Genomic DNA, 54,551 nt, shown 5'->3' with positions numbered 1-54,551 from the left:
ATGCGACGCCGCCCGATGCACATGTCTGCCGAGGCCAAGGACGCTCTGCGCACCGCGCTGAAGGAACTCCGCGCGGAGCTGAAGGTCCCCCTGAGCTTCCCCAAGCGCGTACTCAAAGCAGCCGACAAGGCCGCGGGTGAGGCGCGCTTGCCCGACAAGGACGCCACCCACCTGCCGTTCTTCACGATCGATCCGCCGGCCTCGAAGGACCTCGACCAGGCCCTGCACCTGGAACGGCGGCCCGGTGGCGGCTACCGCGTGTACTACGCCATCGCGGACGTGGCGGCCTTCGTCAGGGCGGGCAGCCCTCTGGACATCGAGGCGCACGACAGGATCGAAACGCTGTACTTCCCCGACCTCAAGGTGCCCCTGCACCCGCCCGTCCTCTCCGAGGGCGCGGCCAGCCTGCTGCCGGACGAGGACCGCCCCGCCCTGTTGTGGCAGCACGACCTCGACGCCCACGGCAATCTGACCGACTCGTCCGTGAGCCGGGCCATGATCCGAAGTCGGGCCCAGCTGGACTACGCCGGCGCCCAGCAGGCCATCGAGAACGGCACGGCGGAGGAGTCCCTCGCCCTGCTGCGCGAGATCGGCGAGCTGCGGGAGGCCGTCGAAATCGCGCGCGGCGGCATCTCGGTGAATCTGCCGGACCAGGAGGTCACCCTCGAGGACGGATCGTTCCGGCTGCGCTACATGGCGACGCTGCCGGTCGAGGGCTGGAACGAGCAGATCTCCCTCATGACCGGGATGTCCGCGGCCCAGATCATGCTCGACACCGGTACCGGCATCCTGCGGACCCAGAAGGAGCAGGCCGATCAGAACATGATCAAGCGCCTGCACGACATCGCGAAGGCCCTGGGCATCGTCTGGCGGCCCGGCATCTCGTACGCCACGCTGGTCCGCAAGCTCGATCCCCGGAACCAGCAGCACATGGCCTTCCTCACCGAGGCCACGAGCACGATGCTCAAGGCGGAGTACACCGTCTTCCGCGACGACCAGAAGCCGGCGTACACGATGCACGCAGCGATCGCGGCCCCGTACACCCATTGCACGGCTCCGCTGCGGCGCCTGGTCGACCGGTACACCGGTGAGCTGTGCGTGATGGCGTGCGCCGACAAGGCCCCGCCGAACTGGGTGCTCGACGCCCTGTCCTGCATCCCGTGCGACACGGCACGGGGGAAGGGCGGCCTGGCGGACCGGCAGACCGTGGACCTGGCCGAGGCCGCGGTGCTCAAGGACCGCGTGGGCGAGGTGTTCGACGCTGCGGTCATCGACACCGACGCGGAGCGGGGCAGGCCGCGCGAGGGCAAAGTGTTCCTGGCCGACCCCGCCGTGCTGGCCAAGGTCGTCTCGACCAACGGCCTGGAACTCCAGCTCGGATCCAGCATCAGGGCCAGGCTCAAGCAGGCGGACCCCGCCGCGGACGAGGACAAGGTCCTCTTCACCGTGCCCTGAGGGGTGTCCCGTAAAGATCTTGGAGCCGCCTCGGGCATGGCGGGCCCCGTCGTGCCGCCTGCGACCTGTCCGGCGAGGGCGAGGGTCTTGCCGACGGCAGCCTTGGCACCGAACTCCTCCCGTGCCTTGCAGCCGTTGCGGTTCCCGGCGAGCGGCCGGCTGACCACGACGACCGGGCGGGTGTCGGCGTCGATGACGACCCGGCCGGCCGTGGACTTCGAGACGCCAAACAGCGGAGCGAGCTGCCTCGACGTCAGATTGGTACGCCAATAGGCCGTGACCAGCAACACCCGGTCCTCCAGGACGCGTGCGGGGCCGACCGGCTTCGAGTCGGGGAACACTGAGGCGTTCCAGGACGGGGATGAGCTGCGGGGCATCGCCCCACTGCCCCGGAGTGATCAGTAACGCCGGAGGACCGGGAAGTGGAGTCGCTGCTGACCACGCTCCGGTCGATGCTGCCTTCGGCGTCGGCACGGGCCGGAAGGGAGCGGGGGATCTTGTCCCGGGTACCGTCCGCCGACCAGCGTCGGAGCCGTTCGTGGACGGTCTTCCACGGCCCGTACCGCGAGGGCAGGTCACGCCAGGGGACGCCGGTCCGCGGACGACAGGGAATGCCGTCGATCACCGTGCGGTGGTCGCTCCACCGGCCGCCCGGCCGACCGCTGCCGGGCAGCAGCGACTCGAGCCGGGTCCACTCATGATGTGTCAGATCTCCCCGCCCGCCGACGGGCACGATACCCCCGTCTCTCCCCCGCGGATCCAACTGCTAGGCGGCGGCCCGCCGCGCGTACACCTCTATTTCGATCTTCATGCGGGGGTCCGCGAGGCCGCACACGAGCATCGTGGCAGCCGGCCGGACGTCGCCGAAGCAGCGGCGCAGGACCGGCCAGCAGGGTTCGAAGTCTTCGCGGTCGGGCAGCAGGTAGCGCACGCGCACCACGTCGGCGAAGGTGCACTTCGCCTCGGCCAGCGCGGCCTCGATGTTGCGCAGGCACTGCTCGGCCTGCTCCACCACGTCGTCGGAGATCGTCATGGTGGTGTAGTCGAAGCCGGTCGTCCCGGACACATGCACCCAGTCGCCGTCGACCACGGCACGGGCGTAGCCGATCTGCTCCTCAAAGATCGAGCCGCTGAGGATCGCGCGTCGCTCTGTCATGCGCCGAACGCTAAATGACCAGCACTGATACGTCTAATACGACCACATGCATGATCTGATATCTCTAGGCGTATGGAGCGCCCCGAACTCCCCCTGCCGCAGCTGCACGCCTTCGTCGTGCTCGCGGAGGAACTCCACTTCGGTCACGCGGCCGCCCGCCTGGGCATCGCCCAGCCGCCGCTGAGCCAGCAGATCCGCCGTCTGGAGGACAAGGTCGGCCACGCGCTGTTCACCCGCGCTCCGGGGAGTGTCACCCTCACCCCGGCCGGCATCGAACTGCTGCCCGCCGCCCGGCGGGCACTCACCGACCTCGCGGACGGCCTGGCCGCAGCCCGGGCCGTCGGCAGCGGCCAGGCCGGCCGCCTGCGGATCGGCTTCGCCGCCTCCCTCGCCCTGACGATCCTGCCCGGCCTGCTGCGCACCTTCCGTCACCGGTTTCCCGGCGTGCACCTGGACATCCGCGAGATGACCACCGCGCCGCAGATCGCCGCCCTGCACGACAAGACCATCGACATCGGTCTCCTGCGCGAACCCCCCGCCGACGAGGCGGAGCTCGGTTTCAGGACGGTACTCAGCGAGCCCTTCGTGGCCGTGCTGCCGTCCGCCCACCCTCTCGCCGCCCAACGGACCGTGCAGCTTGCACAGTTGGCGGACTCGCCCTTCGTGCTGCTGCCCCGTGCGGTCGGCCCGGGTTTGCACGACCAGATCACCGGGCTGTGCACCGCAGCAGGCTTCACACCACAGATAGCCCAGCACGCGGTGGAGTGGCAGACCGTGTGCGCGCTCGTGGAAACCGGTCTGGGAGTCTCCCTGGCCCCGGCGAGCATCCGGCGCATCCGGCTCAAAGGCGTCGCCTTTCGCAGGATCGAGCCCCGCACCGCCCGCACGAGAGTCGCCGTCGCCTGGCGCAAGAACGGCCAGAGTCCCCTGGCCACACACCTGCTGGCAACCCTCAGTCAAGATGCGCCGGACAGGCTCTAGCCGGTCTTTCTCGCCCTGGCAGCCGCTCTCCGCATTGCCAGAGCAAGCGGCGGTGCTTGTCGAAGTCGTAGCCCCGGTCGGTGTCGGTTGCCGCCGGTGAGGGTGACGGCGAGCGGGGTTCCGTGGCGGTCGACGATCAGGTGGTGCATGGAGCCGGGGCGTGCGCGGTCGACGGGTGAGGGCCGACGTGGTCCCGTTTTGAGGGCCCGGACGTGCGATCCGTCCACGGAGCAGTCGTCCGGGTCCAGCAGGGCGGCGCGGCGAAGCTCGGTCGGCAGGGCGGCGTGCAGGCGTGGCCGGATGCCGGCCTCGGTCCGGTCCGGCAGCCGGCGCCAGGCCGTTACGCCGGAACAGCCCACGGTCTCCGCCGGGACGTCCCGCCGGGCGACACCGGTCCGCAGCACGAACAGGACGCCGGCGAATGCTGTTCGGTCAGGAACACGCGACCGCCCGGGATGCCGGTGGCCTCGCTCGGGGCCGCCGCTACGGCTGTCGGAGAAGGTCACCATGGGACGCACCGGTAGTCCTTGAGGAGGACGCCGTGGACAGGTGTGCCGGCCTGTCCTTGCACGATGGGGTGGTAGACGCGGGCGGCGCCGTCGACGATGTCCAGCGGCGGGCGCCATCCGGTGGCGGCGCGCCGTTCCCGGACGGGGAGGGGTTTTTCGTCGGTGACCCAGCCGGTGTCGACGCTGCAGGTGTGGATGCCGCGGGTGGCCAGGTCGGCGGCACTGGTGCGGGTGAGCATGTTCAGCGCGGCTTTGGCCATGTTGGTGTGCGGGTGGTTGCTGGTCTTGTCGCGGACGGTGAACTGGCCTTCGACGGCGGAGACGTTGATCAGGTAGCGGTGCGGGTGGGGGGAGGCTTCCAGCAGGGGGAGCAGGCGGTCGGCGAGCAGGAACGGTGCGATGGCGTTGACCAGCTGGACTTCCAGCAGTTCCGCGGGGTCCACCTGTCCCAGCCGTAGTGTCCAGGAGTTGGTGGCCGCCGTCTCGGTGAGCAGGCCCGCCTCGTCGACCGTCTCCTGCGGCAGCGGGGCGGCCGCCGGTTCGACCGCCGTGTGTACGGCGTCGGCCAGGGCATGTGGCGCCTGGGAACGTGGGGTGAGTTCTGCCGTCCACGGCAGGGGTGCGGTGCGGGGGCCGGGCACGGTGAAGCTCGGAGCGGTCCAGATCTGAGCCGCGGGAAGCGGGGTCCGGGTGGTCTCGGCGGCGGCCAGCGCGGTGTAGGCGTGAGGGGAACGGCGCAGGGTCTGGGCCGCGTTGTTGATCAGAATGTCCAGGGGCAGGCCCTGGGAGAGCAGACGGTCGGTGAAGGCGATGACCTGCCGGGGATCGCGCAGGTCCAGGGCGGCGATGTGCAGCCGGTGCCACCAGTCGGCGGCTCCGGGCGCCGCGGCGAAGCGGCGTACCGCGTCACGGGGGAAACGGGTGGTCACGGTGAGTTCGGCCCCGTCGCGCAGCAGCATCAGAGCGGCCTGGTAGCCGATCTTGACACGTCCGCCGGTCAGCAGTGCGCGCCGGCCGGTCAGGTCGGTGCCGGCCGTGCGGCGGGCGAGATTGTCGTCGGCGCACTGTGGACACAACTGGTGGTAGAAGTGGTGGACTTGCTGGTAGTGGTCCTTGCACACGTAGCAGCGTTGCGGGCGATTCAGCAGCCTGCGCGACTCGCCGTTGTCCGGGGTGCTGTTCGACGGCCGGTCCTTCGCGCCGGGGCCGGGCTGAAGCTGGACGGAGTCCCGGACGGCCGGACCTCGTCCGGGCGGGGTGTCGGTGGGCAGCGCGGCGTCCATGACGCGGTCGAGGGCGCCGGTCGCGGTGGCGGCCAGCAGTTTCGCGTCGGCCGCGGCACGATCCGCGCGTTCCTGGGCACGGCGTCGATGGCGTCCGTCGCGGACGAGGTCGCCGGCAGCATGTTCCAGCAGGCGGCGCCGGGCGTCGTCGAGCGGTAGTTGCCGTGCCTGGCGTAGCAGGTCCAGGCAGGTCTGTATGAGTTCGCTGTCCATGAGATGTCCCACGTGTGTCATGTCGTTCGCGGATCTTCCCGCCTGGTGGCGCTCATCGGACGTGGAGGACCGGGTCGCGCGGGGTGAAGGGTGGTCGGGCGTCGGCAGGGATGAGGAAGGCGTGCTCGTGGCGGACGTCCGGTACGTCACGGCCTCCGTCGGTGACGATCGGGACCGGGCCGTCGGCGGGGAAGCCGGGCGCCTGTTCCACCGGCCGCCCGGCAGGAGGGAGGCCACGGTCCGAGGGTCTGCGGTTTCCGGCTGCGGCGCAGATCGGTGACGAGCGCGTCGTACACGGATTCCGCCGACAGGCCGGACGGACGGGGGTCGCGGAGCAGCCCTTCGGGCATGGCACCGACGTGCGGCAGTGCCTCGGGCGACGCCGCGGGAGCAACCGGAACAACTGCCTGCACCAGGAATCCTTATCGAACGTACGAGCGCGTCCATGCGCAGTGACCGCCCATGATGCAGGACCACCGCGCCATCCGTCACTCACATTTCAACCGATGTGCCCCCAGGTGGACGCCTTGGGACGCCCCCGGCCGGGCCTGTCGGAGCGTCACCCGCCCGGCCGTGCCCGCCCTCGTGCGGATGCGTCCCGCAACCCTGCACGGCGGCTCCGCCCGCACCTCGCCCTCAAGGGCCACCGAAAATAGTAGCCATGGACATAGTAGCCATGTAATCTATTCGCCATGAGCAAGGATCCACCAGGCCCCACGCCCGGTTTCCTGGTATGGCGGCTCGCCAACAAGTGGCGCGTCGCGGTCGATCGCGCGGTGGCTCCACTGGGCCTCACCCACGCGCAGTACTCACTGGTCGCGTCGCTGCACGGCATGCAACGCGCCGGCGAACGGCCCAGCCAGCGCCGGCTCGCCGACCACACCGGCCTGGAGGCGCTGTACGTCTCGAAGCTGGCGCGCGCCCTGGAGTCGGCCGGTCTGATCGAGCGCACCCGCGATCCCCGCGACCCGCGCGCCGTACAGCTCGCCCTCACCGAGCAGGGCCAGGTCGTCACGCGGCAGGCCATCACGGTGGTCCAGGAACTGCTTCAGAGGTTGCTGGAGCCGTTCGGCGGCCTCGACGCCCCGCAGACGCGCGCGTTCACCGACGAACTGATGACCCTGCTCGACGCACCTCTCGTTCCATCCGTACCGAACGACGACAGCACTCAGGGGGAAACACCATGACCACCACGGCACCCGCCGCCGACGCCCGCCTCCTCGGCCTGGCCCACCATGCCGCCCGCGGCGTCCTGGAACACGTCCTGGCCCGGCACGGCATCACGTTCCAGCAGCAGATCGCCCTGCGCGCCGCCGTCACCGCCGACGCTCCGCGGACGCCGGACGATGTCGTCACCCAGGTCCGGGGCTCCCTCAAGGCCGATCCGGCCGATGTCCACGCCGCTCTCGACGAGTTGCTGGCCAAGCGGTTGCTCGTCGCGGACGGCGCGCGGCTTCGCCCCACGGACGCGGGGCGCGAACTGCTCGCCGCCGTCGGCGCGGAGGTCGCCCCCGTCTCCGCCCGCATCTGGGGCGGGATACCCGCCGAGGACCTGGCCACCGCCGGCCGCGTCCTCGCCCTGGTCACCGAGCGCGCCGACGCGGAGCTTGCGGCGCTGTCCGACTGACCGGACTCCTGCGCCGGCGGCGATGTCAGACCGTTGCGGTACCGTCCGCCCATGACGTCAGACGACGAAGCGGTCGGACGGTTCCGGTCCAGGGGCGCGGACGACGATCCGTGGCGGGGTGACGAGCGTCATCGGGTGATGGCCGAGGCGCTGGACCGCTACGGGGTGTGGGACGACCTGCCGGCTGAGCTGCGCGAGTCCGAGAGGACCGAGGTCGCGACCGGCTGCTACCCGCTGAATTTCGGGCTCCTCCACGAGCGGACCGGGTTCTTCGTGGACGGGGAGGAGATGGCCGAGGGCGGGGTCGACAGGTTCCTTCGAGAGCTCGCACCGGCCCTGGTGCGGTACGGCGTGGTGCTGGAGGTCGAGACGGTCCGGGACGCCGAGGACTACACGGTCCTGATCAACGGGACCCGTTGCGTGGTCCTGAGGTCCGGGGAATGGGAGGACGTGGATCCCTGGGCCCTGGCGACCGTCCGCCCCCTGGCCGTCGTCAACCAGCTGCTCGCCGCCGCCGGACGCAGCACGCTGCGCGCTCACACCCTCTGCACGGGCGGGAACGAGGGAATCCTCCTCCTGATGGACCCGCGAGCCGCCGAGGCGATGCGGGCCAGCGGCTTGTTCCCCGCACATGAAGTGCCGGCGCTGGCCGGCGGGGAGTGAGTGACCGCCGAGGCTGTGGGCATGGTGTCGTCCGACGCGGCGACAGATGTGATCACGTCCTGGGTCACACCGTGTCAGGCCGCTGACTGGCCATCGACGCGTACTCCTCGGAAGGCAGCGAGTCCCCTTCGGTATACGCGCCGTCGCGCGGCACCATGAACAACGGACGCGATCGGAAGACCCGCCCGACCGGTTGCCCGCAGATCACGATCCCGGGATCGTCCGGTCCTGCGTAGCCATCGGGGCTGTAGCGAAAGTACCTGTCCATCGCCTCGGCGTACGCGGTCACGTCGCTCTCCAGCTCCGACCGGTCCCTCCCGACCAACTGGATTCCTTCGTAAGCGACTCGGGGACCGTGCACGGCGTCGACGGCGACGCAGAACAGCCCCGCGACCTGGCTCGCATAAGCCGTGACGGCGGGCGGCGGGGAAGCCACCCCGCGACGGTGGACCTCGACCTTCCAAGTGGGCGAGAAGACCGCGTGGCCCCGTGCGCACTCGCCGACCTTCGTCCGGCCGAACGTCTCAGCCGCCTCGACCACTTCGTCGACGGTCATGCCGAACCGGAGCGGTCCGACACCGACGGTCGGCGAATAGAACCACTCGTCCCGTTCGGCGACTTCGGTCGTGAACGCCATGGTCGCTCCTCCAGAGACACCTGAGACTTGCCTCCGCCCATCATGCCAATCGGCCGAACGCCGGTCGCCCGGCCCCTTCTTCGTGGTCCGCGAGGACCTCCGGGCTCGTCGACGGTGGTCGCGGACGGGGACCGCGCGGCGGCTGCGTGGCAGCGGACGGCTACGAGCTGCACGGCTGGATGCTCTTCCTCGCCGCCGTGCCGGCGATGGCGCTGGTGACCGCAGGAGTGGCCTCCAGTTCCTGGCCACCCGCGCCGGTCCTCGTCGGTGGCGGTGCGGCCGGTGGGCTGTACGCACTCGCTCAAGGCCGGACGGAACCGCACGTGACCAGCGCGGCCGTCTTCTCCGCGCTTGCCGTCGTGGCGCCCACTGCGACCTGGTGGCGTCGGCGAACTCGCGACGGCGGACAGGAGTGATCACCCTGAGGGAACCTCGGCAGCCGCGGCCGACAGCCCCTTCGCCGAACACCGGCACACGACCTCGAAACCGACGCCGAGCGTCCTCAGCGGCCCAGCCCGTGCCGGACGTACTCCCGGGGGGTCGCACCGACCTCGATGCGGTTCTCGTCGAGGCCGTTGACGATCCGGAGGCGGTCGTCGGCGAAGACGAACTCCACCGCCACGGTTCCAGCCGCCAGGTCATGGTCCGCCGGCCACCATTCGAGGAGCGTGAACTCGGACCGTTCCCAGCCCGTGACGGTCGCCGCGGTGTCGATCGCGTCCCAGCCGGCCGACACATGTCGGCCGAGAGGATCTTCGGCGCCCCTCGACGGCCCGGATTCCGCGGAAAGCAACGCCCTGTCAGGTCAGCGTCCGGGCCGCGTACGAGGCGCCGAGGGCCGCGGCGAGCGTGCCCGGCGGGGGCGCGGTCACGGGTGCGGCGATCCGCCCGGGACGGTGTGCGGTCCGCTGGACCCGTGGTTCCCGACGGACCCGTCGTTTCCTTCCATCACGCGGTACATGCCGATCGAGTGGTGCGTGGCGGTGTCGGCGAAGCCGAACTTCTCGTAGAGGAAGCGCGCGGGGCCGTCGGCGATCAGCGAGACGTAGGCGGTGGCGGGCGCCCGGCGCTCCAGTTCGTCGGTGAGCGCGGCCATGATGCGCCTGCCCAGGCCGCGGCCCTGGTGCGCGGGGTGGACGCAGATGTCGACGACCTGGAAGGCGGTGCCTCCGTCACCGATGACGCGTCCCATGCCGACGGGCTCGCCCTCGTGGTGGAGGAGCACCCCGTGCCAGGTGTTGGGGAGGGCGAGGGCGACAGCCGCGGGGTCCTTGTCCGAGAGGCCGGCGTCGGTGCGCAGGCGGCGGAAGACCTCGACGGACGGCACACCCTCGCTCAGCTCGTACGGATCGTTCGTGTTGCCCATTTCCGACATGCTGTCCACTTCCGATGCTGCGATGTGCGTGACGGCGGGCCCGCTCGGTGGCCCTCTCGGTGGTCTGTTCGCCGGTCAGTGGCCGCGCGCCCGGCATCGCGCCGATACCCGCAGCCCCTCCGTGTCGATGCGTTCCGCCGTGCGGCGGCTGGATCAGGGAAAGTCGCGAGTGAGGTGGCCACGGTTGCTGTTGGATGAGTCGAGTGAACGAGGCTGCCGCTCTTCGACTTCGTCAGGCCGTCAAGCGTACCCAGGCCGTCACCCGTGAACGTGTCGCCACGGGGCGGGGCTCGGAGGAAGCCGATGACGTCGCCGGTACGTTCGCCACGGACGGTGCGCTCGGCTTCGATCCGATCCCTTTCCTTCAGGCTCTGCACGAGGCCGGCTCGCAGGCGGTGGTCGTGGGTCAGGTCGCGGGCATCATGCACGGCTCGACGGAACTGACCGGTGACCTCGACCTGTTGTGGGACGGCACGCCCGAGCAGGCGCACGCGCTGCGCGACGCCCTGGCTTCCGCGGGTTGCACGGACCTGCCCGACCTCGGCCGTTCCCAGGTGGCTTACCAGGTGACCGGTGCCGGCGGCGACCTGTGCACGCCCGCCCTGCCGTGGGGCGGCATGGACACCGCCTCCTGCCTGGCCCGGGCGGTGAGCACCCGCGACCCGGCGGGCTTCACCATCCGCTACACCGCCTTGGAGGACTTGATCCGGATGCGCCGCGCCCTCGGCCGTCCCAAGGACCGCCGCCGCGCGGACGAACTGGCGCGTCTACGCCCCTGAACCCGTTCCTCGCCGTTCGCACGCGGTGAGCCGACCGCACGGGTTCCGGAGCCCCCGGCGGACGCGGACCGGGGTGGGGCGGGCCGGTTACGCTGGCGCACATGTCCGCACCGCGCGCGATGCCGCTGCTCACCGTGAGCGATCTCGATTCCGCAGTGGAGGCCCACGTCCGGGTCACCGGGATGGAGGTGATCATGAATCACGGCTGGATCGTCACCCTCGCCCCGCCCACGGACCACTCCGTGCAGGTCAGCCTGATCACCAGGGATCCCACCGGGCCGGTGAACCCTGTGGCGTCCCTGGAGGTGGAGGACCTGGACGCGGCTCTGGCGGGGGCCCTCGCCGCCGGTCTGGAGATCCTGTACGGACCGGCGGACGAGGAGTGGGGCGTACGGCGCTTCTTCTACCGGGACCACGACGGCAACGTCATCAACGTGCTCACCCACCTCTGACCACTGCGGCCCCCGCCTTCCGTCGCCGCCGTCCTTCCCGTCACCTGCGCCAGAAAAGGTGGTGCGTCACACCGCTCGGGCTGGGCACGGCCTCCATGTGGAACCGGTCCAGCAGCTGTTCGGGCGAGTCCCAGAGGCGCAGCCCGGACCCGAGCTTCACCGGGGAGACGACCACGTGCAGGGTGTCGACGAGACCGGCGTCGAGGAACTCCCGGACGGTGGTCACTCCGCCGCCGAGCCGGACGTCCTTGCCCTGCGCGGCCTCCTTCGCCCGCGCGAGAACGGTGGCGGGGTCGCCGTCCACGAAGTGGAACGTGGTGTCGGAGAGTGTGAACGACGGACGCTCGTGGTGGGTCAGGACGAACACCGGTGTGCGGAAGGGCGGCTCGTCACCCCACCAGCCGCGCCAGTCGTGGTCGCGCCACGGGCCGCGCTGGGGTCCGAACTTGTTGCGGCCCATGATCTCGGCGCCGATGTTGTGGCTGAAGTCCCGGGTGAAGTAGTCGTCGAGGCCCCGGCTTCCCCCGGGCTCGGTGCGGTTGGGCCAGCTCGCCGTGGCGCCGGCCCAGGCGAAGAGCTTCCCCGGATCGATGTGGTGGCCGAAGGGCCGCTCCAGGCTCTGGTCCTCGCCGGCGGCCACGCCGTCGCTCGAGACGGTGAAGTTCTGCACGCGCAGCAGCTGATCCATGTGTTCCCTCATCAGGTCCTGTCGCCGCCTGGCACGGCGATGCGTCCTACACCAGGATGTCGAACGGGAAACGGCTGGATCGACAGCGGCGCCCGAGTTCTTCCGGAGCGTGCCCCGCGCGGCCGTTCGCCTGCGCCGTTCGGCGGCATCCCGGGCAGGCGCTCGGCGTGGCGTCAGGCCCACGCGCCCGACAGCCTCCGTGTCACGACGGCGCTGAGCGTGCGTATGCCGTGCGCCGAGCCCGGGTCGATGCCGGTGAGTTCGGCGGCCCGGCGCAGACGGTAGTCCAGGGTGCGCGGGTGGACGTTGAGGGACGCCGCCGCCGCGCCGCGGTTCATGTCGTGGCGGTAGTAGGCGTCGAGCGTGGTCACGAGGTCCGGGCCCGGTTCGAGGCTCCGGGCCACCGTGTGGAGCCAGGTGTCGATGAACGGCACGTCCGCGACCGCGAGTTCGACGAAGACGTCCGCCACGGTGCACGGCCGTAATCGGCGGGAGGGCTTCCCCAGCGGGGCCGACTCGCTGATCCGGCGGGCCCGTTCGAGGGCGGCGGGGACTTCGTCGAGCGGTGCGACGGCGGTGCCGGCGGCGCAGGGGCGGCCGAGCGCCTCGGTGAAGTCCCCGACGAGGTCCGCCACGGCGCCGGGCGCGGAGGGCAGCCGTACCGCCTCGTCGGCGCAGGGAACGACGGCGATCAGCTCACCGCCTCTCGTGCCGCTCTTCGGGTACCAGACGACGGGCACCCGGTGCGTCTTCACGAGCGCCTCGATCTCGGCGTCCAGATCACGGTCGTTCAGGGGGCTGTCCGGCACGCGGATCACCGCGACGGCGCAGGACCCGGGAAGTTCCAGGTCGAGGGCGGCGGCGAGGTCCGCGGCCATGGGGTCGCCGGTCAGCAGTGACCTGGCCAGCAGGGCGACCTGTCCGACGTACGGCAGACGGCGGCGCAGCACCGTCAGGAAGCCCCGGCGGTAGGCGACGATGCCGCGGTCGCCCTGCGGGGCGAACCAGGTCATCACCTGCATGAGTTCCTCGACATCGCCGCCGCGCAGCCTCTCGGCCGCCTCGTGGATGTCGCGCAGCATGAGCGCGGTGTGCAGTTGCAGTACCTGTTGCCGCGAATCCGAGGACATTCCGGCATCGGCCCGTACCTCGCCGATGGCCGCGATGTAGCCGAGGTCGTCGTCGGTCAGACCGCTGTTGTCCGGAGACAGTTCGATCGTGCGGCGCCGCAGCCACACCGAGTATTCCATCGTCTCGGCCGCGACCCGGGGCCTGCTTTCCCACGAACGGAACTCCGGAATCTCGCGCAGATACGCATCGACCTCCCGGCGGGCGTTGGCCGACGCCTGCCGGGCCAGTTCGGCGAAGAGGCTCCCCATGGGCGTGAGCCTGCCATCGCAGGTGAGCGGGCCGACAGATGAAATCCGGACGTGATTTATCACTTCGCGTGAATCGACAACCTTTACCTCACCCGGATATTTGTCACGGTGCGCAAAGTTGTCGGATCAAGGCGCCTTTATGCCTTGATCCGGTTGCAGAGCTGCGGCGAAGGCGGCTAAACAGGAGTCGCCAGCACACCGGAATTCGCATTCGCAGACATTCGCGTCGCGTATGCAATTTCCCTCGATGCCATTCGATCGAACGGGAGGGGAACACCGATGAAAGCAGGAATCCGAAAAAGACTCATGACGGCGGCCGCGGTCCTGTCCGTTTCCGCAGCACTGCTGGTGGGCGCGCCCGGCACGGGTTCGGCCACCGCCGCCGCGCCCAGCCTGAGGGCCTTCGGGATCACCGGCGACGGCACCCTGATGGCCACCTTCACCACCGACCGGCCGGACGTGCTCGACTGGGTCCGGGCCGTCACCGGCCTCAGCGGCGACACCAGGCTGCTCGCCATCGACCACCGGGTCCAGGACGGCCTGATGTACGGCCTCGGGGACAAGGGCGGCATCTACACGATCAAGACCCCGCCGCAGACCACCGACGTGGTGGTCACCAAGGTCTCCCAGCTCCAGGTCGCGCTGTACGGGACCAACTTCGGCTTCGACTTCAACCCGGCGGCCGACCGGCTCCGCGTGGTCAGCGACAACGGCCAGAACCTGCGGCACAACCTCAATGACCACACCACCGTCGAGGACACCATCCTCACCACCCCGCCGCTCACCGGGCCGGCACGGGGCATCACCGCGTCCGGCTACACGAACAACGATCTGGTCGCCGCCACCGGGACGCTCCTGTACGGCGTCGACACCACGACGGACAACCTCGTCCTCCAGGCGCCGGCCAACAACGGCACCCTGACCACGGTCGGCTCCCTCGGCTTCGACGCGCAGCCCAACGCGGGCCTGGACGTCTTCAGCTACCTGTCCAACGGCAAGACGACGTCGGTCGCAGCGTTCGCCTCGCTCACCCCGTACGGCGCGAGCACCCCGACGCTCTACAGCGTCAACCTCGTCACCGGCGAGCCGACTCCGATCCTCCGGTTCCCGCTGAACATCACGTCCCTGGCGGTCAGCCTCACCGGAAGCTGACCCTCACCGACCCGCACGTGCGGCCCGCCGGACAGTCACGTGCCCGGCGGGCCGCACGTGCAGCGGCGAGACGATCACCGGCGGGGCGTCCCGGCGACCGCCGAGGGGCCTTGGCCGTCCGTGGCCGTTCCGGCGCCGGCCAGACGCAGCAGCAGCGACTTCACCTCGGTGGCGGCGACCCGGCCGCTCACGGCACCGGGGTCGGAGCACACGATGAGCGGTCCTTCGTCCTCGTCTGCGGGAAGGAGGCCGTGACTGCCGCGCAGGGGCGAGGGGTCGAGGGGGACGATGGCGAGCCGGTAGCGCATGCCGAGCTTCTTGCGGGCGATCTCCCTGGCCGCCCTGATCCTCACGTACGGGTCGGCCGGGTCCATGAGGAGTTCGGCGGGGTCGTAGCCGGGTTTGCGGTGGATCTCGACGAGCCGGGCGAAGTCGGGGGCGCGGGCGTCGTCGAGCCAGTAGTAGTACGTGAACCAGGCGTCGGGCTCGGCGAGGGCGACCAGTTCTCCCGAGCGCGGATGGTCGAGGCCGTGCTCCTTCTTGCCGTCGTCGTCGAGGAGCCGGGCGAGGCCGGGGAGGTCCGTGAGCGTCTCCCGGACGGCCGGGAGGTCCGCGGGGCGCCGGACGTAGACGTGGGCGATCTGGTGGTCGGCCACGGCGAAGGCCCGGGACGCCATGGGGTCCAGGTACTCCATGCCGTCCTGGGTGTGGACCTCCAGCAGGCCCGCTCGGCGCAGGGCGCGGTTGATGTCGACGGGCCGGTCGACACGGGTGATGCCGTACTCGGACAGGACCACGACGGTGCGCCCTTCGCCTCGCGCGTCGTCGAGGAGCGGGCCGAGGACGGTGTCGAGTTCGGCGGCGGCCCGGTGGGACCGGGGGTCCTCGGGGCCGTGGCGCTGGAGGTCGTAGTCGAGGTGCGGGAGGTAGCAGAGGGTCAGGTCGGGGTCGCGGGTGCGCATGACGTGCCGGGTGGCCTCGGCGATCCACCGGCTGGAGACGAGGTCGGCGCCCGGGCCCCAGAAGTGGAAGAGGGGGAAGGTGCCGAACTCCTCGGTGAGCTCGTCGTGGAGGGCGGGCGGCCGGGTGTAGCAGTCGGGTTCCTTGCGGCCGTCGGCGTAGTAGACGGGCCGGGGGGTGACGGTGTAGTCGGTGTCGGCGCCCATGGCGTACCACCAGCAGATGTTGGCGACGGTGTAGCCGGGGTGGACGCGGCGGGCGGCGTCCCAGAGGCGGTCGCCGGAGACGAGGCCGTTGTGCTGGCGCCACAGCAGGACGTCGCCGAGGTCCCGGAAGTACCAGCCGTTGCCGACGATGCCGTGTTCCGACGGGAGGGTGCCGGTCAGGAAGGTGGTCTGGGCGGTGCAGGTGACGGCGGGCAGGACGGTGGCCAGGGGTGCCCGGGAACCCGTGGCGGCGAGTGCCCTCAGGTTCGGCATGTGGTCGAGGAGCCGGGGGGTGAGGCCGACGACGTCCAGGACCAGGAGCGGGGTGGGGCGCCGGGTGGCGGGCACGGCGGAGGTGCCGGGCGTGTCGGTCACGGCAGTTCCTTGAGGCCGAGGTCGGTCAGGAGGTCGCGTGCCAGGGAGAGTTCGGCGGCGATGCCGTCGGCGAGCCGGGCACGGGTGAGGGGCCGCAGCTCGGGCGGGAGCGCCTGCCAGGTGTAGGTCTCGACCTCCAGGTGGCGCGTACGAGGGGTGGGGCCGCCCACGAGCAGGGCCAGCGCCTCTTCGAGCACCGGGAGCGTGGAGGTCAGCGGCGGCGCGGGCCGCGCGTGCAGGGGGACGTGGAAGTGGGAGCGCCAGGGGCCGGTGCGGGGCAGGGCCGTTCCCGTGAGGGCTTCGCCGAGGTCGTCGGTGCCGCGAAGTCCGTCGGGGGTGAGGGTGCGGGTCTGGTGGAGGAAGCGGGGCTCGGCGAAGGCGGCCAGCGCCTCGCGCACGGCGGGCAGGTGCGGGTGCTCGGCGTGCAGGGCGGCGGACAGCTGGGCCTTGGGGACGGTGACGCCCGCCGTGTCCAGGGCGGGCAGGGCGCCGGCCGGGTCCTCGAAGGACGTGGCGAGGTGGCAGGTGTCGACGCAGACGCCCACGCGGTGCGGTGCGCCGAGGGCGGTGAGGGGGCCGGTGGCGTCGGCGGTGGTCTCGACGACGCAGCCGGGCTCGGGTTCGAGGGCCACCCGGATCGATCTGCCCGTCAGGTCCTCCAGGGCGTCGAGGCGTTCGACGAGGGTGGTGAGGGCGGTGAGCGCGTCCCGCACGGCCGCGTTCCCGGACGGGCCTGACCCCCGGCGCCACGCGAGCGGCAGGGTGGAGACCGTTCCCTCCGTGACGTCCTCGGGCAGGAGCGCGGCGAGGAGACGGGCGAGATCGGTGGTGTACGCGAGGCGCTCGGGCTCGGTCCAGTCCGGCCGGTACACCCGGTACTTGACCTCGTCGTGGCCGAAGCCCTCGTAGGGGAAGCCGTTGAGGGTGACGACCTCGAGCCCGCGGCGTTCCAGCTCGGCCCGCAGGCCGCGCAGCGCCGCCGGGTCCTCGACCAGGGTGCGGGACGCCGCCCTCGCCAGCCACAGGCCGATGCCGAGCCGGTCGCGTCCCAGGCGCCGGCGGACGGGCTCGCAGTGGTCGCGGAGCTGGGCGAGGACGCCGTCGAGGGTCTCGGCGGGGTGGACGTTGGTGCAGTAGGACAGGTGGACGAGGGACCCGTCGGGGTGGCGGAAGCGCATCGGGGGCTCCTCTCATTCCCCGCCGCGGAGGACTGAGTTGCCCTCGTGCAGCCCTTGTGGCGGCGTGACGTCGAGCCGGAGGCGGCCACTGAGCCCGTAGAAGGCGACGGGGTTGCGCCACAGGACCTGGTCGACGTCGTCCTCGTCGAAGCCGGCGGCGAGCATCGCCTCGCCGACCCGGCGGGTCTTCAGCGGGTCGCTCCTCCCCCAGTCCGCGGCCGAGTTGACCAGCACCTTCTCCGTCCCGTAGGTCCTCAGCACCGCGACCGTCCGCTCCTCGTCCATCTTGGTGTCCGGGTAGACGGAGAAGCCGAGCCAGCAGCCGCTCTCCCTGGCCTCCGCGACCGTCGTCTCGTTGAGGTGGTCGAGGAGGACGTGGTCGGGGCGCAGGGCGGACTCACGGACGACGTCGATCGTGCGGCGCAGCCCGGTGAGCTTGTCCCGGTGCGGGGTGTGGACGAGCGCCGGCAGGGCGTGGTCGGCGGCGAGCTGGAGCTGCGCGGCCAGGGCGGTGTCCTCGGCGGGTGTCTGGGAGTCGTAGCCGATCTCGCCGACGGCCACGACGGAGTCCTTGACGAGGTAGCGGGGCAGGACGTCGAGGACGGGGACGCAGCGGGGGTCGTTGGCCTCCTTGGGGTTGAGCGCGATGGCGCAGTGGTGGGCGATGCCGTACTGGGCGGCCCGGTGGGGCTCCCAGCCGAGGAGGGCGTCGAAGTAGTCGAGGAAGGCGGCCGGGGAGGTACGCGGCTGGCCGAGCCAGAAGGACGGTTCGACGAGGGCGCGGACACCGGCGGCGTACATGGCCTCGTAGTCGTCGGTGGTGCGGGAGGTCATGTGGATGTGGGGGTCGAAGATGCGCATCGGGACTCCTCGGGCTACGGACGTGCCTGGGCCGTCAGGGCGAGCACACGGTGCAGGTCGTGGGGGACGTCGCGGCCGGCGGCGGTGCGTTCGGCGGCGTGGTCGGCGAGCATGCGGGCGAGCGTGGCGTCACCGTGGGCGCGGTGCCCGAGGCCCGCGACCACGTCGACGGGGACCTGGGTGAAGAGGCACTTGAGGACGGCGTGCCGCCAGGAGTGCTGGTCGAGGTGGGCGGCCGCGTAGGGGCCTAGGGCCGCGGCGACGAGGCTGGTGTCGTTGGTGCGCAGCGCGTCGGCGACGAGGGGCAGACCCTGGGGGCCGTCGACGAGGTGCGGCAGGGCGTGGAGCACGGCGCGTCGTTCGGCGGCGCTTCCCTGGTGGTAGAGGCGGTCGAGGGTCTCCGGGCCGGGTCGGGCCTCGGTGAGGAGGAGGACGCGGACGGCGTCGGCGTGCTCGTGACCGCAGTGACGGCCGGCGGCGGCGAAGCGCAGCTCCCAGGCGGTGGCCGGGGGCGTACGGCCGGCCGGGGCGGCCTCGGCCAGCGCGTCGTCCAGCCACGCGCGGGCGGCGCCGGTGAGCCGCGTGCCGAGGACGGTGCGCAGGACGGCGAGGGCTTCGGGTGCGGCGGGGACGGGCGTGGGGGCACCGGACGTGGCGGGTGCGGGGGTGGCGGTCACGGGGGCGGGGCTCCTTCCGGGGCCAGGGCGCGGAGGAACGCGAGGGAGGTGCGGGCGAGTCCGGGGCCCGCGTGGGAGTGGCGGGGCAGTTCGACGACGGTGAGCCCCTGGTAGCCGGTGGAGGCGAGGGCGTCGAGGACCGGAGAGAAGTCGATCTCGCCGTCGCCGAACGGCAGGTGTTCGTGGACGCCGCGCCGCATGTCCTCGATCTGGACGTGGCGCAGCCAGGGTGCGGCGGCCCGTACGCAGGCGGCTGGTGACACCGGTTCCAGGCACTGGCAGTGGCCTATGTCGAGGGTGAGGCCGAGGGAGGCGGGGTCTCCCATGGCGGCGCGCAGACGGTGGAAGTCGTCGAGCGTGGCGAGGAGGTGGCCCGGCTCGGGTTCGATCGCGAGGGGGACGTCTGCGGCCTCGGCGGCCTCGGCGACCGGCAGGAGCTCTTCCGCGAGGCGTTTCCAGGCGGTGTCCGGATCGGTGCCGGGCGGGGCGGTGCCGCTGAAGCAGTGCACGGCGTGGGCGCCGAGGTCCGCGGCGGTGCGCACGGCGGTGAGGAGCAGCCGGCGGCGGGCGGCACGGTCGGCCGGATCGGGGTCGAGGAGGGAGGGGCCGTGCTTGCGGCGGGGGTCGAGGACGTACCGGGCGCCGGTCTCGACGGTGACGGTGAGTCCGAGTTCGCCGATCCGGTGTGCCACGCGTGCGGTGCGGGCGGCCAGGTGGGGGGCGAGGGGGTCGAGGTGCATGTGGTCGAGGGTGAGGCCGACGCCGTCGTAGCCGAGGTCGGCGAGGAGCGCGAGGGCGTCGTCGAGCCGGAGGTCGGTCAGTCCGTTGGTTCCGTAGCCGTAGCGCAGGGGTGCCGGGCCAAAGGTCGGACGGGACTCGCTCATGTGGGGCTGACCTTTCGCGCGAGCCGGCGGGCCAGGGGGGCGAGGCCGAGGAGGGCGAGCCCTCCGGCGGGTGCCCCGGAGCGGGCCATGAGCGCGGCCTGCAGGGGGATCATCGCCCGGACACCACCGCCGACGGCCTGCCGGGTGAGGAGCGGGGACGGGTTCAGGGCGGCGTGGAGGAGGGGGCGGGCGGCGGTGCGGAAGTAGACGGTGGCGAGGAGGAGGGTGACCCGTTCCGCCGTGGCGCCGCCGGGGACGCGGTGCGGCGCGGACGGTGGTTCTCCCCGGGTGCCGGGCCGGTGCGGGGCCGGGCCGGGCGCGGCGGTGAGGACGGTGAGGGCGGCCGTCGTGGCGAGCCCCGCCAGGGGGGCGGTCGTGGAGCCGCCGTGGACCTCGTGCCGGGACACCGTGGTGACGGCGTAGGTGTGCGCCGCGAGTGCCGCCGCCGCGGGTAAGGCGGGTACGGCGCCACGCGGCCCGGCCGGCCGGCGGAAGCCCCCCGTCGCGGCCGCGGTCACGGCGCCGCGCGGTCCGGACGCCCGGCGCGGTCCGGACGCCCGGCGCGCACCGCCCGCCGTCGTCCCTTTGGCGGTGACGCCGTCCGGCCGTGCCGTACCCGGCGTGCCGCCCCTGTTCGCGGACGCCGTCGCCGTGGCGCCGAGGAGGAGGTCCAGGCCCCGGGCCGTGGCCATGGCCGCCGGGCCGGCCGCGGTGTGCTTGAGGCGCAGGTCGTACGCCCAGACCGTCGCGGCCAGGGCCGTGGCGACCGTCAGGGCGGGGCGTCCGGCGCGGGCCGCGAGGGCGAGGCCGGTGGCCGTGAGGAGTCCGGCGGCGCCCAGGGCCGCTCCCGGACGGACGCGGCCGGAGGGGAGGGGGCGGTGGGGGCGTTCGACGGCGTCCTCGTGCCGGTCCGCCCAGTCGTTGAGCGCCATGCCCGCCTCGTAGAGGCACAGCGAGGAGCCGATGGCCCAGGCGGTGCCCCTGCCGGGCCGCAGTCCCGCGGCCGCGGCCCCGGCGAGGGCGTCACCGGGGACGCTGGGCAGCGCCGAGACGCGCAGGAGTTCGCTCCACGCCCTCGCCGTGTTCCGCACGGCGGTGCTCCTGCGGGCGGGGGCGGCGGCGTGCGGGAGAGCGGTCCGGGCCGTCCCGGCGCTCTTCGCCTGCGCGGGTGTCGGCGCCGGTGAGGTGTCCGTGGTGCGGGCGGGCACGGGTCGGGGTGGCAGGGGGCGGATCATCCGGCTTCCCGGAGGCGGTCGGCGAAGGAGAGGAGGGCGTCGAACTGCCGGGCGAGTCCGGCGGGGCCGCCGTCGGGGTCCTTGAAGTAGAAGCCGAGTTCGGGGCGGGGGCCGGTGAGGCCCGCCTCGTGGGCGCGGGCGACGAGCCGCGCCAGGTCCAGGACCAGGGGGGCGGCGAGGGCCGAGTCGCATCCCTGCCAGATCGTCTGGAGGATCATGCGGGACCCGAGGAAGCCGTCGAAGGCGACGTGGTCCCAGGCGGTCTTCCACTCCCCCAGCGCGGGGACGTCGTCGATGTGGACCTCGCCCTGGACACCGGCGCCGAGCGTGTCGGTGAGGACGCGTTCCTTCCCGGCGTTCTTGGCCGCGGCCGCGGCCGGGTCGGCCAGGGCCGCCCCGTCCCCGCCGCCCAGCAGGTTGGTGCCGGACCAGGCCCGGACGGTCAGGGCCCGCTGGACGAACATCGGGGCGAGGACGGACCGCAGGAGCGTCTGGCCCGTCTTGCCGTCGCGGCCCGCGTGGGGAAGGCCGCTCGCCTCGGCGGCCTCGGTGAGCATCGGGCTGTGCAGTCCCGTCGAGGGCGTGAAGTTGACGTAGGGGCAGCCGGCGCGCAGCGCGGCGGCGGCGTACAGGGAGCTGGGCGGCAGGCGGGTGGCGTCCGGTGCCGGGAGCGGCTCGGTGGAGGAGAGGTTGACGACGACGACACGGGCCAGTTCCCGGCGCGAGCGGAAGGCGGTGAGGTCGTCGGCGAAGCGGGTGATCAGTTCCTCGTCGGTGCGGGTGTCCCCGGCCAGCGGTCCGCCCGGTCGTATCTCCCGGTCGGCCGCGGCCAGTTCGGTGTGGACGGCCCGGGCGAGGCCGCCGGGCAGCACGCCGGCCCCGGTGAGGTCCTCGGCGCGTTTCGGCAGGGGGCAGTCGGCCGTGTCGTGGCCGCCGAAGACGAGCGAGGCCGGCCGGGGCAGACCGGTCCCCGCGAAGGCCGGCGTCTCGGTGAGCATGCCGGTGGGCGGGTACAGGCCCGTGGTGACGGCCGCACATCCGGCGACGGCGGTGGTCGCCACCGATCCGCGTGCCCCCACGAACCAGACCCCGGTGCGTGCCCGCCCGTCGTGGACCGGTCTCCCCGTCGCGTTTGCGTGGTGCACTGGCCGCCTCCCTGCCGTGTCGGTGTCCTTGCAGGTCTCACAGGGCTCGCAGATCTTGCAGGTCTCACAGGTGGAGAAGACGGCGGGCGGGGGGTACGACGCCTCCTCGCCCGCCGCCGGTTCATGGGCGGCGCTCGCGGCTCACGGTCCGGAGAACGCGGCGTCGAAGGAGGCGCTCGGCGGATCGAAGTCGAACCGCTTGAGGTGGGCGAGCGCCTCGGGGGCGCCCTGGAGCCGGTCCATGCCGGCGTCCTCCCACTCCACCGAGACCGGGCCGTCGTAGCCGATCGAGCGGAGCATCCGGAAGACGTCCTCCCAGGGGACGTCGCCGTGGCCGGCGGAGACGAAGTCCCAGCCGCGCCGGGGATCGCCCCAGGGCAGGTGGGAGCCGAGGCGCCCGTTGCGCCCGTCGAGCCGTTTGCGGGCCTCCTTGCAGTCCACGTGGTAGATCCGGTCGCGGAAGTCGTAGAGGAAGCCGACCGGGTCGAGGTCCTGCCACACGAAGTGGGAGGGGTCGAAGTTGAGGCCGAAGGCCGGCCGGTTCCCTATGGCGTCGAGGGCCCGTTTCGTCGTCCAGTAGTCGTAGGCGATCTCGCTGGGGTGCACCTCGTGGGCGAAGCGCACTCCCTCGGCGTCGAAGACGTCGAGGACCGGGTTCCAGCGCTCGGCGAAGTCCTCGTAGCCGCGCTCGACCATGTGCTCGGGGACCGGCGGGAACATCGCCACCAGGTGCCAGATGGAGGAGCCGGTGAAGCCGACGACGGTGTCGACGCCGAGCGCCGCCGCGGCCCGCGCGGTGTCCGCGAGCTCGCGGGCGGCCCGTCGCCGCACCCCTTCGGCGTCGCCGTCGCCCCAGATCCGGGCGGGCACGATCGCCCGGTGGCGCTCGTCGATCGGGTCGTCGCAGACGGCCTGCCCCACCAGGTGGTTGGAGACCGCCCAGCACCTCAGTCCGTACGTGTCGAGCAGTTCCCGTCTGCCCTTGACGTACGCCGGGTCGGCGAGGGCCTTGTCCACCTCGAAGTGGTCTCCCCAGCAGGCGAGTTCGAGGCCGTCGTAGCCGAAGTCGCGGGCGAGCCGGCAGACCTCCTCCAGGGGCAGGTCGGCCCACTGGCCGGTGAACAGCGTGAACGGGCGTGGCATCGGCTCTCCTCCTCAGACCTGTGCCTCGGCACGCTCGGCCCGCGGTGTCGGGGCGGGCGCGGGAACGGGGGTGTAGACGGCGTTCTTCGCCGCGCTCTCCTCCACGGCGGCCAGTACGCGCTGGACCTGGAGTCCGTCCGCGAACGACGGCACGGGGTCCGTCCCCTCGGCGACGGCCGTCACCAGGTCGCGCGCCTGGTGGACGAAGGTGTGTTCGTAGCCGAGTCCGTGACCGGGCGGCCACCAGGCCTCCAGGTAGGGGTGGTCCGCCTCGGTGACCAGGATCCGGCGGAATCCTGCGGTGGCCGCCGGTTCCCGGTGGTCGTGGAGGAGGAGTTCGTTGAGCCGCTCCAGGTCGAAGGCGAGGGAGCCCCGCTCGCCGTTGGCCTCCAGGCGCAGCGCGTTCTTGCGGCCCGGTGCCATCCGGCTCGCCTCGAACGTCGCGAGCGCGCCGGAGGCGAGCCGGCCGGTGAAGACGGCCGCGTCGTCGACGGTGACGGGGCCGCGCCCCGGGCCGCCGGAGGCGTGCAGTCCGGCCGACACCCCCGCGAGGAGGGGGCGTTCCCTGACGAACGTCTCCAGCTGTGCCGAGACCCCGACCAGCGGCTCCCCCGCCAGGAACTGTGCGAGGTCCACGATGTGCGCTCCGAGGTCCCCGAGCGCGCCGGAGCCCGCGTGCTGCCGCTGCAGGCGCCAGGTCAGCGGGAAGTCGGGGTCGACGAGCCAGTCCTGGAGGTAGGTGAGGCGAAGGTGCCGCAGGGTGCCGAGCCAGCCGTCCGCGACGAGCCGGCGGGCGTGCGCGAGGGCCGGCACCCGGCGGTAGTTGAAGCCGACCATGGCCACCTGGCCGCGTTCCCTGGCCCGGTCGGCGGCGACCGCCATGGCCTCGGCCTCGGCCACCGAGTTGGCGAGCGGCTTCTCGCACAGCACGTGCTTGCCCGCGTCGAGCGCGGCGATCGCGATCTCCGCGTGCCGGTCGCCCGGCGTGCAGATGTCGACGAGCTGGACGTCGTCGCGGGCGATCAGCGCGCGCCAGTCGGTCTCCGTGGCGGCCCAGCCGTGTCTGTCGGCCGCCGCGCGCACGGCCTCGGGGTCCCGGCCCGCCACGGCGGCGAGCACCGGGCGCAGCGGCAGGTCGAAGACGCGGCCGGCGGTGCGCCAGCCCTGGGAGTGGGCGGCGCCCATGAACGCGTACCCGACCATCCCGATGCCGAGCGTCGGCGGGACCCTTTCGCTGTCCCTCTGTTCCATTGGTCTCCTCTCGCAGCCACCGGCCGTGGCCGGTGGGGACGTCGGTTCCGCGGCGCGCGGAGAGCCGGGGCTCCGCCGGGCGGGGCGGGCGGCCGTCGGGCCGGCGCGTACCCGCCCGGGCGGCGCTCGCGCCGGTCAGCTGAAGCCGGTGGGCAGGTATTCGTCGACGTTTTCCTTGGTGACGACGGCGGAGTAGAGGGTGATCGAGGCGGGGATCTCCAGTTCGGCCATGCCGCCGATGCCCTTCTTCTGGCCGAGGGCGCGGGCGAGGTCGATCGCGGAGGCGGCCATGGTGGGCGGGTAGAGGACCGTGGCCTTCAGGACGCCGTCGTCGGCCTTGATGGCGTCCATGGCGGACTTGGCTCCGGCGCCGCCGACCATGAGGAAGCCCTTGCGGCCGGCCTGGGCGATGGCGCGCAGCGCGCCGACGCCCTGGTCGTCGTCGTGGTTCCACAGGGCGTCGAACTTCGACTGGGCCTGGAGGAGCTGGGCCATCTTGGCCTGGCCGGACTCGACGGTGAAGTCGGCGGCCTGGCGGGCGACCTTGCGGATGTTGGGGTAGTTCTTGAGGGCGTCGTCGAAGCCCTGGGTGCGCTGCCGGGTGAGTTCCAGGCTGTCCATGCCGGCGAGTTCGACGACGGTGGCGTTCTTCTTGTCCTTGAGCTTCTCGCCGATGTAACGGCCGGCGTTGAGGCCCATGCCGTAGTTGTCGCCGCCGATCCAGCAGCGGTACGCCTGCGGGGAGGCGAAGATCCGGTCGAGGTTGACGACGGGGATGCCGGCCTTCATGGCCTGGAGGCCGACCTGGGTGAGTGCCTTGCCGTCGGCGGGCAGGACGACCAGGACGTCGACCCTCTTGTTGATGAGGGTCTGGACCTGGCCGATCTGGGCGGCGGTGTCGTTGGAGCCCTCGGTGATCTCGAGGGTGACGTCGGAGTACTTCTCGGCGCGCCGCTTGGCGTTCTCGTTGATGGCGTTGAGCCAGCCGTGGTCGGCCTGCGGGCCGGCGAAGCCGATGGTGACGGGGGCGCCGGGCTTGTCGGCGGCGGGGGCCTCGTTCGTGGCGGACGTCCGGTCCTTGGGTTCGTTGCTGGTGCAGGCGGTGAGCAGGGCGCCGGTGGAGACGGCGGCGCCGCCGAGGAGGAGGTGTCTGCGGCTGTGGACGCGGGATTCTGGCATGGCGGGTCTACCTCTTCGACTGGGCTTTCCGGGTGCGGGAGTTCCGGAACCGGGTGGTGGGGTCGAGACCGTGCGGCGCCGAGCGAGGCGGTGACGGCGGCGCCGCACGGGGCTGTGGGTGCGGTGTGCGGGGACGGGTGCGGTCAGTCGCCGCGCAGGGCGCGGTGCTGGACGAGGACGGCGGCAACGATGATCGCGCCCTTGGCGATCTGCTGGACGGCGCTCTCCAGGTTGTTCAGGGCGAAGATGTTGGTGATCGTCGTGAAGACGAGGACGCCGAGGACGGAACCGGTGACCGTGCCGCGGCCGCCGCTGAGGAGGGTGCCGCCGATGATGGCGGCGGCGATGGCGTCGAGTTCGTAGAGGTTGCCGTTGGTGTTCTGGCCGGAGCCGGCCAGCACGATCAGCAGGAAGGCCGCGATGCCGCAGCACAGTCCGGAGAGCAGGTAGAGGTAGAGGCGCTGGCGGCGTACGTCGATGCCGGCGAGCCGGGTGGCCTCCGCGTTGCCGCCCACGGCCACCGTCCGGCGGCCGAAGGTGGTGCGGTTGAACAGGAGCCAGCCCACGAGGGTGACGGCGGCGAAGACGAGGACGAGCGGCGGGACGCCGAGGACGTAGGCGTCCTTGACGCCGAGGTCGAGCACGGACTCGACGGTCACGATCTGGGTCCTGCCGTCGGTGATCTGGAGGGCGAGACCGCGGGCGGAGGCGAACATGGCGAGGGTGGCGATGAAGGGGACCATCCCGCCGTACGCGATGAGCAGCCCGTTCACCAGGCCGCAGCCCAGTCCCACGGCCACGGCGGTGAAGAGGATGCCGGCGAATCCGTACTCCTGGGTCGCCACCGTGGTGGCCCAGACGGACGCCAGTGCCACGATGGCCCCGACCGACAGGTCGATGCCGCCGCTGGTGATGACGAAGGTCATGCCGACGGTGACGACGCCGATGACGGATGCCTGGGTCAGGACGAGTTGCAGATTGCTGACGGACAGGAACTCGTCGGGCCTGGTGGCGCCCCCGACCGCCACGAGGACGGCCAGGACGCCGAGCAGGGACAGGGTGCGCACGTCCGGGCGGAGACCCGGCGGCCGGTGCGCCGCGCTCTTCCCGGCCGGCGCGGGAGCGAGGGGTGTGGCCGGCGTGCCGTGCCCCGCCGGAGTGGTCGACTGAGTCATGCCGTCGGGCTTCCTTCCATCACGAGGTCGAGTACGCGGTGCTCGTCGAGCTCCCGGGCGTCGGCGGTGTGGACGACGTTCCCCTCGCGCAGCACCAGCACGCGGTCGGCGAGCCCCAGGACCTCGGGCACCTCGCTGGACACGAGGAGGACGGCGAGGCCCTCGTCGGCCAGCCGCCGGACGACGCCGTACAGCTCGGCGCGGGCGCCGACGTCGACGCCCCGGGTCGGCTCGTCGAGGAGCAGGACCTTGCAGCCGCGCAGGAGCCAGCGGGCGAGGACCGCCTTCTGCTGGTTGCCGCCGGACAGGGTCCGGATCCGTGCGTCGGGGTCGTCGGGCCGCAGGGACAGTTCGCGGGTCGTCCGCCGGGCGGCGTCGCGTTCCCGCTGCCGGTCGAGCCAGCCGCCGCGGGAGAAGCGGGAGAGGGTGGAGACGGTGACGTTGCGGGTGACGGACTCCATCGGCAGCAGGGCCTGCGCCTTGCGTTCCTCGGGGGCCAGGCCGACGCCGGCGCGGACGGCCGCGCGGACGCTGCCCGGCCGTAGGGGGACCCCGTCGACGAGGACGCGTCCGCCGGTCGGCCTGCGCGCGCCGTAGACCGTCTCCAGGATCTCGGAGCGTCCCGATCCGACGAGTCCGGCGAGGCCGACGATCTCGCCGGGGCGCAGTTCCAGGTCGAGGGGGGCGAACTCCCCTTTCCTGGTGAGCCCTTCGACGCGCAGTACGGGTTCGGCCGTGGCGGGGGCGTCCCGCGGGAGCCGTTCCGGGAAGACGTACTCGACGCTGCGCCCGGTCATCAGCGTGACGACCTCGTCGGTCGAGGTGGACTTCGCGGGCAGTCCGGCCGCGACGGTCCGGCCGTCCTTGAGGACGGTGACCCGGTCGCCGATCCGGCGGATCTCCTCCAGGCGGTGGGAGATGTAGACGACGGCGACCCCTTCGGCGGTCAGGTCACCGACGGTCCGGAAGAGGTTGTCGACCTCGTCCGGGTCGAGGGCGGCGGACGGCTCGTCCATGACGATGAGGCGCACGTCGTGGGAGAGCGCGCGGGCCATGGAGACGATCTGCCGCTGGGCGGCGGAGAGTTCACCGGCCCGGCGCGCGGGGTCGATCTCGCCGTGGCCGAGGCGTTTCAGCAGCTGGGCGGCGGCGGTGCGGGCGGCTCGTGCCCGGACGACGAAGCCCGCGGTGGTGGGCTCGTGGCCGAGGAAGACGTTCTCGGCCACGGACAGCCCCTCGACCAGGTCGAGTTCCTGGTAGATGGTGGCGATGCCGAGGCGCATGGCCGCGATCGGGGAGCCCGGCGTCACGTCCCGTCCGCACCAGGTGATCCTGCCCCCGTCCGGCTGGTGGGCACCGGCGAGGACCTTGATCAGGGTGGACTTGCCGGCGCCGTTCTGGCCGAGGACGCAGTGGACTTCCCCGGCCCGGACCTCCAGGTCGACGCCGTCGAGGGCGCGGACTCCGGGAAACGACTTGGTGATGCCGGACATGGTGAGCAGGGGCGGTTCTGGTGCCATGGGGATTCCTCGGCTGTTGCGGGCCGTGAACGGGCAGGGCGGACGCGAGAGCGGGGGCGTGACGGGGTGTTCCGACGGCGGTGCGGCCGTCGGGGCGGAGGAGCACGCACGTCGGAGGGCGATCCCGCCGTGTGCGGTGAGGTGCGGTGCCGCGGCTTCGCGCGGGTGGTGCGGCTACGGGGTGCGGGCGTACGAGGGGTACGGGTGGTACGGCGGTACGGGACGCGCGTGCGGCAGGGTCGTACGGGTGTGCCTGGTGCTCGGCACCTCACGGTGCTTGCGTGCTGGACACCTCACGGTGCCTATGTGCTCGGCACGGTGCGGGGCTCACGTGCTCGGCGCCTCGCGGTGCCGACGTACCGGACACCTCGCGGTGCCGGCGTGTTGGGTGTCAGGCACCTCGCGGTGCCGACCGGCTCGGATCAGGCCGGCGAGAACAGGGTCAGGCCGGTGAGAACAGGTGGTCGCTGATGAGCCGGGCCGCGCCGATCACACCGGCGGTGGAGCCGAGTTCGCCCAGGACGATGGGCAGGTTCCTGGTCGCGAGCGGGAGGGAGCGCCGGTACACCTGGGTCCGCACGCTCGCCAGCAGCGTGTGTCCGAGTCCCGTCACCCCGCCTCCGATCACGACCATGCCGGGGTTGAAGAAGCTCACGAGGCCGGCGATGACCTGGCCGACCCGGTCACCGCCCGCCCTGATCAGTTCCAGGGCCGTGGCGTCCCCCGCCGCGGCGGCCGCGGAGACGTCCGCCGCGGTCAGCGTGCCGACGGCCTCCAGCCGGGCGGCGAGGGCGACCGAGCGTCCCTCGCGCGCCGCGTCCTCGGCGTCGCGGGCGAGCGCGGCGCCGCCGAAGTGTGCCTCCAGACATCCCCTGTTGCCGCAGCCGCAGGCCCGGCCCTCCGGATCGATCTGGATGTGCCCGATGTCGCCGGCGCTCCCCGTCGTGCCGCGGTGGACCTCTCCGCCGACGACGATGCCGCAGCCGATGCCGGTGCCGATCTTGACGTACAGGAAGTCGCCCACGGACCGGGCGACGCCCGCGTGCTGCTCCCCCATGGCCATCAGGTTCGCGTCGTTGTCGACCATCACGGGGCATCCCAGGTCCTGGCTGAGTGCCTCCCGGACGGGGAAACCGTCCCATCCGGGCATGATCGGCGGAGCCACCGGGACGCCTTCGGGGAAGCGGACGGGGCCCGGTACGCCGATGCCGGCGCCGTCCAGTCCGTCCGTCAGCCCCGACGCCTTGAGCTTGCCGACCATCGACAGGACCTGCTCGAAGACCGCGACGGGGCCTTCCCGCACGTCCATGGAGTGGTTGAGGTGTCCCAGGACCTCCAGTTCGGCGTTGGTCACCGCGACGTCGATCGAGGTAGCGCCGATGTCGACGCCGAGGAAGCGCAGTTCGGGCGCGAGGCGGATGTTGTGCGAGCGGCGTCCGCCCCGGGAGGCGGCGAGACCGTCCGCGACGACGAGGCCGGTCTCCAGGAGCCGGTCCACCTCGACCGCGAGCTTGGAACGGGAGAGGTCGATCCGGTCGCCCAGCTGGGCACGCGAGTGGGGACCGCCGTCGCGCAGCAGCCGGAGCAGCCGCGTCTGGTGTGCGTTCGCGGGGCGAGCCGTCATGCGCCTCACGTGCCTCCCCCTTCCCTGTCGTCCGGGCCGGGCCGTCCGGGCACTCGTCCCGGTCCGGTCCGAAGGACGGGGTCCGCGTTCGCCCCCGGTGCGGGGATTCTCCGCGTCACCCGTTCACTTCCGAGTGGAACGTAGCAGCGCTCCGCCCGGTGGGGAAGAACTTGCGCACAGATACGGTTCGACTTTTTCCTCATCAAGGACAAAGACGGGGTGGGGACCGGGAGTTCCCGGTCCCCACCCCTCACTTACGGTGCGGCCGCGTACGTACGACCGGGCCGGGCCCGTGTCAGGGCAGGGTCCATTTCTGGGCGCCGGTGTTGTTGCAGGTCCACAGCTGGACCTTCGTGCCGTCCGCGGTGCCGCCGCCCGAGACGTCCAGGCACTTGCCGAGCGCCTTCACCGTGCCGTCGGCGGCCACCGTCCACTTCTGGGCGCCGGTGCCGTTGCACGTCCACAACTGGACCTTCGTACCGTCCGCCGTACCGGAGTTGTCGACGTCCAGGCACTTGTTCAGCGCCTTCACCGTGCCGTCGGCGGCCACCGTCCACCTCTGGGCGCCGGTGCCGTTGCACGTCCACAACTGGACCTTCGTACCGTCCGCGGTACCGGCGTTGTCGACGTCCAGGCACTTCCCGCCGACCCCCTTCACCTCACCCGTTCCGGGAGTTCCCCCGGGCACCTGGTTGAGCGTGTACCACGCCTCCGTGCTCCACAGGGACTCGCCGGTGGACGAGCTGAAGGGGCGGGGCGAGCGGACGTGGACCACCCGGTCGGCCTTGAGACCGGGGATGGCCAGGGTGACCGTCCTGCGGTCGGCCGAGAGGGAGGCCGACTGCGCGGTGAGTGTTTCCTCACCGATCTTGGGGCCGCCGTAGTCCGCGGTCGGCGTGTAACCCCACTGCTTGATCTTGTAGTGCTTGACCAGGTCGGTGGCCGTCTCCGTCGAGAGCGGCTGGGTGTACTCCAGGGAGAAGCCGCCCGGTACGGCGCGCATGGCGCGGATGTCGAAGGCGTTGGAGCCGTTCGGCGTCAACTTCTGCAGCCCGTACTTGAGTTTGCCCTCCTGGCCCCAGTTTCCGTCCGCGCCCAGCCCGCCCGCGTACAGCGCGCCGTCGGGACCGACGCTGATCCGGGTCACGCCCGCCTCCAGGCCCTGGGTGAGCCGGAAGACCGCGCCCTGGTACTCGCCGCCGACCTTCTCCAGGAAGCCGCGCTGGATTCCGCCGTACGTCACGTCGCCGAACAGCATCTGCCCGGCGAACGGGCCCTCCGTCAACTGGAGGGGAGTGCTGGGCGAGTTGGCGATCTCGTTCTGGGGCAGCCAGAGCACCGGCTTGGTGACCGGGTTGGAGTCGAACGGTCCGGCCGGGTTGGTGCGGTGGTTGAAGAACCGGCCCTGCTTGACGTGGAGCAGTTTCGACGAGGGCAGCCAGCCGCCCTGGTTGTCGGTGACGAAGATGTCGCCTTCGGGGCCCCACCCGATGCCGTTGGGGGTGCGCAGCCCTCCGGCGACGTAGGAGACCTCTCCGGTCTGCCTGTTCACCTTGATGGTGGTCCCGCGGTTCGCCGCCGGCTGCGGGTTCGTGGTCGCCCCGCCGTAGTTGATGGAGACCGACAGGTTCAGGTAGAAGAACCCGTCCTTGTAGAGCAGGCCGAAGGCGAACTCGTGGAAGTTGCCGCCGAAGGGCCAGGTCGCGACCCGCCGGTACTGGTCGGTGACCTCGTCACCGTTGGTGTCGTTCAGTTCGGTCAGTTCGTGTTTCTGCGAGACGTAGAGCTTGCCGTCGACGTACTTGATCCCCATGGGTTCCTTCAGGCCCGAGGCGATCTTCTTCGTCGTGACCCTGCCGGGGCCGGTGTCGCCCGTGACGTTGGACAGCAGGTAGACCTCTCCCGCCGTGTTGTCGCTGCCGCCCCAGGTGGTCACGGCCAGGCGGCCGTCCGGCAGCCAGTCCATCGCGGAGACCTGCGGCTGGAAACCGCTGGGTCTGAGGTCGGTGAGGGTGTAGTTGGGGTGCACCCCGGTCAACGGCAGGCCGTCACCGGGGGAATCCGCGCCGGTCTCGCACTCCTTGCGGCCCGGCGCGGTCACGCGGACGACGCCGGCGTCCGTGCTCAGGGCCGAGTTCGGCACGACCGTGAAGCCGGTGGCGCCCGGCGGCTTCCACGACAACGTTATCTGCTGGCCTCCGTCACGCTCGAAGTGCTCGATGCGCAGCGCGTGGGGGCCCGCCGTCAGGTCCACGGTCGCGTCCTTGGGGTCCGGACCGTGCAGTCCGTCGTGGTCGATCACCACCTGGTCGTCGATCAGGAGACGGGAACCGTCGTCGCTGGTGAGACGGAGGGTGTAGCCGCCCGTCTGCGGGACGGTGAGATTGCCGATGACGTGGGTGACGAAGTTGCTCTCCAGGCCGAAGTCGTCGACGGAGGACCAGTCGATCACCGGCTTCAGCTTGTCGATGTTGGGGGTCTGCCCCGGCTTCAGCGTGCAGATGCCGCTCATCGGGGCCTGGATGTCGAAGACACGGAGCGTGACGCCTGGCTCCTGCGGGGGCAGCTCCGCGGACCCGGATGCCTCCGCGGGGGCCGGCGTCGCCGACAGACCGAGGGTGAGGAGCGAGACGACGAGTGCTCCGGCCAGGCGTCTGACCGGCTGGCGGGGGTACAGCCGTGGATACACGTGACCTCCTGACGACCCCTCGGATCCGAGGGGCCCGATCGGGTAAGTGGGGGTACCACTGCCGGGGCGCGCCGTCGCCCCGGACACGGAGGTGCCACGGGCGGGAGTTCCCAACGGGTCCGCACCGTCGCGTCGGACACAGTAGGGACTTCTCCCATCACCGTCCATGCTTTGTCCTGAATACAGTCAAAGCTCCTGCCACTTGGCCGCGCGGTCGATCAACTCCGCCCGGTAAAGGGCCTGTTGGCCACAACCCGCCGGTCGGACGATCCGCCCGGCCGAACGCGGCGAGCACTTTGTCCCGATCATGGAGAAAGTTGCGAGAACATGCGCGCACCGGGTTACCGAGTTCGACAAAGCCCGCTAACTTCCTTGAAACCAACCGGTCACGGAACCGCGGACCGGCCCCCACGGCGTGACGGCGCGCGCCGGCGAGCACCCCCGGCAGACCGACGAAGCTGCCGCCACCCCCACACGTCGGGAGACCTCCGTGCGCACGAGAAGGCTCAGACATCAACGTGTCCGCTTACTGATCACCGCCGTGGTGTGCACCGCCGGCTTCCTGCTGCCCGTGTCCCCGGCCGGCGCCGCGCCCGCGCGCCACGACGGCGGGGCCCGCGCATCGGCCGCACCGGAGTTCCAGCAGGTCACGCTCGCCAAGGGCGTGGCCGAGACGGGCGAACCCATGACGCTGGCGGTGCTCCCCGACCGCTCCGTCCTGCACACGTCGCGCGACGGCACGCTCCGGCTGACGAACGCCGCGGGAACCACCACCGTGGCGGGCAGGCTCGACGTGTACAGCCACGACGAGGAGGGTCTGCAGGGCGTGGCGGCGGACCCGGCCTTCTCGTCCAACCGGCAGGTCTACCTCTACTACGCCCCCAGGCTCGGCACTCCGGCCGGAGACGCGCCCGCGAGCGGCACGGCCGCCGACTTCGCCCCGTTCGACGGGGTCAACCGGCTGTCCAGATTCGTCCTGAGGACCGACGGCACCCTCGACCTCGGCAGCGAGAAGAAGATCCTCGACGTACCGGCCTCCCGCGGCCTGTGCTGTCACGTCGGCGGCGACATCGACTTCGACGCGGCCGGCAACCTGTACCTGTCGACCGGCGACGACACCAACCCGTTCGCCTCGGACAGTTACTCCCCCCTCGACGAGCGCCCCTCCCGCAACCCCGCCTACGACGCGCAGCGTTCCGCGGGGAACACCGACGACCTGCGCGGCAAGGTCCTGCGGATCAAGGTCGCCGCCGACGGCTCGTACACGGTGCCGAGCGGCAACCTCTTCCCGCCCGGCACCGCGAGGACCCGTCCCGAGATCTACGCGATGGGCTTCCGCAACCCCTTCCGGATGAGCGTCGACAGGGCCACGGGAGTCGTCCACCTCGGCGACTACGGCCCCGACGCCGGCAGCGCCAGTCCCACGCGCGGCCCCGCCGGTCAGGTGGAGTTCAACCGGATCACCAGGGCGGGCAACTACGGCTGGCCGTACTGCACAGGGAACAACGACGCCTACGTCGACTACGACTTCGCCACGGGCACCTCGGGCTCCGCGTTCAACTGCGCCGCTCCCAGGAACACTTCTCCGAACAACACCGGTCTCACCGACCTGCCGCCCGCCCAGCCCGCCTGGATCCCCTACGACGGCGGATCCGTACCGGAGTTCGGCAACGGCTCGGAGTCCCCGATGGGCGGCCCGGTCTACCGTTACGACGCGGCCTCCACCTCCGAGGTGAAGTTCCCGCAGTCCTACGACGGCGACTACTTCGCCGGCGAGTTCGGCCGCCGCTGGATCAAGCGCGTCGAGTCCGCCGCCGACGGCACCGTCCAGTCCATCAACGCGTTCCCCTGGAGCGGCACCCAGGTGATGGACATGGCCTTCGGCCCGGACGGTGCCCTGTACGTCCTCGACTACGGCACCGGGTACTTCAACGGCGACGAGAACTCCGCCCTGTACCGGATCGAGCACGTCACGGGCGGTCTCGCCCCCATCGCCCAGGCCGGTGCGAACGTCACCTCCGGCAAGGCGCCGCTGACCGTCTCGTTCTCGTCGGCGGGCAGCTCCGACCCCGACGGCGACGCCCTCAGCCATGCCTGGACCTTCGGCGACGGCGGCACCTCCACGGCCGCCGCCCCCTCCCACACGTACACCGCCGACGGCCAGTACACGGCCACGCTCGAGGTCACCGACACCACCGGAAAATCGGCGACCGCCTCGGTGCGGATCACGGTCGGGAACACGGCGCCCACGGTCAGGCTGGACCTGCCCGCAGACGGGAGCATCCACGACTTCGGCGCGGCGATCCCGTTCAAGGTGACGGTGACCGACCCCGAGGACGGCACGATCGACTGCTCCAGGGTGAAGGTCACCTTCGTCGTCGGGCACGACAGCCACGGCCACCCGCAGACCTCGGCCACCGGCTGCACGGGCACCCTGCAGACCCTGGCGGACGGGGAGCACGACCCCAACGCCAACGTCTTCGGCGTCGTCGACGCCGAGTACACCGACAAGGGCGCGGGCGGCCAGCCCGCCCTCACCGCGCACGACCAGCACGTCACCCAGCCCAGCCACCGCCAGGCGGAGCACTACGGCGATTCGTCGGGGGTCCAGATCGTCACCCACACGCCCGCGCACGGCGGAAGGACCGTCGGCCACATCGAGAACGGCGACTGGATCGCCTTTGGGCCGTACGCCCTGCAGAACGCGGACCGCTTCACCGCCCGGGTCTCCTCGGCGGGAGCGGGCGGCACGATCGAGGTGCGTGCCGGCTCGCCGACCGGCACCCTGCTCGGCACGGTCGCCGTACCGGTCACCGGCGACTGGGAGACCTTCCAGGACGTGACCACCGCGCTCACCGGCCGGCCGGCCGGTTCCACCACCCTCCACCTCGTCTTCAAGGGTGGCAGCGGTTCGCTGTTCGACGTGGACGAGTTCTCCTTCACGACCTCCGGCGGCACCCGTTCGGGTGAGGTGAAGGGGGTGGGCGGCAAGTGCCTGGACGTCGACAACTCCGGTACGGCGGACGGTACGAAGGTCCAGCTGTGGACGTGCAACGGCACCGGCGCCCAGAAGTGGACGGTGGCCGCCGACGGCACGGTGAAGGCGCTCGGCAAGTGCCTGGACGTCTCGGGCGGCGGCACCGCGGACGGCACCAAGGTCCAGCTGTGGACCTGCAACAACACCGGCGCCCAGAAGTGGGCGGCCCAGACCGACGGCACCGTGCGCAACCCGCAGTCCGGCAAGTGCCTGGACGCCTCCGGGAGCGTCTGGAACGACGGCACCGCCGTCCACCTGTGGACCTGTCACACCGGCCCCAACCAGAAATGGACCCTTCCGTAGGCCTTCCGCAGATCTCCTGCAGACCTTCCGCAAACCTTCCGCAGTCTTTCCGTAGACCCTCCGCAGACCTTCCGTAGAAAGGAGGCGATCGTCATGCGTACCCCTCTCACAACGGTTCTCGGCCTGCTCGCCGGCGCCGCGCTCGCTCTGGCCCCGCAGGCCTCGGCGCTGCCCTCGACGGCGAGCCCTTCCGTCGCCGTGGAAGCGCGCACGGCGGCCGATCCCGCGTACAAGGTCCTCGTCTTCTCCAAGACGGCCGGTTTCCGGCACTCCTCGATCGACGAGGGCGTCGCGGCCCTGCGTGACCTGGGCGCGGCGAACAACTTCACCGTCGACGCCACCGAGGACGCGCAGGCCTTCACCGCCGGCAACCTCGGCCAGTACGGGGCGGTCGTCTTCCTGTCGACGACCGGTGACGTGCTGGACGCCGCCCAGCAGACCGCGTTCGAACAGTACGTCCAGGGCGGCGGCGGGTACGTCGGCGTGCACGCGGCCGCCGACACCGAGTACGACTGGCCCTTCTACGAGGGCCTGGCCGGAGCCCTCTTCCACTCGCACCCGGCCGTCCAGTCCGCCACCGTCAAGGTGGAGGACCGGGCGCACGACGCCACCGCCCACCTGGGCGGCACCTGGCAGCGCACGGACGAGTGGTACAACTACCGCACCAACCCGCGGACCACCGCCCACGTCCTGGCCTCGCTGGACGAGTCCAGCTACTCGGGCGGGAACATGTCCGGCGACCACCCGGTCGCCTGGTGCAAGGACTACCAGGGCGGCCGGGCCTTCTACACCGGAGGCGGCCACACCGACGAGTCGTACGCCGAACCCGCCTTCCGCCGGCACCTGCTCGGCGGGATCCGCTGGGCCGCCGGCGTGACCGACGCCGACTGCCGTCCGGAGACCGGGTACACCTCCCTGTTCGACGGCTCCTCCACCACCGGGTGGAAGCAGGCGGGTCCCGGCAGCTTCTCCCTCGCCGACGGCACCCTCACCTCCCAGGGCGGGATGGGCATGCTGTGGTACTCCGCCAAGGAGTTCACCGGCGACTACTCCCTCAAGCTCGACTGGAGGATGGCCGGGGACGACAACTCCGGTGTCTTCCTGGGCTTCCCGGCCTCCGACGACCCGTGGTCCGCGGTGAACAACGGCTACGAGATCCAGATCGACGCCACCGACTCGGCCGACCGCACCACCGGCGCCGTCTACGGCTTCCGGTCCGCCGACATCGCGGCGCGCGACGCCGCGCTGAACCCGCCGGGCGAGTGGAACACGTACGAACTCCGGGTCACCGGTGAGCGGCTGGAGATCTTCCTCAACGGCCGCAGGATCAACGACTTCACCAACACCGACCCGGTACGGAGCCTGCGCCAGGGACACATCGGCCTCCAGAACCACGGGGACGGCGACGACGTCTCCTTCCGCAACATCCGGATCAAGCAGAACGGAGACCAGCCCGAGCCCCGTTCGGGTGAGGTGAAGGCACTCGGCAAGTGTCTGGACGTCGACAACTCCGGTACGGCGGACGGTACGAAGGTCCAGCTGTGGACGTGCAACGGCACCGGCGCCCAGAAGTGGACGGTGGCTGCCGACGGCACGGTGAAGGCGCTCGGCAAGTGCCTGGACGTCTCGGGCGGCGGCACCGCGGACGGCACGAAGGTCCAGCTGTGGACCTGCAACGGCACCGGCGCCCAGAAGTGGGCGGCCCAGACCGACGGCACCGTGCGCAACCCGCAGTCCGGCAAGTGCCTGGACGTCTCGGGCGGCGCTACGGCGGACGGCACGAAGGTCCAGCTGTGGACGTGCAACGGCACCGGCGCCCAGAAATGGACCCTGCCCTGATCCGGTTCACCCCGCGGGCACGGAGATCATGCGGGCACCCGCGGTCCGCCCGTACCGCCTGATCGGGCTCCCCGTCACGTGAAGTCCTGTTGCAGACAACCGAGTTGCCAGTGCCGCGGCCGGCCTTCGCCTGCCGTGGCACTAGCATCTCCTCACATGACGAGGCGAAGATGGCGGCTGGGTGCCGTGGCGGTGCTGGCGGCGGTCTGCGCCTCCGCTCCCGGGCAGCCGAAGATCGTCCGCACGGCGTCGGACCTCGGTCCCCTCCCGGCCGACCGCTACACCTACATGCCGCAGGACTACCGACTATCGCAGCGGGCTTCGGCGTCACTGGTCCGGGAGTGCATGGCGGAGCACGGACACCCAGGCTTCCCGCTCGACCCCCGTTACCCCGGCGACCCCGTCTTCGCCGTCGCGGTCAGCACCGACTACGGCGCCCTGGACCTCGCCGCCGCCCGCCGCTGGGGCTACGGCTGGGACCCGGCGACCTCGGTGAATCCCCGGCCGAAGGGCCGCCGGATGACCGTCGCCGAGTACGCGGACCTCCCCGCCTGCAACGCCGAGGCGAACCGGCGGCTGATGCGCGGCATCGACCTCAAGAGGGACTGGCTCTACGCGAGCACCCGGGCGATCGAGATCGACAAGGCGGTCAAGCGCGACCCGCGCCTCCGCGCCGCCTGGGACACATGGTCCCGCTGCGTGGCGGAACAGGGATTCCCGCGCTATCCCGATCCCGTCGCGGCGTACACGGACACCGCCTGGCAGCGCAACGGTGACGGCAACACCCGGCACACGCGGCGGGAGCGGGCCACCGCCGTCGCGGACGTCACCTGCAAGCGCCGCCACCGCACGGCCGAACTCTGGCACGCCGTACGGGCGCGGAAGCAGTCCGCCGACATCACACGGCACCACGACCGCTACGCCGCCGGCCTGCGGGCACTGCGGAAGTACCGGGCCACCGTCACCGAGGTGCTGCAAGGACGCGGCTAGGGCGCGTATCAAAAGTGATTGCGACCTGCTTGTTGCCGGAAGCTGATCAGCGGCATGATCTTGGCCATGTCTGAGCTGCCCTCTCGCCTCTCCGTAGTGACCCTCGGCACCCGTGACCTGCCAAGGTTGCGCCGGTTCTACCGCGGTCTGGGATGGGAGGAGATCCCCTCCAGCGATGATGACTGGGCGGGTTTCCTGCTCGGTGGTGTGCTGTTGGCGCTGTACCCCGTGGATGAGCTGGCTGCCGAGGCGGCGACCGCCATCCCGTCTCCCGCTGTGTGGTCAGGGATCACGCTCGCCTGCAATGTGGACAGCCGTCAGCAAGTGGATGCCGCCTTCGTGGCCGCGGTGGCGGCGGGTGCCATCGCGGTTGCCGATCCGGTGGACCGTCCTTGGGGCGGCCGGTCGGCGTATATCGCCGATCCTGAAGGCAATCGCTGGGAGATCGCCTGGGCATCCAGCGCGAGGTTCGATTCCCGTGGCGCGTTGACCGGTTTCGGCAGCTGAGCGTCCCTATCTCGTCACAGCCACTCGTTGATGGCCGCCATGAGGACGGTTGCCTCGTAGCGGACCGCGAGCTTGTCGTACCTCGTCGCCACGGCCCGGTGTCTCTTGAGGCGGTTGATGCCGCACTCGACCGCGTGCCGAGCCTTGTAGTCCTGCGGGTCGAACTTCGGCGGCCGGCCACCGCGGGAGCCAAGCTTTGACGAGCTCGTTAGGGCCTGTCCGGGCGATCATGGTTCAAGATGCACTGCCGTGGGTGACTGTCTGAGCAATCCCATAATCTGCGCTCATGACCGCCGCTGAGTCCGAAGCCATCTCGAGTGCGCCCCTTGAGGAGCACCTCGCCATGATTGACGAACTGCTCACCCAGCCCTTCCCGGAGAAAGAGTTCCGCGATGACACCGGCTACGGCGGCCCGGAGTACCGGGTGCGTGTCCTGCGGGCCAGTCAGCAGTTCTGGGACGACCATGACGGGCAGGCATGGGTCGAGGCCGAGGCCGAACTACGGGCCTGCCTCGACGCCCTGGCCGTAACGCTCACGACCCGCTTGGGCAATCCGCTCGTCGTGGACCTCTGGCCGTATCTGAGTACCTGCATCAGTGTGCGGGCGTGGCCACTTCGGGATCGCGATCGTTGGCTCGCACTCGGCCACGGCCAGGACGACAAGGAAACGCCATGGGAACTGCTCGCCGCGGTGGGCCGGCCTTCTGCGGTCGACCCGGAGTAGCCCGTCCGATCATGTGGCTGGTCGTGCACGGTGTCGTTGGCCGGGCATGGGACGGGGAGATCTGACGGCTGCCGAGTGGGAACAGCTGCGGCCGTTCCTGTCGGTCAGCAACGGTCGGTGTGACCGGTGGCAAAATCACCGGCAGGTGATCGACGGGATTCTGCACCGGGTGCGGACCGGAGAAACGCTTAGAACTTGTCCGGTTGGTCATGTCCGGAGCCAGATGGTGAGAGCTGCTGTGGTCACGGTTCCGAGCAAGACATAGCCGCGCTTGTCGTAACGAGTCGCCACAACCCGGTGCTGCTTCAGTCGGTTGATGGACCGTTCCACGGTGGTGCGTTTCTTGTGCCGCTCTTCGTGGAAGCCGGGTGGCCGGCCGCCGCGTGAGCCTTTGCGTAGGCGGGCGGCCTGGCTGTCGGTCTTCTCCGGGATGGTGTGCCGGACGCCCCGACGCCGCAGATGCTCACGACAGGGTCGATTGCTATAGGCCTTGTCGGCAGCGACGCTGTCGGGCTTTTTGCGGGGCCTGCTCGGCCCGGGTTTCGGGACTCGGATCTTCTCCAGTACCGGCTTGAACTGGGTGCATTCAGCCCGCTGACCGGGTGTGACGATCAGGGACAGCGGGCGACAGCGGCCGTCCGCGCTCAGGCGGAGCTTGGTGGTGAACCCGCCCCGCGAGCGACCCAGGTCCTCACCTCCAGCACCACCTCCATCAGGCGGGCGACGAGGCTCTGCCACGGCGTTTCGCCCTGGTGTGTCCGGTTCGACCCCTTTGGAGTTGAGGGCTGATGGCGGTTCGGTGCGGGCGCCGGCCGCGTGCTGGTGGGCGCGGACGATGATGGAATCGACCGAGACATCCCCGTCGATCACCTGCCGATGGTCCCGCCACCTGCCACAACGCCTGTTACTGACAGGCAGGAACGGCCGCAGCCGTTCCCACTCCGCATCACTCAGAGCACCCCGCCCCATGACAGGAAGAGCGATCCGAACACACATCGGTCGCAAGATCGCAAGAACCTTGATTCCTACTCCACGACGAACGGTGCATATCCAACCGGGACCTCGCTCACCTGAAGGTCAGAGAAGAGCAAGGTCAGGTTGTGCGCGTTGGTCTCAATGCGCACCTCGTGGAAGTCGATCCCGAGGGTCTTCGACCAGCGTCGGGTCACCTCCGACTCGGGGAGGAGCTTCGCTCCCGGATAAAGGCAGTGCCACTTCACTCCCCAGACGTATCCGTCGAGGTCAACCCCGGTTTCGTGGTCGATGAGCCGGTCGTCCAAAGACACCCGCCAGGTCTCCCTCGGCACTGACGTCTCGCACCGCGCCTCAACGCAGTACCTGAAGAGATAGCGCAGATGGGACGGCGTGATGCCGGTACGGGGATCAGCCGTCGCGTAGACGATGACCTCGTAGTCACGCATGTAGTTGGTGTATCCATGGTGCACGACAGCGTGATCGAAGGTCTCGTCCAGCATCTGTTCAAGTACGGCGGTATCCATGCCGCCCTTCTACCTCACTCAACAAGACCTTCGGCAACGAGATTCGCGGGTGCCGGGCGCCGTTACCTCAGAGATCGCCGGGACAAGTCCTAGTCGGCCGGGCCCAAGCCCGCTCGGCCCGTGGGTGTCTCCGAGGTGAAACAGTGGCCGAGTTCGGGGGCGAGGCCCTGGTAGTGGCGGAAGTTGAAGATGAGCGGGCTCCAGCGGGTGGGGGCGACGTGCTGGGTGCCGGGCACGACGATGCGCCGGTCGGCGTGGACGCGTACGACCGCGCACTCCACGATCAGGAAGTGACCTTCCGCGTCCGGTGAACCACGCCGGACCCCGGCCTCCAGCTGGAGCGGGCACTCGGCGACGCGCGGAGCGCGTACCGTCTCGGACGGTACGGCCGTGAGACCGGCGGCGGCGAACTTGTCGGGCTCGTGGCGGTAGCCCCGCGCCCGCATGGCGGCGGGCACGGGGACCGCTCCGGTGAGCGGGGCGAGCCGCTCCACCGCGCGCCACAGGCCGGGCGAGGAGAGTACCGAAATAGAGAATGCTCGGGTTCATCGCGATGTGCGAGGGCGCGTGTGTCGCTGTCGTCATGGGCTCGAACCCTAGGGTCCGTAACCTTCGTCGGCGGCCGAACCGTCACCGGGCGAGACTGTGCGGATGACCGGCTTCGACGAAACCCGTGCGGACGCCCCGACCTCGCCGGGTTCGCGGGGCTGCCGGCGGACCGTACCCGCGCGACGTTCTGTCTGGCGTTGCTCGACGGCCGCGCCTGGACCGCGTCGGAGCCGGCACGCGCCGCGGGCGTCGCACGGTCCACGGCCGGCGCGCACCTCGACCGGCTGGTGCGGGGCGGCATCCTGGCCGAGGAGCGGCGGGGGCGGAACCGGCTGCTGCGGCCGGCGACCGCGGACACCGCCGAGATGATCGAGAACCTGGCCGCCCGGGCTCCGTCCCGACCGGCCCCGGTGCGCTCGCTGACCGACTCCAACCGCCGCCCCCCTGGCGCACGCCCGTGTCTGTTACGACCACCTCGCGGGCGCGCCGGCCGTGGCGATCACCGACTCGATGACCGGACTCGGGCTGCTGGCCTGGGACTACGGACCGGCCCTCACAGAGGCGGGCCGGGACCGGCTGCGCGAGCTCGGCGTCGCCGACGACCGCCCGAACGACTCCTCGCGCCCCATGTCCGTACGTGCTTGCACTGGACGCAACAGCGCCCGCACCTGGCCGGCGCGGTGGGCGCGGCGCTCTTCCGGCACGCGCTGGACTCGTCCTGGCCGGTGCACCGGAGCACGACCCGGGTGGTCACCGTGACCGGTGCGGGCCGTACCGCGCTGCGCGCACGGCTCGGCCTCCCCGACGACGCGCTGTTCCCGGAGACGAACGAAGCCGGGGGCACGGCCCCGAGAAGTGAGAGGGCCTGAAGAGGTTCTTCCGGTTGCCCGCATGACCTGGACGGTCTGGGTACTCGGCACGGTATGACCCTCATACGACCTTTGGCCGTCGTCACCGGCGCCTCCAGCGGGATCGGCTTCGAACTGGCCCGGCAGCTCGCCGGGCGGGGCTTCGACCTGGTCATCAACTCCGAGGACTCCGAGCGGCTCGACGAGGCGGCGGCGCGGCTTCGCGCGGAGGGCGCCCACGTGGAGACGGTCGTCGCCGATCTGCGGCGCTTCCCCGAGGCCGAACGCTTCTACGAGGCCACCAGGACCACCGGACGCCCGGTCGACGTGGTGGCCCTGAACGCCGGTGTCGGCCACGGTGGCCCCTTCCTGGAAACGGACCTGGTGGACGAGCTGGAGATCATCGACCTGAACGTCCGCGCGACGGTGCATCTGGCCAAGCGGTTCCTGTGCGACATGGCCGACCAGGCCGAGGGCCGGATCCTGGTGACCTCCTCGATCGCGTCGACCGTGCCCGGCCCGTTCCAGGCGGTCTACAACGCGTCCAAGTCGTTCCTGCAGTCCTTCGTCCAGGCGCTGCAGAACGAGCTCAGGGGAACCGGCGTTTCCGTGACCTCGTTGATGCCCGGTCCGACCGAGACGGACTTCTTCCACCGCGCCGACATGGACGACACCAAGGTCGGCCGGCAGTCCAAGGACGATCCGGCCCAGGTGGCGGAGCAGGGTCTGGACGCCCTGTTCGCCGGCAGGACCGAGGTCGTCGCCGGATCGGTGAAGACCAAGGCGCGGGAACTGGTCAACAAGGTCCTGCCCGACGGGGCGAAGGCGGAGGCCCACCGAAGGACGGCGGCACCGGGTTCGGGCCGCGACTCCTGACGACGAAACCTGCTGACGACGGGACGAGGACGCATGAAGGCGTTGACGTGGCACGGCAGGCGTGACGTGCGGATCGACACGGCACCCGACCCCACCCTCCAGGATCCGACCGACGTGATCATCAAGGTGACGACCACGGGTCTGTGCGGATCCGACCTCCATCTGTACGAGGTCCTGGGCCCCTTCCTCGAAGCAGGGGACGTCCTGGGCCACGAGCCGATGGGGATCGTCCAGGAAACCGGCCCCGAGGTCACGGACGTCCGGCCCGGCGACCGGGTCGTCATCCCGTTCAACGTCTCCTGCGGGACGTGTTTCATGTGCGGGCGGGGCCTGCAGTCCCAGTGCGAGACGACCCAGGTCCGGGAATACGGCAGCGGCGCCTCCCTCTTCGGCTACACCAAGCTCTACGGGCAGGTCCCCGGCGGCCAGGCCGAGTACCTGCGCGTACCGTTCGGCAACACGCTCCCCATCGCGGTTCCGCCGGGCCCCCCGGACGAGCGGTTCGTGTACCTCTCCGACGTGCTGCCGACCGCGTGGCAGGCCGTGGAGTACGCCGCGGTGCCCCCTGGCGGGACGGTCGCGGTCCTCGGGCTGGGCCCGATCGGGGACATGTGCACGCGCATCGCCGCCCACCGGGGCGCCGGGCAGGTCATCGGCATCGACCTGGTGCCCGAACGGCTGGAGAGGGTCGGGGCGCGCGGGGTGCGGGCCCTGAACCTGGAGGAGCACGGCGACGGGATCGTGGAGGCGGTGCGGGACCTCACGGACAGCCGCGGACCCGACTCCGTCATCGACGCCGTGGGCATGGAGGCCCACGGGGCCTCCGCGGCCAGGATCGGCCAGCAGATGACCACGCTGCTGCCCGACGCCTTGGCCGCCAAGCTGATGCGACGGGCCGGGGTGGACCGTCTCAGCGCCCTCTACCTGGCCATCGAACTCGTCCGGCGCGGCGGCACCATCTCGCTCTCCGGCGTCTACGGAGGGATGACCGACCCGCTCCCCCTGCTGACCATGTTCGACAAGCAGATCCAGCTCCGCATGGGGCAGGCCAACGTCTGGCGGTGGGTGGACGACATCCTTCCCCTGCTGACCGACGGCGACCCGCTCGGTGTCGAGTCCTTCGCCACCCACCGTCTGCCGCTGGACCGGGCCCCGGACGCCTACGCCGCTTTCCAGAAGAAGCGGGACGGTGTCGTGAAGGTCCTTTTCACGCCCTGACCGGTGCGGCACGATTCCGGGTCCGGCTCCGGGGTCCGGGGGTAGGGTCGGAGCCGTGAGACGTTCACAGCGCGCCCAGCAGCCCGTACTCGATCCGTCCGCGACAGCCGCGGCGGCCGCGGCGTTCCTGGACACGCAGGAGATCACGACGACGGGCTGCCGTGGCTGCGGGACCGAGATCGCCGGGGTGAACGGGCGGTACTCGTGCGGGGCCTGCGGGTGGACGAACCCGTGGCACGAGGGGCACCGGGACCTGCCCGGTGCCGAGGACGATCCGGACTGGCCCGGCCGGAAGCAGAAGTCCGGGACGTGACGAGGCCGCGGGCGGAGCCGTCTCAGGGACGGGGCCCCAGCACTTCCAGGGCCCCTGTCTCGGTGTCGTAGCTGCGCAGGGTGGTGAGCCGGACCGACAACGGCGGCGCCGGCAGCAGCTCGGGGATCCGCCGGCCGGCGAACGCGCCGGCCCGCCGGGAACGGCCGAGGGTGACGTGCGGGCTCCAGCGCGCGGGGTCGTGCAAAGGGTTGAGGGTCTCGGGCGGGCTGTCCGAGACCACCGCGTCCCACACCCGGCCGTGCAGACCGGCCAGGGCGGAGTCGAGATCGAGGGCCCAGGCCAGCACCGAGGTCGGCCGTTCGAAGCGGACCACGCCGGTGAACCGCACCGACAGGGGCAGGGCGGCGGCCACCTCGGCCAGCTCCCAGCGGATCGGGGCGGTCAGCTCCGGGCAGGCGGCCAGGGTGAGATGGGGGCTGTTGGTCGGTGAGCGGTGGCGCGCCTGACTGGGCAGCCCCGCCTCCGCCAGCCGTCGCCACGCTTCCCGGACCACGAGGTCCGCCGCCTCGTCCAACAAGACCTCGACCGTGCGCACCGACGCAGCCTACCGGCGACCGCCTGCGATCTCGCCGCCCGCCGACAGGACCGTCACACCGGACGCGCGACGGGGCGAGGACCGTCGCACCAGGAACACGACGGGGGCGGCTCGAGGGAGCCGACTCACCCGTCCGGACTTGCCGGACTGTGCGCGCGGCGCGTCGGACCGACCCTGGAAACCGAACCCGAGCGGCAGGAGCGGGAGCCCGCTGCGCCGCACGCACCCGTCGACCGAGGAGGGGCCGTACTCTCGCGCCGGGCTCCGCAGCCGCCGGACGCCCACTGCGGCCGGGGATCCTCGTCCCCGGACGCCCCGGCCGAAGGCGTCCCCCGTGCCGCCCGTCCTCCAGGAGCGTGATCATGGCCCGGAACCGCCGTCTGATCCTGAGCTCGCCGTCCGAGGTCTGGCGCCTGCTGTCCGACGGCCACCGCTACGGGGAGTGGGTGACGGGAACTCGGCAGGTCCTCGCCGCCGACCCGCACTGGCCGGAAGTAGGAGCCCGACTGAAGGTCCGGGTCGGTGCGGGCCCTCTGACGCTCGACGACACCTGCGTCGTCCGCGTCTGCGAGCCGCGGCACCGGCTGGAGCTGGAGGCGAAGGCGGATCCCTTCGGCGCGGCACGCATCGCCATGAGACTGGTCCCCTGGGGCGAGCACACCCTCTTCACCCTCGACTGGCACCCCCTCAGGGGCCCCGGCACCAGGATGCACGGGCTCCCCGTGGACTACATCGTCGCCGTCCGCAACGGCATGATGCTGACGAAGCTGGCCCGGATCGCGGTGCGCGAGCACACGCCGGGAGCGTTGGAGGCGCTCTGAAGTCCATGGCGGCGGCGTCTCGACCTCGTGAAACCCGGGCCGGGCCCGTCGCGTGGCCGCAGCGGGCCGAGGCGCCGCAGGAGTGTCTGAACAAAAACTGGCATGCGCGCCGTGAACCGGGGTAAGCGCGGGGTGGCCGGCTTCCGAAAGCCGGCAGCGCGGGGGCTGGAGCGATGGGGAGGAGCTTGTGATGACGGTGACCGAGACGGCCGGGGCACGGACAGCGGCACTCCCGGAGATCACCGACCCTTCACGGATCGCCCCCACGGACGCCCGCCGGCTGTCCCGGCTGTTCTTCGACCGGCTCGCCGTCCTGGAGGAGGGCACGCCCGAGTACCAGTACGCGCGCAACACCCTCATCGAGATGAACGTCACCCTCGTCCGCTACGCCGCCGCGCGCTTCCGCAGCCGCAGCGCGGACGAGATGGAGGACATCGTCCAGGTCGGCACGATCGGGCTCATCAAGGCCATCGACCGCTTCGAGCTGTCCCGCGAGGTCGAGTTCACCTCCTTCGCCGTCCCCTACATCACCGGTGAGATCAAGCGGTTCTTCCGCGACACCTCCTGGGCGGTCCACGTCCCGCGCCGCCTCCAGGAAGCCCGCGTCCAGCTCGCCAAGGCCACCGAGGAACTCCGCAGCCGGCTCGGCCGCATGCCCACCGTCAAGGAACTCTCCGGGCTGATGTCCCTGAGCGAGGAAGAGGTCAACGAGGCGCGGCTGGCCTCCAACGGCTACAACTCGGCCTCCCTGGACGCCGCCATCGGCTCCGGCGACGACGGTGAAGCGGCGCTGGCCGACTTCATCGGCAGTGACGACAGCGCCCTCGAACTCGTCGAGGACTTCCACGCACTGGCCCCTCTGGTCGCCGCGCTCGACGACCGTGAGCGCCGCATCATCCACATGCGGTTCGTCGACGAACTCACCCAGGCCCAGATCGGCGAGCACCTCGGCGTCTCCCAGATGCACGTCTCGCGCCTCCTCAACCGCACCCTCGCCGAACTCCGCGAGGGCATGCTCACCACGCGCTGATCCGCTCGGGCTGCCGGACGGTGCCGCTGGTGGAGGACGACGGGGCCGGGGTCCGGCCGAGGACGGCAGGAGGCCGCCCCCGGCGGGTCGCAGGTGGTGATCATGCCTGTGACGAACAGCCCGGGTCGCCCGTGGGACCCGGGGTGCTTCATCCAGCCGTTGAACGGGGCGGCCGGGGAGGGCGGGGCCTGCTCCTGATCGACTCCTCCAGGGCGATACGGATGCCCAGGTTGAGTTCGCCGCACGCCGCCCACGCCGTGACGAGTTCGGCGATGCGGCGCAGCGTGATGTTGGTGCGCTGGGAGACCTCGGCCAGGACGGTCCGCGCCTGGTCGGGCCTCAACCGCCCGAGAGCCATCACGATCCCCACCGCCTGCTCCGTCACCGCGGACGTACTCGTCGGCCGCTCCTGCGGTGTCACCACCTCGCCCTGCGTGGCGGGGGCAGGCCCAGGGGTGGACCGGGGGCTCGCAGGAGGCGGCTGTTCAAGGCCGGGACAGCGTCGGTCGCGCTCCTGTCCCTGGGGCAACAGGTCATCCATCGCCGTCGTCTCCTCTTCGCTCTGGGCGCCGGGTCCTGAACCGTGAGTCCGGGCTCGGACCGGAATCGCTTCGGAACCGACCGGACGGGCAGCCGGGGCGCTCGCACGGGCCGCGCCCGCCTGTCCGGAAAGGGCCGCTGCCGCCACGCGGACACCACGGAGCATGCGCCGCGGTCCGAAGCACGAGATCCCGGGTGCCCCTGGCCCCTCTCGGGCAAACACCGCGTTGCTCTTCCTGGGGGGTGCTCTTCATCCCCAGCGGCCCGTGGACCGGCTCTCCCGTCGCCTTCGCCCTCGGGACGATGCTCGCCGTCCCGATGTCCCCCGTGTTCCTGTTGCTCCACCGTCCCGGGCTGAAGGTCCTCGGGGCCCGGGGGCCTCAAGCCCGCACCGCCGCAGCACACTTCGCCGTCACCGTACTGGTCCTCATGCCTCTCGACGTCGTCGACCGGGGGCCGGCGGGCACCGGTGGCGAGTGGCTCGACCTGGGCGTATACGATCCCCGGCCATGAAGCGTTCGATGATCGCGCTGGTCGGCGCGGGAGCAGTCACGGTCGCCCTGGGCGGTTACGCCGTCGGGGCGACGCGGCACGACGGCGCGTCCGAGCGGTCGACCAGGTGCGAGCGGACGAAGGACTATCTGATCTCGTCCGACGACCTCTCATGACCTGACTCGCCCATCGGGCTCCACCGGCCGCGCGCTACGGTGTCCGGGACCTGGACACGGAGGATCATGGCGAAGCGGCGATACGTCGCCCGAGGTGTGCCCGGCGGATACCGGATCTGGGACAACCGGGGGCGGCGCTGGTGGGGCGATCTGTACGAACTGTGTCCGGACGGTCTTGTCGCCGAGCTGAACGGCGGCGCCGACCCGGCCAGGCTCACGGCGCTGCTGAAACGGTACCGGGCCCTGAAGCGGTAGAGCCGTCCTCCCTGTCTCTCACGTGCCCGAACCGGATGCCCCCGAGCCCCGGGCCGCACCATCGGCCGACGACGTGGCGCGGGCGGGGTCAGTCCGTGGCGACCAGCAAGTCACCCGTGCCGTCCCGCCAGCCGATGCTCACCGCGCCGTCGGCGATGTCGAGGATGTCGAGCTTGTCGTAGTAGTCGTGGTCGTCCGGCGCGGTCATGACCGGCAGTCGAAGGGCGTGGAGCAGGCGCCCGGTCTCCGCGTCGAGGACGATCAGGTCGGCGTGTACCCGGCGGCCCGCGTCCGCCTCGTCCAGGAACGGCTGGCGTACGACGTAGACCCGGCCGTCGGCGATCTCGGGGAACCCGAACTCCTGGCCCGTCGGCGCCCGCAACCGCCAGGAGGCCCGTCCGTTCCGGGCGTCGTGGGCGCGCAGGAGAGTGTCGTGGTCCGTGGAGCCCTCTTTCGGGTCGGCGGCGGACAGGACGGTGCCGTCGCCGCCGGCGACCACGCTCCCCTCGTCCAGGGAGAGGGTGGAACGCGGAGAGACCCCTTGGCGGTTCATGCCGAGCAGCCGGACGGTCCGCGGGTGGTCCGGGTCCGGAACGGCGAGCGTGTGTCCGTCACTCCAGAACGTCCGATTGGGGTCCACGGTGGGCTGACGCCAGAGGGCCTTGCCCGTACGGTTGTCGACGCCCAGCAGAAGGTAGTCGTTTTCCGTGATGTCGCCCTTCCGGCTGCAAATCACAGGGATGACGCTCAGGTGGTCCGGCAGGGTGTGCACGGAATGGACGATTACACGGGGACACGACTCGGACGTCTTCACCGTCCACAGGCTCCGGCCGTCACGCTCGTCAAACGCACGCACGGCGCCCGGCGCTTCCGTGACGACCTGACCGCCGACGAGCTCCACGGACCGATAACCGTCTTCCCGGAGCTCCACGCTCCACAGGCGCTTGCCCGTGCGCAGATCGATGCCGACGAGCCTTCCGTCGGAGTGGCCGACCACCACGGTGCGTTCCGATGCCGGGAAGCCGTGCATGGTCACGCTCGGCTCCCGGCGCTCGTAGCGCCAGTACTCCTTGCCGGTCCGCAGGTTCACCGCCGTCACGCCGGAAGCCCTCCACCGGAGGGACAGTCCGTGCACCAGGGTTTGCTCACCCGCGGGCCGGCGTACGACGTGTTCAGGCGCGACCGGGGCTCCGGCGGCGAATGCGGCCGGGAAAGGGCCACGGGCTCCGGTGAACACGTCCCGAGTCCGGTACCAGAGCCCCAGCAGGCCGATCGCGAGGAGGCCCAGCGCGATGAACGCGCCCCACATCCGCCTGCGGGCCCTCCGCACGTCCGTGCGGCTCGGAGCAGGTGTGCCCGGTGCCCCCGGCAACCCCACCCCTGGTTCCCCCAGTAAATTCATCCGCTGTCTCACGACAGTCCCCCTGCCGTCACTGCCCCTGGTCACCGTGACCCCGGCGACTCGGGGATCTTCCCGTCCGTGCGGGCATCGGACAAGAGGCGGGCCGGGGAAATCGGCGGCGTGCCACGGCCGTGCCGCTTCCCGCGGCCGTCACGGTCGACGACAGCCCAGCAGGGGCGAGATGCCTCGCCGGGCAGGAGGCGCCACGACCGCAGCGACTCGGGCGTCCTCCCGGCCGATCACGCCCGCCCTCGCACAGCCGCGGTGCCTGGTCCGCCGCCGGGGCTCCCCTGGACAGCCAGTACTCTGCGGTCAGCAGCCCGCCGACCTTGGAGGCTCCGTGGCCCGTACCGCTCTCACCGAACCGGATCGGCTGTGGTCGGCGCGGGAGGTCCTGTCGCGTCCCAGCCCGGTGCCGGCCGCGGCAGGGGTCTACGGCTGGCACTTCGAGCAGGCGCCCAGCGCGGACCTCGCTGCCGGGTGCCTGCTCTACGTCGGCATCGCTCCGCGGTACATGGCGAACCGGACCAGCACGCAGAACCTGCGCAAGCGCGTGCGGTACCACTACCGCGGCAACGCGGCCGGATCGACGCTTCGTCTCACGCTCGGCTGCCTGCTCGGGATCGAGCTGCGCCGAGTGGGCAGGAGCGGTACGCGCATGACCTTCGGCAAGACCGGGGAAGCCGCACTCAGCCGGTGGATGGCGGAGAACGCCCGCGTGTGCTGGATCGAGCACGACGAACCGTGGACCCTGGAGTCGGAGCTCATCTCGCGACTCGACCTGCCGCTGAACCTCGACCAGAACCGCCGCAACCGGTTCCACAGCCGGCTCACGGAAGCGAGATCCCAAGCCCGGCTGCGTGCAAGGGAGTTGCCCGTCAGCGCATGAGCCGGTCGGACCGACCGGCCGGGGCGTCCGGCGGGACCTCTGGAGCGTGCGCGGTACGGACCGCCCTCGGCCGGCCCTGGTGCTACCCGACCCGGGTCATCCGCCGCTCCGCTTCCTCTGCGGCCATCGGGGCCCGGATGCCGTACACGTCACCGACCCGCAGATCGCCCGGCGTGCTGTACTCACCGCAGGTACCGATGACCGAGACGGCCACTCGGGAATCGGGCTGCCGGAAAGTACGGAAGTACGGGGCGTTCGCCAGGATTTCCGGGATCTCCAGAAGCGGGACGCCGCCGCACCGCGCGTCACCCGGCTTTGTTACTCGTCCATAAGGCGTGACCGTCCCGCGAAACGTGTGCCGGACTCCGCCAGAGACCCCATGAGGGCGGCTCCGACTGGCCCCGGCATGCGGTTCGATCCGGGACCACCGGTGCCGTGGATGCCCATGGACATCCGCCTCGCCGGTCTTTCGGCAGGGTTCGGCAGGGTGTCGCGCCGGGCCGTTCCGCGTCAGTCCTCGACGGCGAGGATCTCCCTGATGCGTGTCGCGTAGGCCCGCGGGTGGGTGGTGTTTCCGTTGTGCCCGCCGGGCAGCTCCTGCGGTTCGCGGCCGAGCAGTGCGGCCAGGGCAGTCACGGCCCGGTAGTCGAAGACGGTCCGCGGGGTGGTGCGCCCGGCGGCGGGCACGATACGTGTGCTGACGCTCCTCAGCGCGGCGGTGTCCAGTGTGTCGCGAATGATCGCGGTGAAGTCGTGCCGGATGAAGTAGTCGAAGTTGGCGACTCGTCGGGCGTTCATCGGCTGGGGTGTCAGACCGGGTTCCCTGTCCGCGGCGGCGGGGTCGATGCCCAGGCTCCTGGCGATCTCCGGGAGTGCCGCGGCGAGGCCCTCGTGGAGGTAGAGGTCCTGAAGGGTGGTCAGTTCGCGCTCGTGGAGGGCGCGTTCGCCGTCAGGCAACAGGCGTGGGGCGACGGGCTCGTGGGCGATGAGGGTGCGGATCTGCCCGGGATGCCGGACGGCGGCGTGCAGACCGATGACGGCTCCGAGACTGCAGCCGAGCACGAGGGCGGGGGCGTCGGTGAGTGAGGCCAGCAGGCGGTGGACGTCGTCGGCGTGCTCGGCCAGGGTCGCGCCTCGCCCGGGGGCGCCGAGGCGGCTGCGGGAGAGTCCGCGACGGTCGTAGGTGACCACGGTGTGGGAATCGGCGAGATGGCCGACGAGGTCGACGGTGCGGTCGGCGTCGCCTTCTCCGCTCTGCGAGATGAGCAGCAGAGGGCCGGTACCACGGACCTGGTAGTGCAGGGCCGCGCCGGGAACGGTGAGCGTACCGGTGGTCTCGGGCATGACGTTCCCCCTTGTGGGCGGCGGGCCTTCCGCCGTGTCCACCATCACCGTAATCCATCGAACTAGATGCATCAATCTCGATGAATCTAATTCGATGTATGTTGGGATCGTGAACGGAGTCGAGCTGTTCCTGCTGGGACGCACCCTGATGAAGATCGGCGAGGAGGCCCTGCCGGAGCCTCCGGGCGGCGCCGACCGCCATGCCGGCAGCGCCCGGCTGGTGCTGGTCGTGGCGAGCGACATCGCCGCTCATCCCGACACCGCCGTCGGCGAGATCGCCGCCCGCACCGGTCTGCCGCAGAGCCAGGTGTCGTCGGCCGTCGCCCGGCTCAAGGAAGCCGGGTCGGTGCGGACGGCTCCGGATCCCGCCGACCGGCGCCGTGTGCTGGTGCGCCAGACCGCCGACGTGTCCGAGCGAGTGGCGCAGGTACGCGCCGCCGGCATCGAGGACGCCCTCACCATCGCGCTGGGATCCGACGACCCGCAGCGGCTGAGGGAGGTCTCGGAAGCACTGGACGTACTCGCCCGGAACCTCTTGCCGCAGCCGGGGGTCCTGGAGTCCCACCGCGCAGGCATCGTCTCTCCGCCGGAGTAAAACCGTTGCTTCGTCCCGTCGGCTTTGCCCGCCTTGGTGTCCGTGGCTCCCAGGTCTACGTCTCACCCCTCACAGAAGTAGGCGTACGGCGCCACGGACACGCCCTCTGCGATGGCACGTTCACAGTTCTCACCGGCTACTGGGCTGCTGCAGCTGATCTCGACGAGTTCGACCGTGCCGTCCGCCGCATAGGTGATCACCAGCATCGGCGAGGTGCCGTAGACCGCTCGCTCGCCGCCGGGTCCGTGACGTGGCAGCCCGATACGCTCCTCGACTTGCGAACGGTGGTCGCCGGTCTTGCGGCCGTACCTCGCGCGGTCGCGTGGTCAGGAAGCCGCACGGGATCGAACTCCTGAAGCGGGTGCCGTAGATCATGCGCGAGGAGCATCACGGCCGGGACGAGGGGCGCGCGCCCACCTCGGTGGAGGTGGTGTCGATCGCAGAGGTGCACTGCCGTTACGGGGTACTCCCGGGCGCCGCGGACAAGGTGAACCACCCCGTTCCGGGCACGACCGTGCTGGTTCCGGTCGAGGAGGCGGACGGGTGGGCGAAGGCCAGGCCGGGCGTCAGCTTCGCGGGCTATATGGTGACGGCCCGGCGTGCCGCGGACGGGGCGGAAGGTTCGGCTGCTCGCGGTCGATGAAGGAGCCGGCGGGACAGGCTTCTCGCCCGGCCGCCGTACAGCGGCTCCGTACCGCAGACCCCAGCGACCGGCCCGGTCCGGGAGCGTTCCTCCAGGGCCTCCGGGCAACCGGTACGACCGTCACCGACCGATCCGGCCAGAGCTACGGACCGGGTGACGCCCACGAGAGGGAACGGCGCGCGGTCGGCTCTGGCAGGTCACTGCCTGGCCATCGACGAAGCCCGACCGTCGGTTAGGTCCCGGACGATTCTCCGGGCCGCCCCCAGACAGGCCGGGGATGCAACCATTCCTTTCAGAGCTGGAACCCCCGGAAGCCGACCGCGCACCTGAGACCCTAAAGGCCGGCACTGACAACGGCCTTGTACGTGATCGACCGTCGAGCAACGCGTGTCCGACCGCGTGCTCGTGGTGTGCCAAGTCATCGTTGCGGTGCCTCGGCCTCAACGGCGAGCAGCACCAGCACCTCGGAGCACTCCTGCTCGACAACCGTCCGAAGCGGCACGAAGCCCACTGTGGCGCACCCCGAGCAGGTGTCCAGTCCCAGGTGATGTTCGACAGTGGCCCTAGGGCCTGTCGTCAAATTCCCGCCTGCCTCGCGACGCCTGGCACGCACTCTCGCCGCACCGGGCGAAAGCCCCAGTACGTCCAGTACGA

At 71.3% G+C, this 54,551-nt stretch carries 54 protein-coding genes and 5 pseudogenes; 27 read left to right on the top strand and 32 right to left on the bottom strand.

The window, feature by feature from the left end; all coding sequences use genetic code 11:
• Positions 1-1,455, top strand: coding sequence for an RNB domain-containing ribonuclease (locus ACFW6B_RS15575; protein WP_386596076.1), 1,455 nt, complete (start codon positions 1-3; stop codon positions 1,453-1,455).
• Here ACFW6B_RS15575 and ACFW6B_RS15570 read toward each other — a convergent pair.
• From ACFW6B_RS15570 to ACFW6B_RS15560, 3 genes and pseudogenes are all read right to left on the bottom strand, one after another.
• Positions 1,455-1,824, bottom strand: a pseudogene (locus ACFW6B_RS15570) (transposase family protein); the annotation flags it as partial. The gene ACFW6B_RS15575 and the pseudogene ACFW6B_RS15570 sit on opposite strands and share 1 nt — an antisense overlap.
• Positions 1,825-2,008: 184 nt before the next feature.
• Positions 2,009-2,188 (bottom strand): annotated as a pseudogene (locus ACFW6B_RS15565) (transposase); the annotation flags it as partial.
• 33 nt (positions 2,189-2,221) lie between these two features.
• Positions 2,222-2,611, bottom strand: coding sequence for a RidA family protein (locus ACFW6B_RS15560; protein ID WP_386596074.1), 390 nt, complete (start codon positions 2,609-2,611; stop codon positions 2,222-2,224).
• A gap of 72 nt (positions 2,612-2,683) precedes the next feature.
• Here ACFW6B_RS15560 and ACFW6B_RS15555 point away from each other — a divergent pair, with 72 nt between their 5' ends.
• Entirely contained in the window at positions 2,684-3,592 is a 909-nt protein-coding gene (locus ACFW6B_RS15555) for a LysR family transcriptional regulator (RefSeq protein ID WP_386596072.1), read from the top strand.
• 80 nt (positions 3,593-3,672) lie between these two features.
• Here the strand turns inward: ACFW6B_RS15555 and ACFW6B_RS15550 are convergent.
• Both ACFW6B_RS15550 and ACFW6B_RS15545 read right to left on the bottom strand, forming a co-directional pair.
• Positions 3,673-4,062, bottom strand: a pseudogene (locus ACFW6B_RS15550) (transposase); the annotation flags it as partial.
• Positions 4,063-4,094: 32 nt separating this feature from the next.
• Complete coding sequence (locus ACFW6B_RS15545) at positions 4,095-5,597, bottom strand: SDR family oxidoreductase (RefSeq protein WP_386596070.1); 1,503 nt, start codon at positions 5,595-5,597, stop codon at positions 4,095-4,097.
• Between the two features lie 692 nt (positions 5,598-6,289).
• On the opposite strand from ACFW6B_RS15545, the gene ACFW6B_RS15540 reads away from it, so the two are divergent.
• Genes ACFW6B_RS15540 through ACFW6B_RS15530 form a run of 3 tightly spaced genes read left to right on the top strand, consistent with a single transcriptional unit; the run spans position 6,290 to position 7,887 of the window.
• Positions 6,290-6,784 carry a MarR family winged helix-turn-helix transcriptional regulator gene (locus tag ACFW6B_RS15540; protein ID WP_386596068.1) on the top strand — a complete coding sequence of 165 codons (495 nt, stop codon included), beginning with the start codon at positions 6,290-6,292 and terminating at the stop codon, positions 6,782-6,784.
• Positions 6,781-7,224, top strand: coding sequence for a MarR family transcriptional regulator (locus ACFW6B_RS15535; protein ID WP_386596066.1), 444 nt, complete (start codon positions 6,781-6,783; stop codon positions 7,222-7,224). The genes ACFW6B_RS15540 and ACFW6B_RS15535 overlap by 4 nt, the downstream gene beginning before the upstream one ends.
• Positions 7,225-7,275: 51 nt before the next feature.
• Positions 7,276-7,887, top strand: coding sequence for a hypothetical protein (locus ACFW6B_RS15530; protein WP_386596064.1), 612 nt, complete (start codon positions 7,276-7,278; stop codon positions 7,885-7,887).
• Positions 7,888-7,951: 64 nt separating this feature from the next.
• On the opposite strand, the gene ACFW6B_RS15525 is transcribed toward ACFW6B_RS15530, so the two are convergent.
• On the bottom strand, positions 7,952-8,524 hold the full coding sequence (locus tag ACFW6B_RS15525) for a hypothetical protein (RefSeq protein WP_386596062.1): 573 nt from the start codon (positions 8,522-8,524) through the stop codon (positions 7,952-7,954).
• A gap of 146 nt (positions 8,525-8,670) precedes the next feature.
• Here ACFW6B_RS15525 and ACFW6B_RS15520 point away from each other — a divergent pair, with 146 nt between their 5' ends.
• The gene (locus tag ACFW6B_RS15520; RefSeq protein ID WP_386596061.1) at positions 8,671-8,940 is read left to right on the top strand and encodes a hypothetical protein; all 270 of its coding nucleotides are present in this window, start codon (positions 8,671-8,673) and stop codon (positions 8,938-8,940) included.
• An 86-nt stretch (positions 8,941-9,026) separates the two neighbouring features.
• Here the strand turns inward: ACFW6B_RS15520 and ACFW6B_RS15515 are convergent, their stop codons facing one another.
• Both ACFW6B_RS15515 and ACFW6B_RS15510 read right to left on the bottom strand, forming a co-directional pair.
• The gene (locus ACFW6B_RS15515; protein ID WP_386596059.1) at positions 9,027-9,260 is read right to left on the bottom strand and encodes a hypothetical protein; all 234 of its coding nucleotides are present in this window, start codon (positions 9,258-9,260) and stop codon (positions 9,027-9,029) included.
• 132 nt (positions 9,261-9,392) lie between these two features.
• A complete protein-coding gene (locus tag ACFW6B_RS15510; protein ID WP_386596057.1) occupies positions 9,393-9,890 on the bottom strand; it encodes a GNAT family N-acetyltransferase in 498 nt (165 codons plus the stop codon).
• Between the two features lie 203 nt (positions 9,891-10,093).
• Between ACFW6B_RS15510 and ACFW6B_RS15505 the strand changes: the two genes are divergently transcribed.
• Positions 10,094-10,678 (top strand): hypothetical protein, encoded by a 585-nt coding sequence (locus tag ACFW6B_RS15505; RefSeq protein ID WP_386596055.1) that lies wholly within the window; start codon positions 10,094-10,096, stop codon positions 10,676-10,678.
• A gap of 101 nt (positions 10,679-10,779) precedes the next feature.
• Positions 10,780-11,130 (top strand): VOC family protein, encoded by a 351-nt coding sequence (locus tag ACFW6B_RS15500; protein WP_386596053.1) that lies wholly within the window; start codon positions 10,780-10,782, stop codon positions 11,128-11,130.
• A 40-nt stretch (positions 11,131-11,170) separates the two neighbouring features.
• On the opposite strand, the gene ACFW6B_RS15495 is transcribed toward ACFW6B_RS15500, so the two are convergent.
• Complete coding sequence (locus tag ACFW6B_RS15495; RefSeq protein WP_386596050.1) at positions 11,171-11,818, bottom strand: dihydrofolate reductase family protein; 648 nt, start codon at positions 11,816-11,818, stop codon at positions 11,171-11,173.
• A gap of 173 nt (positions 11,819-11,991) precedes the next feature.
• The gene (locus ACFW6B_RS15490) at positions 11,992-13,197 is read right to left on the bottom strand and encodes a PucR family transcriptional regulator (protein ID WP_386596048.1); all 1,206 of its coding nucleotides are present in this window, start codon (positions 13,195-13,197) and stop codon (positions 11,992-11,994) included.
• A 306-nt stretch (positions 13,198-13,503) separates the two neighbouring features.
• On the opposite strand from ACFW6B_RS15490, the gene ACFW6B_RS15485 reads away from it, so the two are divergent.
• The gene (locus ACFW6B_RS15485; RefSeq protein WP_386596046.1) at positions 13,504-14,349 is read left to right on the top strand and encodes a DUF4394 domain-containing protein; all 846 of its coding nucleotides are present in this window, start codon (positions 13,504-13,506) and stop codon (positions 14,347-14,349) included.
• A 74-nt stretch (positions 14,350-14,423) separates the two neighbouring features.
• Here the strand turns inward: ACFW6B_RS15485 and ACFW6B_RS15480 are convergent, their stop codons facing one another.
• The 14 genes from ACFW6B_RS15480 to ACFW6B_RS15415 form a co-directional block, all read right to left on the bottom strand.
• Positions 14,424-15,890, bottom strand: coding sequence for an alkaline phosphatase family protein (locus ACFW6B_RS15480; RefSeq protein WP_386596044.1), 1,467 nt, complete (start codon positions 15,888-15,890; stop codon positions 14,424-14,426).
• A complete protein-coding gene (eboE, locus tag ACFW6B_RS15475) occupies positions 15,887-17,068 on the bottom strand; it encodes a metabolite traffic protein EboE (protein WP_386596042.1) in 1,182 nt (393 codons plus the stop codon). Before eboE ends, ACFW6B_RS15480 begins: the two co-directional genes overlap by 4 nt.
• A 12-nt stretch (positions 17,069-17,080) precedes the next feature.
• On the bottom strand, positions 17,081-17,929 hold the full coding sequence (locus ACFW6B_RS15470) for a TatD family hydrolase (RefSeq protein WP_386596040.1): 849 nt from the start codon (positions 17,927-17,929) through the stop codon (positions 17,081-17,083).
• Between the two features lie 14 nt (positions 17,930-17,943).
• Complete coding sequence (locus tag ACFW6B_RS15465; protein ID WP_386596038.1) at positions 17,944-18,606, bottom strand: EboA domain-containing protein; 663 nt, start codon at positions 18,604-18,606, stop codon at positions 17,944-17,946.
• Positions 18,603-19,490: a sugar phosphate isomerase/epimerase family protein gene (locus ACFW6B_RS15460; protein WP_386596036.1), complete on the bottom strand. Its 888-nt coding sequence runs from the start codon at positions 19,488-19,490 to the stop codon at positions 18,603-18,605. Before ACFW6B_RS15460 ends, ACFW6B_RS15465 begins: the two co-directional genes overlap by 4 nt.
• Positions 19,487-20,725 (bottom strand): SCO3242 family prenyltransferase, encoded by a 1,239-nt coding sequence (locus ACFW6B_RS15455; protein ID WP_386596034.1) that lies wholly within the window; start codon positions 20,723-20,725, stop codon positions 19,487-19,489. Before ACFW6B_RS15455 ends, ACFW6B_RS15460 begins: the two co-directional genes overlap by 4 nt.
• Positions 20,722-21,870, bottom strand: a complete 1,149-nt coding sequence (locus ACFW6B_RS15450) for an inositol-3-phosphate synthase (RefSeq protein ID WP_386596031.1) — start codon at positions 21,868-21,870, stop codon at positions 20,722-20,724. Before ACFW6B_RS15450 ends, ACFW6B_RS15455 begins: the two co-directional genes overlap by 4 nt.
• 141 nt (positions 21,871-22,011) lie before the next feature.
• Positions 22,012-23,013, bottom strand: a complete 1,002-nt coding sequence (locus ACFW6B_RS15445; RefSeq protein WP_386596029.1) for a sugar phosphate isomerase/epimerase family protein — start codon at positions 23,011-23,013, stop codon at positions 22,012-22,014.
• Between the two features lie 12 nt (positions 23,014-23,025).
• Complete coding sequence (locus ACFW6B_RS15440; RefSeq protein ID WP_386596027.1) at positions 23,026-24,264, bottom strand: Gfo/Idh/MocA family protein; 1,239 nt, start codon at positions 24,262-24,264, stop codon at positions 23,026-23,028.
• Between the two features lie 135 nt (positions 24,265-24,399).
• Complete coding sequence (locus ACFW6B_RS15435) at positions 24,400-25,443, bottom strand: substrate-binding domain-containing protein (RefSeq protein ID WP_386596025.1); 1,044 nt, start codon at positions 25,441-25,443, stop codon at positions 24,400-24,402.
• Between the two features lie 143 nt (positions 25,444-25,586).
• The gene (locus ACFW6B_RS15430) at positions 25,587-26,618 is read right to left on the bottom strand and encodes an ABC transporter permease (protein ID WP_386596022.1); all 1,032 of its coding nucleotides are present in this window, start codon (positions 26,616-26,618) and stop codon (positions 25,587-25,589) included.
• On the bottom strand, positions 26,615-28,138 hold the full coding sequence (locus tag ACFW6B_RS15425) for a sugar ABC transporter ATP-binding protein (RefSeq protein WP_386596019.1): 1,524 nt from the start codon (positions 28,136-28,138) through the stop codon (positions 26,615-26,617). Before ACFW6B_RS15425 ends, ACFW6B_RS15430 begins: the two co-directional genes overlap by 4 nt.
• Positions 28,139-28,580: 442 nt before the next feature.
• Positions 28,581-29,762: an ROK family protein gene (locus tag ACFW6B_RS15420; protein ID WP_386596017.1), complete on the bottom strand. Its 1,182-nt coding sequence runs from the start codon at positions 29,760-29,762 to the stop codon at positions 28,581-28,583.
• Between the two features lie 295 nt (positions 29,763-30,057).
• Positions 30,058-32,451 (bottom strand): ricin-type beta-trefoil lectin domain protein, encoded by a 2,394-nt coding sequence (locus ACFW6B_RS15415; protein ID WP_386596015.1) that lies wholly within the window; start codon positions 32,449-32,451, stop codon positions 30,058-30,060.
• 490 nt (positions 32,452-32,941) lie between these two features.
• Between ACFW6B_RS15415 and ACFW6B_RS15410 the strand changes: the two genes are divergently transcribed.
• From ACFW6B_RS15410 to ACFW6B_RS15395, 4 genes are all read left to right on the top strand, one after another.
• Positions 32,942-35,791, top strand: coding sequence for a PQQ-dependent sugar dehydrogenase (locus tag ACFW6B_RS15410; protein ID WP_386596012.1), 2,850 nt, complete (start codon positions 32,942-32,944; stop codon positions 35,789-35,791).
• Between the two features lie 93 nt (positions 35,792-35,884).
• Positions 35,885-37,630, top strand: coding sequence for a ThuA domain-containing protein (locus ACFW6B_RS15405; RefSeq protein ID WP_386596009.1), 1,746 nt, complete (start codon positions 35,885-35,887; stop codon positions 37,628-37,630).
• Positions 37,631-37,786: 156 nt separating this feature from the next.
• The gene (locus ACFW6B_RS15400; protein WP_386596007.1) at positions 37,787-38,620 is read left to right on the top strand and encodes a hypothetical protein; all 834 of its coding nucleotides are present in this window, start codon (positions 37,787-37,789) and stop codon (positions 38,618-38,620) included.
• 66 nt (positions 38,621-38,686) lie between these two features.
• Positions 38,687-39,127 carry a VOC family protein gene (locus ACFW6B_RS15395; RefSeq protein WP_386596006.1) on the top strand — a complete coding sequence of 147 codons (441 nt, stop codon included), beginning with the start codon at positions 38,687-38,689 and terminating at the stop codon, positions 39,125-39,127.
• Between the two features lie 14 nt (positions 39,128-39,141).
• Here ACFW6B_RS15395 and ACFW6B_RS15390 read toward each other — a convergent pair.
• Positions 39,142-39,318: pseudogene (locus tag ACFW6B_RS15390) on the bottom strand (IS5/IS1182 family transposase); the annotation flags it as partial.
• Between the two features lie 95 nt (positions 39,319-39,413).
• Here ACFW6B_RS15390 and ACFW6B_RS15385 point away from each other — a divergent pair.
• On the top strand, positions 39,414-39,851 hold the full coding sequence (locus tag ACFW6B_RS15385) for a hypothetical protein (protein ID WP_386596005.1): 438 nt from the start codon (positions 39,414-39,416) through the stop codon (positions 39,849-39,851).
• Between the two features lie 207 nt (positions 39,852-40,058).
• Here the strand turns inward: ACFW6B_RS15385 and ACFW6B_RS15380 are convergent, their stop codons facing one another.
• The 3 genes from ACFW6B_RS15380 to ACFW6B_RS15370 all read right to left on the bottom strand — a co-directional run bounded on the left by ACFW6B_RS15380 (position 40,059) and on the right by ACFW6B_RS15370 (position 41,880).
• A complete protein-coding gene (locus tag ACFW6B_RS15380) occupies positions 40,059-40,820 on the bottom strand; it encodes an IS5 family transposase (RefSeq protein ID WP_386596252.1) in 762 nt (253 codons plus the stop codon).
• Positions 40,821-40,876: 56 nt separating this feature from the next.
• Complete coding sequence (locus tag ACFW6B_RS15375) at positions 40,877-41,350, bottom strand: hypothetical protein (protein ID WP_386596003.1); 474 nt, start codon at positions 41,348-41,350, stop codon at positions 40,877-40,879.
• Positions 41,351-41,439: 89 nt separating this feature from the next.
• A complete protein-coding gene (locus ACFW6B_RS15370) occupies positions 41,440-41,880 on the bottom strand; it encodes a flavin reductase (RefSeq protein ID WP_386596250.1) in 441 nt (146 codons plus the stop codon).
• On the opposite strand from ACFW6B_RS15370, the pseudogene ACFW6B_RS15365 reads away from it, so the two are divergent.
• From ACFW6B_RS15365 to ACFW6B_RS15345, 5 genes and pseudogenes are all read left to right on the top strand, one after another.
• Positions 41,773-42,198 (top strand): annotated as a pseudogene (locus ACFW6B_RS15365) (winged helix-turn-helix domain-containing protein); the annotation flags it as partial. The gene ACFW6B_RS15370 and the pseudogene ACFW6B_RS15365 sit on opposite strands and share 108 nt — an antisense overlap.
• Positions 42,199-42,540: 342 nt before the next feature.
• A complete protein-coding gene (locus tag ACFW6B_RS15360; protein WP_386596261.1) occupies positions 42,541-42,768 on the top strand; it encodes a hypothetical protein in 228 nt (75 codons plus the stop codon).
• Between the two features lie 54 nt (positions 42,769-42,822).
• Positions 42,823-43,623, top strand: coding sequence for an SDR family NAD(P)-dependent oxidoreductase (locus ACFW6B_RS15355; RefSeq protein WP_386596001.1), 801 nt, complete (start codon positions 42,823-42,825; stop codon positions 43,621-43,623).
• 33 nt (positions 43,624-43,656) lie between these two features.
• A complete protein-coding gene (locus ACFW6B_RS15350; protein WP_386595999.1) occupies positions 43,657-44,841 on the top strand; it encodes a zinc-dependent alcohol dehydrogenase in 1,185 nt (394 codons plus the stop codon).
• A 55-nt stretch (positions 44,842-44,896) separates the two neighbouring features.
• On the top strand, positions 44,897-45,154 hold the full coding sequence (locus tag ACFW6B_RS15345; protein ID WP_386595998.1) for a hypothetical protein: 258 nt from the start codon (positions 44,897-44,899) through the stop codon (positions 45,152-45,154).
• 22 nt (positions 45,155-45,176) lie between these two features.
• On the opposite strand, the gene ACFW6B_RS15340 is transcribed toward ACFW6B_RS15345, so the two are convergent.
• Entirely contained in the window at positions 45,177-45,710 is a 534-nt protein-coding gene (locus tag ACFW6B_RS15340) for a 2'-5' RNA ligase family protein (RefSeq protein ID WP_386595996.1), read from the bottom strand.
• 362 nt (positions 45,711-46,072) lie between these two features.
• On the opposite strand from ACFW6B_RS15340, the gene ACFW6B_RS15335 reads away from it, so the two are divergent.
• Positions 46,073-46,531 (top strand): SRPBCC family protein, encoded by a 459-nt coding sequence (locus ACFW6B_RS15335; protein ID WP_386595995.1) that lies wholly within the window; start codon positions 46,073-46,075, stop codon positions 46,529-46,531.
• 190 nt (positions 46,532-46,721) lie between these two features.
• Complete coding sequence (locus ACFW6B_RS15330; protein WP_386595993.1) at positions 46,722-47,561, top strand: RNA polymerase sigma factor SigF; 840 nt, start codon at positions 46,722-46,724, stop codon at positions 47,559-47,561.
• A 148-nt stretch (positions 47,562-47,709) separates the two neighbouring features.
• Here ACFW6B_RS15330 and ACFW6B_RS15325 read toward each other — a convergent pair whose 3' ends face one another.
• Positions 47,710-47,985 carry an ANTAR domain-containing protein gene (locus ACFW6B_RS15325; RefSeq protein WP_386595992.1) on the bottom strand — a complete coding sequence of 92 codons (276 nt, stop codon included), beginning with the start codon at positions 47,983-47,985 and terminating at the stop codon, positions 47,710-47,712.
• Between the two features lie 359 nt (positions 47,986-48,344).
• Here ACFW6B_RS15325 and ACFW6B_RS15320 point away from each other — a divergent pair, with 359 nt between their 5' ends.
• From ACFW6B_RS15320 to ACFW6B_RS15310, 3 genes are all read left to right on the top strand, one after another.
• A complete protein-coding gene (locus ACFW6B_RS15320; RefSeq protein ID WP_386595990.1) occupies positions 48,345-48,614 on the top strand; it encodes a hypothetical protein in 270 nt (89 codons plus the stop codon).
• On the top strand, positions 48,611-48,769 hold the full coding sequence (locus tag ACFW6B_RS15315) for a hypothetical protein (protein ID WP_386595988.1): 159 nt from the start codon (positions 48,611-48,613) through the stop codon (positions 48,767-48,769). Before ACFW6B_RS15320 ends, ACFW6B_RS15315 begins: the two co-directional genes overlap by 4 nt.
• A gap of 66 nt (positions 48,770-48,835) precedes the next feature.
• On the top strand, positions 48,836-49,024 hold the full coding sequence (locus ACFW6B_RS15310; RefSeq protein WP_386595986.1) for a hypothetical protein: 189 nt from the start codon (positions 48,836-48,838) through the stop codon (positions 49,022-49,024).
• Between the two features lie 88 nt (positions 49,025-49,112).
• Here the strand turns inward: ACFW6B_RS15310 and ACFW6B_RS15305 are convergent, their stop codons facing one another.
• Entirely contained in the window at positions 49,113-50,123 is a 1,011-nt protein-coding gene (locus ACFW6B_RS15305) for a PQQ-binding-like beta-propeller repeat protein (protein ID WP_386595984.1), read from the bottom strand.
• A 643-nt stretch (positions 50,124-50,766) separates the two neighbouring features.
• On the opposite strand from ACFW6B_RS15305, the gene ACFW6B_RS15300 reads away from it, so the two are divergent.
• Positions 50,767-51,315, top strand: coding sequence for a GIY-YIG nuclease family protein (locus tag ACFW6B_RS15300; RefSeq protein WP_386595982.1), 549 nt, complete (start codon positions 50,767-50,769; stop codon positions 51,313-51,315).
• A 510-nt stretch (positions 51,316-51,825) separates the two neighbouring features.
• On the opposite strand, the gene ACFW6B_RS15295 is transcribed toward ACFW6B_RS15300, so the two are convergent.
• Positions 51,826-52,659, bottom strand: a complete 834-nt coding sequence (locus tag ACFW6B_RS15295; RefSeq protein ID WP_386595981.1) for an alpha/beta fold hydrolase — start codon at positions 52,657-52,659, stop codon at positions 51,826-51,828.
• A gap of 109 nt (positions 52,660-52,768) precedes the next feature.
• Here ACFW6B_RS15295 and ACFW6B_RS15290 point away from each other — a divergent pair, with 109 nt between their 5' ends.
• On the top strand, positions 52,769-53,254 hold the full coding sequence (locus tag ACFW6B_RS15290; RefSeq protein ID WP_386595979.1) for a MarR family winged helix-turn-helix transcriptional regulator: 486 nt from the start codon (positions 52,769-52,771) through the stop codon (positions 53,252-53,254).
• A 373-nt stretch (positions 53,255-53,627) separates the two neighbouring features.
• Positions 53,628-53,897: a DUF6578 domain-containing protein gene (locus tag ACFW6B_RS15285; protein WP_386595977.1), complete on the top strand. Its 270-nt coding sequence runs from the start codon at positions 53,628-53,630 to the stop codon at positions 53,895-53,897.
• Positions 53,898-54,551: the final 654 nt, after the last annotated feature.

This window comes from Streptomyces sp. NPDC058751, from assembly GCF_042746485.1.
Lineage (GTDB): Bacteria > Actinomycetota > Actinomycetes > Streptomycetales > Streptomycetaceae > Streptomyces.
The sequence above is the reverse complement of the archived record's forward strand: the minus strand, read 5'-3'. Positions and strand labels throughout refer to the sequence as shown.

What these genes read in the sequence shown, in the direction of transcription:
- ACFW6B_RS15285 (WP_386595977.1), top strand. Translation starts at nt 53,628, where the DNA reads ATGCGCGAGGAGCATCACGGCCGGGACGAGGGGCGCGCGCCCACCTCG.
- ACFW6B_RS15375 (WP_386596003.1), bottom strand. Translation starts at nt 41,350, where the DNA reads ATGGATACCGCCGTACTTGAACAGATGCTGGACGAGACCTTCGATCAC.
- ACFW6B_RS15430 (WP_386596022.1), bottom strand. Translation starts at nt 26,618, where the DNA reads ATGACTCAGTCGACCACTCCGGCGGGGCACGGCACGCCGGCCACACCC.
- ACFW6B_RS15435 (WP_386596025.1), bottom strand. Translation starts at nt 25,443, where the DNA reads ATGCCAGAATCCCGCGTCCACAGCCGCAGACACCTCCTCCTCGGCGGC.
- ACFW6B_RS15445 (WP_386596029.1), bottom strand. Translation starts at nt 23,013, where the DNA reads ATGCCACGCCCGTTCACGCTGTTCACCGGCCAGTGGGCCGACCTGCCC.
- ACFW6B_RS15460 (WP_386596036.1), bottom strand. Translation starts at nt 19,490, where the DNA reads ATGAGCGAGTCCCGTCCGACCTTTGGCCCGGCACCCCTGCGCTACGGC.
- ACFW6B_RS15525 (WP_386596062.1), bottom strand. Translation starts at nt 8,524, where the DNA reads ATGGCGTTCACGACCGAAGTCGCCGAACGGGACGAGTGGTTCTATTCG.
- ACFW6B_RS15485 (WP_386596046.1), top strand. Translation starts at nt 13,504, where the DNA reads ATGACGGCGGCCGCGGTCCTGTCCGTTTCCGCAGCACTGCTGGTGGGC.
- ACFW6B_RS15490 (WP_386596048.1), bottom strand. Translation starts at nt 13,197, where the DNA reads ATGGGGAGCCTCTTCGCCGAACTGGCCCGGCAGGCGTCGGCCAACGCC.
- ACFW6B_RS15380 (WP_386596252.1), bottom strand. Translation starts at nt 40,820, where the DNA reads ATGGGGCGGGGTGCTCTGAGTGATGCGGAGTGGGAACGGCTGCGGCCG.
- ACFW6B_RS15400 (WP_386596007.1), top strand. Translation starts at nt 37,787, where the DNA reads ATGACGAGGCGAAGATGGCGGCTGGGTGCCGTGGCGGTGCTGGCGGCG.
- ACFW6B_RS15385 (WP_386596005.1), top strand. Translation starts at nt 39,414, where the DNA reads ATGACCGCCGCTGAGTCCGAAGCCATCTCGAGTGCGCCCCTTGAGGAG.
- ACFW6B_RS15355 (WP_386596001.1), top strand. Translation starts at nt 42,823, where the DNA reads ATGACCCTCATACGACCTTTGGCCGTCGTCACCGGCGCCTCCAGCGGG.
- ACFW6B_RS15395 (WP_386596006.1), top strand. Translation starts at nt 38,687, where the DNA reads ATGTCTGAGCTGCCCTCTCGCCTCTCCGTAGTGACCCTCGGCACCCGT.
- ACFW6B_RS15545 (WP_386596070.1), bottom strand. Translation starts at nt 5,597, where the DNA reads ATGGACAGCGAACTCATACAGACCTGCCTGGACCTGCTACGCCAGGCA.
- ACFW6B_RS15535 (WP_386596066.1), top strand. Translation starts at nt 6,781, where the DNA reads ATGACCACCACGGCACCCGCCGCCGACGCCCGCCTCCTCGGCCTGGCC.
- ACFW6B_RS15420 (WP_386596017.1), bottom strand. Translation starts at nt 29,762, where the DNA reads ATGACGGCTCGCCCCGCGAACGCACACCAGACGCGGCTGCTCCGGCTG.
- ACFW6B_RS15330 (WP_386595993.1), top strand. Translation starts at nt 46,722, where the DNA reads ATGACGGTGACCGAGACGGCCGGGGCACGGACAGCGGCACTCCCGGAG.
- ACFW6B_RS15505 (WP_386596055.1), top strand. Translation starts at nt 10,094, where the DNA reads ATGAGTCGAGTGAACGAGGCTGCCGCTCTTCGACTTCGTCAGGCCGTC.
- ACFW6B_RS15470 (WP_386596040.1), bottom strand. Translation starts at nt 17,929, where the DNA reads ATGCGCATCTTCGACCCCCACATCCACATGACCTCCCGCACCACCGAC.
- ACFW6B_RS15560 (WP_386596074.1), bottom strand. Translation starts at nt 2,611, where the DNA reads ATGACAGAGCGACGCGCGATCCTCAGCGGCTCGATCTTTGAGGAGCAG.
- ACFW6B_RS15575 (WP_386596076.1), top strand. Translation starts at nt 1, where the DNA reads ATGCGACGCCGCCCGATGCACATGTCTGCCGAGGCCAAGGACGCTCTG.
- ACFW6B_RS15495 (WP_386596050.1), bottom strand. Translation starts at nt 11,818, where the DNA reads ATGGATCAGCTGCTGCGCGTGCAGAACTTCACCGTCTCGAGCGACGGC.
- ACFW6B_RS15510 (WP_386596057.1), bottom strand. Translation starts at nt 9,890, where the DNA reads ATGGGCAACACGAACGATCCGTACGAGCTGAGCGAGGGTGTGCCGTCC.
- ACFW6B_RS15310 (WP_386595986.1), top strand. Translation starts at nt 48,836, where the DNA reads ATGGCGAAGCGGCGATACGTCGCCCGAGGTGTGCCCGGCGGATACCGG.
- ACFW6B_RS15350 (WP_386595999.1), top strand. Translation starts at nt 43,657, where the DNA reads ATGAAGGCGTTGACGTGGCACGGCAGGCGTGACGTGCGGATCGACACG.
- ACFW6B_RS15455 (WP_386596034.1), bottom strand. Translation starts at nt 20,725, where the DNA reads ATGATCCGCCCCCTGCCACCCCGACCCGTGCCCGCCCGCACCACGGAC.
- ACFW6B_RS15540 (WP_386596068.1), top strand. Translation starts at nt 6,290, where the DNA reads ATGAGCAAGGATCCACCAGGCCCCACGCCCGGTTTCCTGGTATGGCGG.
- ACFW6B_RS15335 (WP_386595995.1), top strand. Translation starts at nt 46,073, where the DNA reads ATGGCCCGGAACCGCCGTCTGATCCTGAGCTCGCCGTCCGAGGTCTGG.
- ACFW6B_RS15405 (WP_386596009.1), top strand. Translation starts at nt 35,885, where the DNA reads ATGCGTACCCCTCTCACAACGGTTCTCGGCCTGCTCGCCGGCGCCGCG.
- eboE (WP_386596042.1), bottom strand. Translation starts at nt 17,068, where the DNA reads ATGCGCTTCCGCCACCCCGACGGGTCCCTCGTCCACCTGTCCTACTGC.
- ACFW6B_RS15315 (WP_386595988.1), top strand. Translation starts at nt 48,611, where the DNA reads ATGAAGCGTTCGATGATCGCGCTGGTCGGCGCGGGAGCAGTCACGGTC.
- ACFW6B_RS15555 (WP_386596072.1), top strand. Translation starts at nt 2,684, where the DNA reads ATGGAGCGCCCCGAACTCCCCCTGCCGCAGCTGCACGCCTTCGTCGTG.
- ACFW6B_RS15530 (WP_386596064.1), top strand. Translation starts at nt 7,276, where the DNA reads ATGACGTCAGACGACGAAGCGGTCGGACGGTTCCGGTCCAGGGGCGCG.
- ACFW6B_RS15425 (WP_386596019.1), bottom strand. Translation starts at nt 28,138, where the DNA reads ATGGCACCAGAACCGCCCCTGCTCACCATGTCCGGCATCACCAAGTCG.
- ACFW6B_RS15440 (WP_386596027.1), bottom strand. Translation starts at nt 24,264, where the DNA reads ATGGAACAGAGGGACAGCGAAAGGGTCCCGCCGACGCTCGGCATCGGG.
- ACFW6B_RS15295 (WP_386595981.1), bottom strand. Translation starts at nt 52,659, where the DNA reads ATGCCCGAGACCACCGGTACGCTCACCGTTCCCGGCGCGGCCCTGCAC.
- ACFW6B_RS15500 (WP_386596053.1), top strand. Translation starts at nt 10,780, where the DNA reads ATGTCCGCACCGCGCGCGATGCCGCTGCTCACCGTGAGCGATCTCGAT.